The 56,470-nt window shown below is 60.1% G+C and carries 57 protein-coding genes (1 of these 57 only partly in view); 23 read left to right on the top strand and 34 right to left on the bottom strand.

Going from position 1 to position 56,470, the window contains the following annotated elements; all coding sequences use genetic code 11:
- The 9 genes from PF1751_RS04360 to PF1751_RS04320 all read left to right on the top strand — a co-directional run.
- On the top strand, window positions 1-124 hold the end of the coding sequence (locus PF1751_RS04360; RefSeq protein WP_010213109.1) for a KdsC family phosphatase. It extends 401 nt beyond the left edge of the window; only the last 124 of its 525 coding nucleotides appear in the window; its start codon lies beyond the left edge, outside the window; the stop codon is at window positions 122-124.
- 8 nt (window positions 125-132) lie between these two features.
- Window positions 133-705: an LPS export ABC transporter periplasmic protein LptC gene (lptC, locus tag PF1751_RS04355; protein ID WP_010213110.1), complete on the top strand. Its 573-nt coding sequence runs from the start codon at window positions 133-135 to the stop codon at window positions 703-705.
- Window positions 692-1,225: a lipopolysaccharide transport periplasmic protein LptA gene (gene lptA, locus PF1751_RS04350; protein ID WP_021491882.1), complete on the top strand. Its 534-nt coding sequence runs from the start codon at window positions 692-694 to the stop codon at window positions 1,223-1,225. Before lptC ends, lptA begins: the two co-directional genes overlap by 14 nt.
- Entirely contained in the window at window positions 1,225-1,950 is a 726-nt protein-coding gene (lptB, locus tag PF1751_RS04345) for an LPS export ABC transporter ATP-binding protein (RefSeq protein ID WP_010213114.1), read from the top strand. Before lptA ends, lptB begins: the two co-directional genes overlap by 1 nt.
- 185 nt (window positions 1,951-2,135) lie before the next feature.
- A complete protein-coding gene (locus tag PF1751_RS04340; RefSeq protein WP_010213115.1) occupies window positions 2,136-3,629 on the top strand; it encodes an RNA polymerase factor sigma-54 in 1,494 nt (497 codons plus the stop codon).
- A gap of 75 nt (window positions 3,630-3,704) precedes the next feature.
- Complete coding sequence (gene hpf, locus PF1751_RS04335) at window positions 3,705-4,010, top strand: ribosome hibernation-promoting factor, HPF/YfiA family (RefSeq protein ID WP_010213116.1); 306 nt, start codon at window positions 3,705-3,707, stop codon at window positions 4,008-4,010.
- 10 nt (window positions 4,011-4,020) lie between these two features.
- Window positions 4,021-4,485: a PTS IIA-like nitrogen regulatory protein PtsN gene (gene ptsN / locus PF1751_RS04330; RefSeq protein ID WP_010213118.1), complete on the top strand. Its 465-nt coding sequence runs from the start codon at window positions 4,021-4,023 to the stop codon at window positions 4,483-4,485.
- 2 nt (window positions 4,486-4,487) lie between these two features.
- A complete protein-coding gene (rapZ, locus tag PF1751_RS04325) occupies window positions 4,488-5,345 on the top strand; it encodes an RNase adapter RapZ (protein WP_010213119.1) in 858 nt (285 codons plus the stop codon).
- Window positions 5,346-5,361: 16 nt separating this feature from the next.
- Window positions 5,362-5,634, top strand: coding sequence for an HPr family phosphocarrier protein (locus tag PF1751_RS04320; protein ID WP_010213120.1), 273 nt, complete (start codon window positions 5,362-5,364; stop codon window positions 5,632-5,634).
- A gap of 88 nt (window positions 5,635-5,722) precedes the next feature.
- On the opposite strand, the gene PF1751_RS04315 is transcribed toward PF1751_RS04320, so the two are convergent.
- The 6 genes from PF1751_RS04315 to pmbA all read right to left on the bottom strand — a co-directional run bounded on the left by PF1751_RS04315 (window position 5,723) and on the right by pmbA (window position 10,980).
- A complete protein-coding gene (locus PF1751_RS04315; RefSeq protein ID WP_010213121.1) occupies window positions 5,723-6,616 on the bottom strand; it encodes a ZIP family metal transporter in 894 nt (297 codons plus the stop codon).
- A 33-nt stretch (window positions 6,617-6,649) separates the two neighbouring features.
- Window positions 6,650-7,261, bottom strand: coding sequence for a superoxide dismutase (locus tag PF1751_RS04310; protein ID WP_010213122.1), 612 nt, complete (start codon window positions 7,259-7,261; stop codon window positions 6,650-6,652).
- Between the two features lies 1 nt (window position 7,262).
- Window positions 7,263-7,691, bottom strand: coding sequence for a hypothetical protein (locus PF1751_RS04305; RefSeq protein WP_010213123.1), 429 nt, complete (start codon window positions 7,689-7,691; stop codon window positions 7,263-7,265).
- Window positions 7,692-7,718: 27 nt separating this feature from the next.
- Complete coding sequence (locus tag PF1751_RS04300) at window positions 7,719-9,095, bottom strand: class II fumarate hydratase (protein ID WP_044286644.1); 1,377 nt, start codon at window positions 9,093-9,095, stop codon at window positions 7,719-7,721.
- The gene (locus PF1751_RS04295; protein ID WP_021491886.1) at window positions 9,088-9,483 is read right to left on the bottom strand and encodes a hypothetical protein; all 396 of its coding nucleotides are present in this window, start codon (window positions 9,481-9,483) and stop codon (window positions 9,088-9,090) included. Before PF1751_RS04295 ends, PF1751_RS04300 begins: the two co-directional genes overlap by 8 nt.
- Before the next feature lie 150 nt (window positions 9,484-9,633).
- Entirely contained in the window at window positions 9,634-10,980 is a 1,347-nt protein-coding gene (gene pmbA, locus PF1751_RS04290; protein WP_010213126.1) for a metalloprotease PmbA, read from the bottom strand.
- 108 nt (window positions 10,981-11,088) lie between these two features.
- Between pmbA and yjgA the strand changes: the two genes are divergently transcribed.
- Window positions 11,089-11,610, top strand: coding sequence for a ribosome biogenesis factor YjgA (gene yjgA / locus PF1751_RS04285; RefSeq protein ID WP_010213128.1), 522 nt, complete (start codon window positions 11,089-11,091; stop codon window positions 11,608-11,610).
- Window positions 11,611-11,655: 45 nt separating this feature from the next.
- Here yjgA and tldD read toward each other — a convergent pair whose 3' ends face one another.
- The 8 genes from tldD to mreB form a co-directional block, all read right to left on the bottom strand.
- Window positions 11,656-13,098: a metalloprotease TldD gene (gene tldD / locus PF1751_RS04280; RefSeq protein WP_010213129.1), complete on the bottom strand. Its 1,443-nt coding sequence runs from the start codon at window positions 13,096-13,098 to the stop codon at window positions 11,656-11,658.
- A 16-nt stretch (window positions 13,099-13,114) separates the two neighbouring features.
- A complete protein-coding gene (locus PF1751_RS04275; RefSeq protein ID WP_042571666.1) occupies window positions 13,115-13,963 on the bottom strand; it encodes a carbon-nitrogen hydrolase family protein in 849 nt (282 codons plus the stop codon).
- Window positions 13,964-14,011: 48 nt separating this feature from the next.
- Window positions 14,012-17,827 carry a YhdP family protein gene (locus PF1751_RS04270; RefSeq protein WP_042571665.1) on the bottom strand — a complete coding sequence of 1,272 codons (3,816 nt, stop codon included), beginning with the start codon at window positions 17,825-17,827 and terminating at the stop codon, window positions 14,012-14,014.
- A 76-nt stretch (window positions 17,828-17,903) separates the two neighbouring features.
- A complete protein-coding gene (rng, locus tag PF1751_RS04265) occupies window positions 17,904-19,361 on the bottom strand; it encodes a ribonuclease G (protein WP_010213134.1) in 1,458 nt (485 codons plus the stop codon).
- Between the two features lie 70 nt (window positions 19,362-19,431).
- Window positions 19,432-20,028: a Maf family protein gene (locus PF1751_RS04260; protein WP_010213136.1), complete on the bottom strand. Its 597-nt coding sequence runs from the start codon at window positions 20,026-20,028 to the stop codon at window positions 19,432-19,434.
- A 51-nt stretch (window positions 20,029-20,079) separates the two neighbouring features.
- Entirely contained in the window at window positions 20,080-20,568 is a 489-nt protein-coding gene (gene mreD, locus PF1751_RS04255) for a rod shape-determining protein MreD (protein WP_010213138.1), read from the bottom strand.
- A complete protein-coding gene (gene mreC / locus PF1751_RS04250; RefSeq protein ID WP_370737436.1) occupies window positions 20,568-21,620 on the bottom strand; it encodes a rod shape-determining protein MreC in 1,053 nt (350 codons plus the stop codon). Before mreC ends, mreD begins: the two co-directional genes overlap by 1 nt.
- 188 nt (window positions 21,621-21,808) lie before the next feature.
- Window positions 21,809-22,846 (bottom strand): rod shape-determining protein MreB, encoded by a 1,038-nt coding sequence (gene mreB / locus PF1751_RS04245; RefSeq protein WP_002555108.1) that lies wholly within the window; start codon window positions 22,844-22,846, stop codon window positions 21,809-21,811.
- A gap of 210 nt (window positions 22,847-23,056) precedes the next feature.
- Between mreB and gatC the strand changes: the two genes are divergently transcribed.
- From gatC to PF1751_RS04215, 6 genes are all read left to right on the top strand, one after another.
- Complete coding sequence (gatC, locus tag PF1751_RS04240; RefSeq protein WP_010213142.1) at window positions 23,057-23,344, top strand: Asp-tRNA(Asn)/Glu-tRNA(Gln) amidotransferase subunit GatC; 288 nt, start codon at window positions 23,057-23,059, stop codon at window positions 23,342-23,344.
- 16 nt (window positions 23,345-23,360) lie between these two features.
- Window positions 23,361-24,812: an Asp-tRNA(Asn)/Glu-tRNA(Gln) amidotransferase subunit GatA gene (gene gatA / locus PF1751_RS04235; RefSeq protein WP_044286643.1), complete on the top strand. Its 1,452-nt coding sequence runs from the start codon at window positions 23,361-23,363 to the stop codon at window positions 24,810-24,812.
- Between the two features lie 10 nt (window positions 24,813-24,822).
- Complete coding sequence (gene gatB, locus PF1751_RS04230; RefSeq protein ID WP_010213144.1) at window positions 24,823-26,268, top strand: Asp-tRNA(Asn)/Glu-tRNA(Gln) amidotransferase subunit GatB; 1,446 nt, start codon at window positions 24,823-24,825, stop codon at window positions 26,266-26,268.
- A gap of 157 nt (window positions 26,269-26,425) precedes the next feature.
- Window positions 26,426-26,797, top strand: a complete 372-nt coding sequence (locus tag PF1751_RS04225; RefSeq protein WP_010213146.1) for a septal ring lytic transglycosylase RlpA family protein — start codon at window positions 26,426-26,428, stop codon at window positions 26,795-26,797.
- A 58-nt stretch (window positions 26,798-26,855) separates the two neighbouring features.
- On the top strand, window positions 26,856-27,902 hold the full coding sequence (locus tag PF1751_RS04220) for a calcium/sodium antiporter (protein ID WP_010213148.1): 1,047 nt from the start codon (window positions 26,856-26,858) through the stop codon (window positions 27,900-27,902).
- Complete coding sequence (locus PF1751_RS04215) at window positions 27,899-28,279, top strand: carboxymuconolactone decarboxylase family protein (RefSeq protein WP_010213149.1); 381 nt, start codon at window positions 27,899-27,901, stop codon at window positions 28,277-28,279. Before PF1751_RS04220 ends, PF1751_RS04215 begins: the two co-directional genes overlap by 4 nt.
- On the opposite strand, the gene PF1751_RS04210 is transcribed toward PF1751_RS04215, so the two are convergent.
- The 5 genes from PF1751_RS04210 to kdgD form a co-directional block, all read right to left on the bottom strand.
- A complete protein-coding gene (locus PF1751_RS04210; protein ID WP_021491890.1) occupies window positions 28,276-29,217 on the bottom strand; it encodes an AEC family transporter in 942 nt (313 codons plus the stop codon). The genes PF1751_RS04215 and PF1751_RS04210 overlap by 4 nt on opposite strands.
- A gap of 189 nt (window positions 29,218-29,406) precedes the next feature.
- On the bottom strand, window positions 29,407-30,960 hold the full coding sequence (gene garD / locus PF1751_RS04205; protein ID WP_010213151.1) for a galactarate dehydratase: 1,554 nt from the start codon (window positions 30,958-30,960) through the stop codon (window positions 29,407-29,409).
- A gap of 11 nt (window positions 30,961-30,971) precedes the next feature.
- Window positions 30,972-32,336: an MFS transporter gene (locus tag PF1751_RS04200; RefSeq protein WP_010213152.1), complete on the bottom strand. Its 1,365-nt coding sequence runs from the start codon at window positions 32,334-32,336 to the stop codon at window positions 30,972-30,974.
- A gap of 99 nt (window positions 32,337-32,435) precedes the next feature.
- Window positions 32,436-33,881 (bottom strand): aldehyde dehydrogenase family protein, encoded by a 1,446-nt coding sequence (locus tag PF1751_RS04195; RefSeq protein WP_010213153.1) that lies wholly within the window; start codon window positions 33,879-33,881, stop codon window positions 32,436-32,438.
- 54 nt (window positions 33,882-33,935) lie between these two features.
- Window positions 33,936-34,847 carry a 5-dehydro-4-deoxyglucarate dehydratase gene (gene kdgD, locus PF1751_RS04190; protein ID WP_044286642.1) on the bottom strand — a complete coding sequence of 304 codons (912 nt, stop codon included), beginning with the start codon at window positions 34,845-34,847 and terminating at the stop codon, window positions 33,936-33,938.
- 234 nt (window positions 34,848-35,081) lie between these two features.
- Between kdgD and PF1751_RS04185 the strand changes: the two genes are divergently transcribed.
- Window positions 35,082-36,239: a hypothetical protein gene (locus tag PF1751_RS04185; protein ID WP_044286641.1), complete on the top strand. Its 1,158-nt coding sequence runs from the start codon at window positions 35,082-35,084 to the stop codon at window positions 36,237-36,239.
- 152 nt (window positions 36,240-36,391) lie between these two features.
- Window positions 36,392-36,577 carry a hypothetical protein gene (locus PF1751_RS04180; protein ID WP_010213158.1) on the top strand — a complete coding sequence of 62 codons (186 nt, stop codon included), beginning with the start codon at window positions 36,392-36,394 and terminating at the stop codon, window positions 36,575-36,577.
- A 10-nt stretch (window positions 36,578-36,587) separates the two neighbouring features.
- On the opposite strand, the gene PF1751_RS04175 is transcribed toward PF1751_RS04180, so the two are convergent.
- The 8 genes from PF1751_RS04175 to rplM all read right to left on the bottom strand — a co-directional run bounded on the left by PF1751_RS04175 (window position 36,588) and on the right by rplM (window position 42,381).
- Window positions 36,588-37,337, bottom strand: a complete 750-nt coding sequence (locus tag PF1751_RS04175) for a FadR/GntR family transcriptional regulator (RefSeq protein WP_010213160.1) — start codon at window positions 37,335-37,337, stop codon at window positions 36,588-36,590.
- A 158-nt stretch (window positions 37,338-37,495) separates the two neighbouring features.
- Window positions 37,496-37,915: a ClpXP protease specificity-enhancing factor gene (locus PF1751_RS04170; protein ID WP_021491891.1), complete on the bottom strand. Its 420-nt coding sequence runs from the start codon at window positions 37,913-37,915 to the stop codon at window positions 37,496-37,498.
- 17 nt (window positions 37,916-37,932) lie between these two features.
- On the bottom strand, window positions 37,933-38,550 hold the full coding sequence (locus PF1751_RS04165; protein WP_010213164.1) for a glutathione S-transferase N-terminal domain-containing protein: 618 nt from the start codon (window positions 38,548-38,550) through the stop codon (window positions 37,933-37,935).
- Window positions 38,551-38,695: 145 nt separating this feature from the next.
- Entirely contained in the window at window positions 38,696-39,475 is a 780-nt protein-coding gene (locus PF1751_RS04160) for a cytochrome c1 (protein WP_010213166.1), read from the bottom strand.
- Entirely contained in the window at window positions 39,475-40,686 is a 1,212-nt protein-coding gene (locus PF1751_RS04155; protein WP_003171746.1) for a cytochrome b, read from the bottom strand. The genes PF1751_RS04160 and PF1751_RS04155 overlap by 1 nt, the downstream gene beginning before the upstream one ends.
- Entirely contained in the window at window positions 40,686-41,279 is a 594-nt protein-coding gene (gene petA / locus PF1751_RS04150) for a ubiquinol-cytochrome c reductase iron-sulfur subunit (protein ID WP_010213167.1), read from the bottom strand. Before petA ends, PF1751_RS04155 begins: the two co-directional genes overlap by 1 nt.
- A 266-nt stretch (window positions 41,280-41,545) precedes the next feature.
- Window positions 41,546-41,938, bottom strand: coding sequence for a 30S ribosomal protein S9 (rpsI, locus tag PF1751_RS04145; RefSeq protein ID WP_002555064.1), 393 nt, complete (start codon window positions 41,936-41,938; stop codon window positions 41,546-41,548).
- 14 nt (window positions 41,939-41,952) lie between these two features.
- A complete protein-coding gene (rplM, locus tag PF1751_RS04140) occupies window positions 41,953-42,381 on the bottom strand; it encodes a 50S ribosomal protein L13 (protein WP_003188508.1) in 429 nt (142 codons plus the stop codon).
- Window positions 42,382-42,629: 248 nt separating this feature from the next.
- Between rplM and PF1751_RS04135 the strand changes: the two genes are divergently transcribed.
- Window positions 42,630-43,670, top strand: coding sequence for an NADP(H)-dependent aldo-keto reductase (locus tag PF1751_RS04135; RefSeq protein WP_021491892.1), 1,041 nt, complete (start codon window positions 42,630-42,632; stop codon window positions 43,668-43,670).
- A 112-nt stretch (window positions 43,671-43,782) separates the two neighbouring features.
- On the opposite strand, the gene PF1751_RS04130 is transcribed toward PF1751_RS04135, so the two are convergent.
- A complete protein-coding gene (locus PF1751_RS04130) occupies window positions 43,783-44,919 on the bottom strand; it encodes an acyl-CoA dehydrogenase family protein (RefSeq protein ID WP_010213169.1) in 1,137 nt (378 codons plus the stop codon).
- A 220-nt stretch (window positions 44,920-45,139) separates the two neighbouring features.
- Between PF1751_RS04130 and PF1751_RS04125 the strand changes: the two genes are divergently transcribed.
- Window positions 45,140-46,060 (top strand): GlxA family transcriptional regulator, encoded by a 921-nt coding sequence (locus PF1751_RS04125; protein ID WP_175439681.1) that lies wholly within the window; start codon window positions 45,140-45,142, stop codon window positions 46,058-46,060.
- A 148-nt stretch (window positions 46,061-46,208) separates the two neighbouring features.
- Here PF1751_RS04125 and zapE read toward each other — a convergent pair whose 3' ends face one another.
- The 3 genes from zapE to PF1751_RS04110 form a co-directional block, all read right to left on the bottom strand.
- A complete protein-coding gene (gene zapE / locus PF1751_RS04120; RefSeq protein WP_010213172.1) occupies window positions 46,209-47,303 on the bottom strand; it encodes a cell division protein ZapE in 1,095 nt (364 codons plus the stop codon).
- Between the two features lie 79 nt (window positions 47,304-47,382).
- Complete coding sequence (locus tag PF1751_RS04115) at window positions 47,383-48,738, bottom strand: tryptophan--tRNA ligase (RefSeq protein ID WP_010213173.1); 1,356 nt, start codon at window positions 48,736-48,738, stop codon at window positions 47,383-47,385.
- 24 nt (window positions 48,739-48,762) lie between these two features.
- Window positions 48,763-49,392, bottom strand: coding sequence for an alpha/beta hydrolase (locus PF1751_RS04110; RefSeq protein WP_021491894.1), 630 nt, complete (start codon window positions 49,390-49,392; stop codon window positions 48,763-48,765).
- A gap of 147 nt (window positions 49,393-49,539) precedes the next feature.
- Between PF1751_RS04110 and PF1751_RS04105 the strand changes: the two genes are divergently transcribed.
- The gene (locus tag PF1751_RS04105) at window positions 49,540-49,977 is read left to right on the top strand and encodes a Z-ring associated ZapG family protein (RefSeq protein WP_003171734.1); all 438 of its coding nucleotides are present in this window, start codon (window positions 49,540-49,542) and stop codon (window positions 49,975-49,977) included.
- Window positions 49,978-50,165: 188 nt separating this feature from the next.
- On the opposite strand, the gene PF1751_RS04100 is transcribed toward PF1751_RS04105, so the two are convergent.
- From PF1751_RS04100 to PF1751_RS04090, 3 genes are all read right to left on the bottom strand, one after another.
- A complete protein-coding gene (locus tag PF1751_RS04100; RefSeq protein WP_021491895.1) occupies window positions 50,166-51,890 on the bottom strand; it encodes an ABC transporter ATP-binding protein/permease in 1,725 nt (574 codons plus the stop codon).
- Between the two features lie 111 nt (window positions 51,891-52,001).
- A complete protein-coding gene (locus PF1751_RS04095) occupies window positions 52,002-52,562 on the bottom strand; it encodes a response regulator transcription factor (RefSeq protein ID WP_010213178.1) in 561 nt (186 codons plus the stop codon).
- A complete protein-coding gene (locus tag PF1751_RS04090; protein ID WP_021491896.1) occupies window positions 52,555-53,817 on the bottom strand; it encodes an ATP-binding protein in 1,263 nt (420 codons plus the stop codon). Before PF1751_RS04090 ends, PF1751_RS04095 begins: the two co-directional genes overlap by 8 nt.
- Before the next feature lie 205 nt (window positions 53,818-54,022).
- Here PF1751_RS04090 and PF1751_RS04085 point away from each other — a divergent pair, with 205 nt between their 5' ends.
- Together PF1751_RS04085 and PF1751_RS04080 are read left to right on the top strand one after the other, a co-directional pair.
- The gene (locus PF1751_RS04085; protein ID WP_010213182.1) at window positions 54,023-54,736 is read left to right on the top strand and encodes an SIMPL domain-containing protein; all 714 of its coding nucleotides are present in this window, start codon (window positions 54,023-54,025) and stop codon (window positions 54,734-54,736) included.
- Between the two features lie 90 nt (window positions 54,737-54,826).
- On the top strand, window positions 54,827-56,428 hold the full coding sequence (locus tag PF1751_RS04080; protein ID WP_010213185.1) for an ABC transporter substrate-binding protein: 1,602 nt from the start codon (window positions 54,827-54,829) through the stop codon (window positions 56,426-56,428).
- The last annotated feature ends 42 nt before the right edge of the window (window positions 56,429-56,470 follow it).

Here is a 56,470-nt window from a genome sequence, read left to right as displayed (position 1 = left end):
TGTTCGCGAGCATGCCCACGGCATCACCACCGCCCGTGGCGGCGAAGGTGCCGCCCGCGAGTTCTGCGAGCTGATCCTGCGTGCCCAGGGCAGCCTTGAAGCGGCTCACGCCGCCTACTTATAGAGCGTTTTATGCTGAGCAAAAAGATTCGCAACTTCCTGTTATTCGGGGTCATCGCCGCGCTGCTCCTGGCGGTGGGCTACTGGAATATCAGCCCGGAGCGCTTTCTCGACCAGCCTGTTGCGCAGGCTGACCAAGGCGCTATCGACTATTACGCCACCAATGCCTACAGCGTACAGTTCCTACCTGACGGCAAAGTGCAGTACGAAATGACATCGGACAAAGTCGAACACTTGAAGGCATCCGAAGTCACCCTGCTGACCAACCCCGACCTGAATCTGTACCGCGGCACCGAATTCCCCTGGCACGTCACCAGCAAGCGTGGCGAGGTCAACCCGGACGGTACCGAGGTTGAATTGATCGACTCGGTACGCGTCGCCCGCACTGACGCGCAGAACCGCGATACCGTGATTACCAGCAGTCGCATGACCGTATTCCCGCAGAAGCAATATGCGCAGACCGAGCAAGACGTTAGAATCGACGGCGCTGGCGGTGTATCGACTGGCAAGGGAATGAAAGCGTATTTGAAAGAAAGCAGGATACACCTGCTATCGAACGTAAGAGGACAGTATGAGGCTCGTTAAAACTCTCCCTATTTTGCTCGGTCTGGGCGCAGCACTGGGAAGCGTGAGCGCCTGGGCTCTGCCGAACGATAGCCAGCAGCCGATCCACATCTCGGCTGACGATGCGCAGCTGGATGACAAGCAAGGTGTCGCCACCTACACCGGTGGCGTGATCATTACCCAGGGTTCGATGAAGATCACCGGTAATACGGTGACCCTGACTCGCACCGCTGCCGGCGACATCGACGTGGTGACTTCCGTGGGCAACCTGGCTTACTTCGAACAGAAGCAGTCGCCTACCGACACCGGCCCGATGAAAGGCTACGGCAAGACCATCCAGTACCACGCCCAGCAGAACCGCATCGTGCTGATCGATCAGGCCAAGGTGCTCAGCCCCGATGGCAACTCCACGGAAGGCGAGAAAATCACCTACGACACCGTGAAACAGATCGCTAACGCCGGTCGTGCCAATGGCAGCAAGGTCACTGCACCACGCCCACGCATCGACATGGTTATCCAGCCGAAGAAGAAGGCCGAGTAATGGCAACCCTGAAAGCCCAGCATCTGGCCAAGGCCTATAAAAGCCGTCAGGTCGTGCGCGACGTCAGCCTGTCGATCGACAGCGGCCAGATCGTCGGCTTGCTCGGCCCCAACGGTGCCGGCAAGACCACCTGCTTCTACATGATCGTCGGCCTGGTCCAGGCGGACCAGGGTCGCGTGCTGATCGACGACCTGGACGTGAGCCACCAGCCGATGCACGGCCGTGCACGCGCCGGTATCGGCTATCTCCCGCAGGAAGCGTCGATCTTCCGCAAACTGTCGGTCGCCGATAACATCATGGCGATCCTCGAGACCCGCAAGGAACTCGACCGTGACGGCCGCCGCAAGGAACTGGAAAGCCTGCTGCAGGAATTCCACATCAACCACATTCGCGACAACCTCGGCATGAGCCTGTCCGGTGGTGAGCGTCGTCGTGTGGAAATCGCCCGCGCCCTGGCCACTGCCCCCAAGTTCATTCTGCTGGACGAACCGTTTGCCGGCGTCGACCCGATCTCGGTCGGCGACATCAAGCAGATCATCCATCACCTCAAGGCCAAGGGCATTGGCGTGCTGATCACTGACCACAACGTCCGTGAGACCCTCGATATCTGCGAAACCGCGTATATCGTCAACGATGGCCAACTGATCGCCGAAGGTGACTCGGCCACCATCCTGGCCAACGATCTGGTCAAGGAAGTGTACCTGGGTCACGAGTTCCGCCTGTAAACACCGTGGTGTCACGGCCGTTTGCCGAGGTGCGCGGGAGTCAATGAAAACCTCCGGATTTTTATTGTTACCGCGCTCTAGGCAAAGCCCCCGACATCAGGCATATAATTTGCTTATGTTTGGCGCTCACGCGCCCTGTCGTGGATGGCGCATTGCGCCGGCGAATAAGGTGTTAAGCCCCTGCCATGAAACCATCGCTAGTCCTGAGAATGGGCCAGCAGCTGACGATGACACCGCAGCTGCAACAGGCCATCCGCCTGCTCCAATTGTCGACCCTGGACCTGCAACAGGAAATCCAGGAGGCCTTGGAGTCCAACCCGATGCTCGAACGCCAGGAAGAAGGCGACGACTTCGATAATGCAGACCCGCTGGCCGATAACATCGAGCAAAAACCCAATTCCGACGTGCAGGAACCCTCCTATCAGGAAACCGCCCCTACGGTGGATAACCTTGAGGAAGGCGATTGGAACGAACGCATCCCCAACGAGCTTCCCGTCGACACGGCCTGGGAAGACGTCTACCAGACCAGCGCCAGCAGCCTGCCCAGCAATGACGATGACGAGTGGGACTTCACCACCCGCACCTCCGTTGGCGAGAGCCTGCAGAGCCATCTGCTCTGGCAACTGAACCTGGCGCCGATGTCGGACACCGATCGCTTGATCGCCGTGACCCTGATCGACTGCATCAACAACCAGGGTTATCTGGACGAGACGCTTGAAGAAATTCTTGAAGCCTTCGACCCGGAACTGGATATCGAGCTGGACGAGATTGAAGCCGTCCTGCACCGCATCCAGCAGTTCGAGCCCGCCGGCATCGGCGCACGCACCCTCAGCGAATGCCTGTTGCTGCAATTGCGCCAACTGCCGGCCAAGACGGCCTGGCTCACCGAGGCCCAGCGCCTGGTCACCGACTACATCGACTTGCTCGGCAGCCGCGACTACAGCCAGTTGATGCGCCGCATGAAGCTCAAGGAAGACGACCTGCGCCAGGTCATCGAGCTGGTACAGAGCCTCAACCCGCGCCCAGGCTCGCAAATCGAGTCGAGCGAAGCCGAATACGTAGTCCCCGACGTCATCGTACGCAAGGACAACGAGCGCTGGCTGGTAGAGCTGAACCAGGAGTCGGTGCCGCGCCTGCGCGTCAACCCGCAATACGCCGGTTTCGTACGTCGCGCCGATACCAGCGCCGACAACACCTTCATGCGCAACCAGTTGCAGGAAGCGCGCTGGTTCATCAAGAGCCTGCAAAGCCGCAACGAAACCCTGATGAAAGTGGCCACTCAGATCGTCGAGCACCAGCGCGGCTTCCTGGAATACGGCGACGAGGCGATGAAACCGCTGGTACTGCATGACATCGCCGAAGCGGTTGGCATGCATGAATCGACGATTTCCCGGGTGACCACCCAGAAATTCATGCATACCCCACGGGGTATTTATGAACTGAAATACTTTTTCTCCAGCCATGTCAGCACCTCCGAAGGCGGTGAATGCTCGTCCACGGCGATTCGCGCGATCATCAAAAAACTGGTTGCTGCGGAAAATCAGAAAAAGCCATTGAGTGACAGTAAGATCGCTGGTTTACTGGAGGCACAAGGCATTCAGGTCGCCCGTCGAACCGTCGCCAAGTACCGCGAATCCCTTGGGATCGCGCCTTCCAGCGAGCGTAAGCGTTTGATGTGACGGGCGGGCCACAGCGTTCCAGTGGCAGGTAGTCCTACCTGCCGCTTTATGCACTGGCAACGAAGGAGAAGCTGTATGCAAGTCAACATCAGTGGACACCATGTAGAAGTCACCCCTCCATTGCGCGAATACGTCGAGCAGAAGCTGAAACGGCTTGAGGGTCATTTCGACAAGATCACCAATGTGCAAGTCATCATGAAGGTCGACAAGCTTCAGCAGAAAATTGAGGCGACTCTCCAGATACCCGGTGGCGAAGTAGTCGCCAATGCCGAGCATGAAGACATGTATGCATCAATCGACTTGCTCACAGACAAGCTTGACCGCCAACTTAAAAAGCATAAGGAAAAGAATCTGAGCCTGCTTCAGGGCACAGGTCGTTAACTCTCCCCCCATGATCCGACTTGAAACCATCCTGACCCCCGGCCGTTCCCTTGTGAACGCGCCGGGCGGCAGCAAGAAGAAAGCCCTTGAGCAAATTGCCAACCTGATCAGCCGCGAAGTGCCTGAACTGGAAATGCAAGATGTCTACGAGGCTCTGATTGCCCGTGAGAAACTCGGTTCCACCGGTTTTGGCAACGGCATCGCCATTCCCCACTGCCGCCTCAAAGGCTGCGAGACCCCAGTCAGCGCCCTGCTTCACCTGGACGCTCCCATCGATTTCGACGCTATCGACGGTGCCCCGGTCGACCTGCTGTTTGTACTGCTGGTCCCGCAGGCTGCCACCGATGCGCACCTGGAACTGCTTCGGCAGATCGCCAGCATGCTCGACCGCAAGGACGTACGCGACAAACTGCGCAGCGCCAAAAGCAACGAGGCGCTTTACCAGGTTGTCCTGGATGAACAGAACGGGCAGTAATCATGCGCTTGATCATCGTCAGCGGCCGCTCCGGCTCGGGTAAAAGCACCGCCCTCAACGTTCTTGAGGACAGCGGTTTCTATTGCATCGACAACCTGCCCGCCGGCCTGCTGCCGGAATTGGCGGAACGCGCGTTGATCCACACCGAACTGGCTCAGCCTCTGGTTGCCGTTTCGATTGATGCACGCAACCTGCCCAGCCACCTTGAGCGATTCCCGCAATTGCTCGAGGAAGTGCGGGCCAAGCATATCCATTGCGATGTGCTCTACCTGGATGCCGACGAAGAGACTCTGCTCAAGCGTTTCTCCGAAACCCGTCGGCGCCACCCCCTCAGCAGCCCTCACCGTTCCCTGGCGGAAGCCATTGAAGACGAAACCAAGCTGCTGGGGCCGATCATTGACCTCGCCGACCTCAAGATCAACACCACCAGCCTCAACCTGTACCAGTTGCGCGACGCCATCAAGCTGCGCCTGCTGAACCAGCCGGAGCCAGGCACCGCCTTTCTGGTCGAGTCGTTTGGGTTCAAGCGTGGCATGCCGGTGGACGCCGACCTGGTGTTCGACGTGCGCTGCCTGCCCAACCCCTACTGGAAGCCGGAGCTGCGTGAGCAATCCGGGCTGGACCAGGCCGTGGCCGATTACCTGGCCGCGCAACCGGATGTGGAGGAAATGTTCCAGGACATTTCCAGTTACCTGCTCAAATGGCTGCCGCGTTTTGCCGCCAGCAATCGCGCCTATGTCACCATTGCCATCGGCTGCACCGGCGGGCACCACCGCTCCGTCTACCTGACCGAGCGCCTGGGCCAGGTGTTGCAACAAACCCTCAAGAATGTCCAGGTCCGCCACCGCGACCTTAGCTGAAAGGAACACCTTCGCGATGCCCGCTCTGGAAATTGAAATCATCAACAAACTGGGCCTGCACGCCCGTGCCTCGGCCAAATTTGTCGGTGTCGCCGGGCAGTTTCCCTGCCAGATCCGCGCCGGTCGTACGCCGGAATCCATGGTCGATGGCAAAAGCATCATGGCCATGATGATGCTGGCTGCCGGCAAGGGCACCAAGATTCACTTGAAGACAGAGGGCGAGCAGGAAGACGAAGCGATGGCCGCACTGGTGGCACTGATCAATAACTACTTCGACGAAGGCGAATAACCCTCCTGTAGAAGTCTGGCTGACCGGCGATAGCGTCCACGACTCGCGACTGATCGCCGGCGAGCCGGCGACTACAAGGGAGCGGGTATTATCCCAAAGCCGTGTCCATCACCATCATCAAGCAAAATCCGATGCACAACCCAAGGCTGGCGAGCTTTTCATGACCATTGCGTCGCGACTCGGGGATGACCTCGTGAGTCACCACCAGCAGCATCGCGCCAGCGGCAAGCGCCAAACCCAATGGCAACACTACTTCGGCAAGGCTGACCAACCAGGCACAAAGCACCGCAAACACCGGCTCCACCAGACCTGACGCCGCACCGATCAAGAACGCCTTGCCCCGCGACATCCCCGCCCCGGCCAACACCAACGCAATCACCAGCCCTTCCGGCACGTCCTGCAAGGCGATGCCCATGGCCAGGCTGTCGGCATCCGGCATGCCGCCGCCCGCCGAGACACCCACAGCCATGCCTTCCGGGATATTGTGGGCAATGATGGCAAACACAAACAGCCAGATACGCGGCGGGATCACCGGTTTGTCCGGCGTGCCCACCAGCATTTCCGGGCTGGCGCCGGAGACTTTGCGGTCAACCAGATACAGCCCGAAGGCGCCCAACATAATGCCAAAACTGATCAATCCACTGGCCCCCCAGGGCGAGAGCCCCAGGCCTTCAGCCGCAGCGATGCCCGGCACGATCAGCGAAAACGCGGTCGCCGCCAACATCACCCCAGCCCCAAAGCCCAGCAGCGTATCGCTCAATGCCACCGGCATGCGCCGGATAACCAGCACCGGCACCGCGCCGAGCGCCGTCCCGAGCGCACAGATGGATCCGCCCTGCAGGGCGCGCAGAATGCGCGGCTCCAGGTTCAGCCAAGCCAGCCCGTGGGCCACCAGCAATGCAGTACCTGCCAATAGCAGCAGCGAGCCAAACGCATAACGAAACATTCGCCCGCTGCTGATCGCCAGTGTTTCAGTGCCCATAGTCGGCCTTAGATCTTGTTATGAAGGTGAATGTCAGGCCACGGCGGCCTGATAGCGTGCGGCGACTTCTGGCCAGTTGATAACACTGTAGAAGGCATTGATGTATTCCGGGCGGCGGTTCTGGTACAGCAAATAGTAGGCGTGTTCCCAGACGTCCAGACCGAGGATCGGCGTGTTGCCGCTCATCAGCGGACTGTCTTGGTTACCGCTGCTTTCCACCACCAGGGTCTTTTGTGGATTGACGCTCAGCCAGGCCCAGCCGCTGCCAAAACGGGTCAACGCAGCCTTGGTGAAAGCCTCCTTGAAGCTGTCGAAACCGCCCAACTGCTCCTCGATGGCTTTTCCCAATGCGCCGTCGGGTTTACCGCCACCTTTGGGCGACATCACTGCCCAGAACAGCGAGTGGTTGGCATGGCCGCCGCCCTGATTGATCACGGCTGCGCGCAGTTTTTCCGGCAGTTGCTGCACGCTGGAGACCAGCTTCTCCACCGGCCAGCCGGCGAACTCGGTGCCGTCGACGGCAGCGTTGAGGTTGTTGATGTAGGTCTGATGGTGCTTGGTGTAGTGGATCTCCATGGTTTGCGCATCGATATGCGGTTCCAGGGCGTCGTAGGCGTAAGGCAATGCAGGCAAGGTATAAGTCATATCAATGTGCTCCGTATTGAGGAGGGGTGGGTTGCGCCGCTGCGCCACCCAACAGGCGATGAGTGCGAGGGTACTCGCCGTGATCGCTGATGAAATTCAAGAGCTCGACGTAGGTCTTGCTGCTCTGGCGCAGCGCCGCTTCCCGCAATTGCGGGCTCAGCCGCGGATCCTGCAGGGTCTGCAGCAGGCGCTGGTGGATGGCGCAAAGGTATTCCGCGCTTTCCTCCGGCTGGTTCAGGCGCAGGTGAAGGTCCGCCAGGTTGTGATGGGAAATGACGCAAGCCGCCACTGCTTCGTCGGCGTCCGCCCAGCGTTCGAACAACACTTGGGCCAAGGCGAGGGCTTGCAAATAGGCCTCGCGAGCGTCCACCAACTCGCCTGCCATAAAGCAGCGATTGGCCCGTTCGATCGTGCGTTTCCAGTGCTCCATGGTGAGCCTCCAAAGCAGGGTCGGTGATTACACGCCGCCGGCCGTGAGCTTTTCCGGATCCAGCAGAACTTCCAGTTGGCTGCGCGGTAAGTCGGTGTGTTCAAGGGTGACGTCAATCACCGGACGGCCTTGCTGATAGGCCTTCTTGGCAATTTCAGCGGCCTTTTGGTAACCGATGATCGGGTTGAGCGCGGTCACCAGGATCGGGTTGCGCGACAGCGCTTCCTTGAGCTTGGCTTCGTTGACCTTGAAACTGGCGATGGCTTTATCGGCCAGCAAACGGCTGGCATTGGCCAGCAATTCGAGGCTGCTGAGCAGGTTCTGCGCGATGATCGGCAGCATCACGTTCAACTCGAAGTTGCCGGACTGGCCTGCGACGGTGATCACCGCGTCATTACCGATAACCTGGGCGGCAACCATCGCCGTCGCTTCCGGGATCACCGGATTGACCTTGCCAGGCATGATCGACGAGCCAGGCTGCAGGCCTTCCAGTTCGATTTCACCCAGGCCCGCGAGCGGACCGGAGTTCATCCAGCGCAGGTCGTTAGCGATTTTCATCAGCGACACGGCAATGGCTTTTAACTGGCCGGAGACCGCGACGGCGGTGTCCTGGGAGCCAATCAGCGCGAACAGGTTCTTGCCGGGCGTGAATTTCACGCCGGTCAGGCTGCTCAGTTGCTGACTGAAACGCACAGCGAATTCCGGGTGTGCGTTGATCCCGGTGCCAACCGCCGTACCGCCTTGGGCCAGCGCTTGCAGGCTCGGCAATAGATCCTGCAAGTGGCCGATATTGGCCTTGAGCTGCTGCGACCAACCGTTGAGCACCTGGCTCATGCGCACAGGCATGGCATCCATCAGGTGCGTTCGGCCGGTTTTGATGAACGGGTGAACCTCCTCGGCTTTCTGTTCAATGACTTGCACCAAATGCAGCAGGGCCGGCAGCGTTTGCTCATGCAGGACCAGTGCGGCACTGACATGGATGGTGGTCGGAATGATGTCGTTGCTGCTTTGGCCGCAGTTCACGTGGTCGTTGGGGTTGACCGATTCGCCGAGCAACCGGGTAGCGAGGGTGGCAATCACTTCATTGGCGTTCATGTTGGAGCTAGTGCCGGAGCCCGTCTGGAAGACATCCACCGGGAAGTGACGCATGAAGTCGCCTTCCAGCAAGCCTTGGGCGGCGTCGACGATGGCCTTGCCCTGGCCTTCGCTGATTTGCTTGAGGTCGACGTTGACCTTGGCGGCGGCGGTCTTGGCCAGGATCAGGGCGCGGATGAATTGCGCCGGCATGCGTTGATGACTGATCGGGAAGTTGTTCACCGCGCGCTGGGTTTGCGCGCCATACAAGGCCTCGGCCGGCACTTGCAGTTCGCCCATGCTGTCGCGTTCGATACGGGTGTTACTCATCGGAAGATCCTTGCACCAGGTCAGAAACAGAAATCGAGGGCAGCAGCTCGCAGGTCGCCAATCGCCACGCAAAGGACTGCCAGCGCTTGAGGCGGCATGCGCAGTGGGAGAGTTTTTCCAGGTCGCGCAGGGGGCGCCAGGCTTGATCCAGGCACAGAGAGCGCCAATGCCAGGGCAGTGCGATGTCGCTGGCGGTATCGAGCAGCAGGTGGAATGAAGTTTCTGCGATCGTCCACGGATGGGTCGCCGTGCAGCACGCCAGGTATCGCCCCTCATTGAGGTAATGTTCGATCAGGCGCGGTTCGTTGGGGTCGAGGCCGCAGCGAATCTGGCGACTCATCCAGCGCCAGCTCTCCAGGTAAGGATCCTCATGCAGGACAGAACTCATGATCCACACTCATTCGGTAATGATATTTATTATTAAATGATATTGAGAATCAAAACAAGTGCAACAAACTAGCCACCTGCAATGCACGCACAAAAAAAGGCGCGCCGTCTTGAGGAGGGCGCGCCTTTATTGGGTGAAGCGTCGGAAGGATCAGCTGCCAGCGACAGTCATCCGCTCGATCAACACCGAACCTGTGCGAATGTTGCTGCGCAGTTCCAGATCATTACCCACAGCAACGATCTGCTTGAACATGTCGCGCATATTGCCGGCGATGGTCACCTCCTGGACGGCAAACTGAATTTCGCCATTTTCCACCCAGAAACCCGCCGCCCCGCGGGAGTAATCACCGGTGACCATGTTCAGGCCATGGCCCATCAACTCAGTCACCAGCAGGCCACGCCCCATTCGCCGCAGCAGCGCCGCCTGGTCTTCATCGCCGTGGGTGACGAACAGGTTATGCACGCCGCCGGAGTTGGCGGTGCTGGGCAGGCCCAGCTTGCGACCGGCGTATGTGCCCAGCACGTAAGACACCAACTCGCCCTTCTCGACGAACGGCTTGGCATAAGTCGCCAGGCCATCACCGTCGAACGACGTACTGCCCATGGCGCGCATCAAGTGCGGACGTTCATCGATGGTCAGCCACTCCGGGAACAGTTTCTGGCCAATCGAGCCTTCCAGGAACGAGGATTTGCGGTACAAGTTGCCACCGGAAATCGCCCCCAGGAAGCTGCCAAACAACCCACCGGCCAGTTCCGCCGAGAACAGCACCGGCACTTCACAGGTCGGCACCGGGCGCGCACCCAGACGGCTCGCCGCACGCTGCGCGGCGCGCTGACCAATGCTGACCGCGTCCGCCAGCAACTCGCCCTGACGGTTCACGTCATACCAGTAATCACGCTGCATCTGGCCATCGGCTTCGGCAATCATCACGCAGCTCAAGCTATGACGGGTGGATGCATAACCACCGATAAAGCCATGGCTGTTGCCATACACGCGGCACCCCTGGTGCGTGCTCAACGTGGTGCCATCCGCGTTCTTGATGCGGGGATCGGCGTCGAACGCGGCCGCTTCGCAGATCAGCGCCTTTTCAATGGCCTGTTCGGGTGTGATATCCCATGCGTGAAACAGATCGAAATCCTGCAGGTCCTTGGCCATCAGCGCTTTATCGGCCAGGCCAGAGCTTTCATCCTCGGAGGTGTGCTTGGCGATTGCCAACGCTGCGGCCACCGTCTCGCGGATCGCGTCCGGACCGCTGGCCGAGGTGCTGGCCGAACCTTTGCGCTGCCCCATGTACAGCGTGATGCCGAAACCCTGGTCGCGGTTGAACTCAACAGTCTCCACTTCCCGCTGACGGACCGACGTCGACAGCCCCTGTTCCAGCGACACCGCCACTTCACAGGCACTGGCCCCCTGGCGCTTGGCCTCGGCAAGGATCTGCTCGACTTGTTCCTGCAGTGCCGGTAACGCTTGCGGACCGACGCTTTGGGCTGCACTCATGGTTTTCTCCACTCAAATTCTGCTTTCGGTTAAGGCCATCGAGCGACCGGGCCGGACAAGCGGCCCCCGACTGGTTATCATGGCGGCGTTTCTTTGCGGACTGCCACCATGGTTGATTCTTACGACGACTCCCTCGATGGGGAGAAAAGCAAAACCCAGGTCAAACGTGAGCTGCATGCTCTGGTCGACCTCGGCGAGCGCCTTACAACGCTCAAAAAAGACTTGATTGCAAAACTGCCACTGACCGACGAAATGCGTCGTGCCCTGGCCGATGCGCCCAAGCACACCGCGAATATCGCGCGTAAACGGCACATCTCGTTTATCGGCAAGCTCATGCGCGATCAGGACATCGACGCCATTTTGACTTTGCTCGATCAAACCGATGCCTCGACTCGCCAGTACAACGAACGCTTCCATAACCTGGAACGCTGGCGTGACCGCCTGATCTCGGGCGATGACGCGGTGCTGGAGAAATTCGTGATGGACTACCCGGATGCGGACCGCCAGCAACTGCGCTCCCTGATCCGTCAGGCCCAGCACGAACTGGCGCATAACAAGGCGCCCGCCACCAGCCGTAAAATCTTCAAGTACATCCGTGAGCTGGACGAGACTCAACGCGGCCTGCGTTGATCCTCTTCCCCGGGTGGCGTTCTGCGCCACCCGAAGCTCCACCCCTTACGACCCCGTGCCACCCACGGTGATCGCATCAATCTTCAGCGTTGGCTGGCCGACACCCACCGGCACCGACTGCCCATCCTTCCCGCAGGTACCCACGCCGCTGTCCAGCGACAGGTCGTTACCGACCATCGACACCTTGCTCATCGCTTCAGGACCGTTACCAATCAACGTTGCGCCTTTGACCGGCGCGGTGATCTTGCCGTCTTCGATCAGGTACGCCTCGCTGGTGGAGAACACGAACTTGCCGCTGGTGATGTCCACCTGACCGCCGCCGAGGTTGGCGCAGTAGATGCCGCGTTTCACCGAAGCAATGATTTCCGCCGGATCGCTTTCGCCACCGAGCATGTAGGTGTTGGTCATCCGCGGCATCGGCAGGTGCGCGTAGGATTCACGCCGACCGTTACCGGTGCGCGCCACGCCCATCAGGCGGGCGTTAAGCTTGTCTTGCATGTAGCCCTTGAGCACGCCGTTTTCGATCAGGGTGGTGCATTCGGTTGGCGTGCCTTCGTCGTCGACGCTCAGCGAGCCACGGCGCCCGGCCAGGGTGCCATCATCGACGATGGTGCAGAGCTTGGACGCAACCATCTCGCCCATGCGCCCGCTATAGGCCGAACTGCCCTTGCGGTTGAAGTCACCTTCCAGGCCATGGCCGACCGCTTCGTGCAGCAGCACGCCGGACCAGCCCGAACCCAACACCACCGGCAAAGTACCAGCCGGCGCCGGGATGGCCTCCAGATTGACCAGCGCCTGGCGCAACGCTTCACGGGCATACCCCATGGCACGGTCGTCGGTGAGGAAATAACGGTAGTCGGTACGCCCGCCGCCGCCATGGCCACCGCGTTCGCGGCGACCGTTCTGTTCGACGATCACACTGACGTTGAAGCGCACCAGCGGCCGCACATCCGCCGCCAGGCCGCCGTCGGTGGACGCCACCAGAATGCGCTCCCACACACCGGCCATGCTCACGGTGACTTGCTGGATACGCGGGTCGAGGGCGCGGGTTGCAGCGTCGATACGCTTGAGCAGCTCGACCTTTTCCGCACGACTGATCACTTCCAGGGGGTTATCCGGCGCGTACAACTGCGCCACGTCCTGGGTGCTGAACGCCTGCACCGTGCCATTTTGGCCCGCACGGGAGATCGAGCGCGCGGCACGCGCGGCCAGGCCCAAGGCTTCCAGGGTGATCGCGTTGCTGTAGGCAAAACCGGTTTTCTCACCGGACTGCGCACGCACACCCACACCCTGATCGAGGTTGAAACTGCCTTCCTTGACGATGCCGTCTTCCAGAGCCCAGGACTCGGAAATCTGCCCCTGGAAATACAGGTCGGCCGCGTCGATGCCCGGCCCGGCCAGATCGCCAAGCACGGTTTGCAAGCTTTCGATGGTCACGCCACCGGGGGCCAGGAGGTGATCACTGACTGAGGACAACAACTCGCTCATAGGTATGGCCTTAAATTCATCGTTCCGAAGCAGGTCGCTGTGCGCCCTGCGAGAAAAAGCGCCGATGGTTGACCACCGGCATGCGCGCCCGTATCGACGCCTGTTCACTGCTATCGCGTTCGGCCAGCAACACCGCTTCGCCTTGATCCTGTTTTGCCAGCACACGGCCCCAAGGGTCGACAATCGCCGCGTGGCCATAGGTTTCCCGTGGCCCCGGATGCACCCCGCCTTGAGCCGCCGCCAGCAGGTAACACTGGGTCTCGATGGCACGTGCACGGATCAGCACATCCCAGTGCGCGGCGCCGGTCACCGCCGTAAACGCTGAAGGCGCGGTGATCAATTCAGCCCCCGCCGCGCGCAGCTCACTGTACAGCTCGGGGAAGCGCAGGTCATAACACACCGTCAGGCCCAACCGGCCGACGGGCGTGTCCGCCACCACCACATGATCTCCGAAAGCATAGTCGTCGGATTCGCGATAGCGACCGCGAGCATCGGCGACATCCACATCGAACAGGTGCAGCTTGTCGTAACGGGCAACGATTTCGCCCTGATCATCGACCAGCAGCGAGCAGGCATTGGACTTGGCGTTCGGCCGATCCTTGGGCGGCAGCGGCAAAGTACCGGCCACTATCCATAAGGTGAGGTCGCGGGCGGTCTGTTTCAACCACGGCAGGATCGGGCCTTCGCCCAGCGCTTCGGCGCGACCGATGTCGGCCACGTCGCGGCGGCCCATGGCGGCGAAGTTTTCCGGTAATACCGCCAGCTTCGCGCCACCCGCCGCGGCGTGTTCCAGCAGACGCCGGGCCTGGGCCAGGTTGGCCAGCACATCGCTCTGGCTGACCATTTGAATTACCGCAAAGGACATGGACCGACCCTCCGTAATGGATAGGCCGCCATGCTACTCCACAGGCTCTCAGTTTGGCTTTTCAAATGGCTTATCGAAGGTGATTTTCGGGTCCTTCCACGGGCCTTCGACCTTGTATTGCACGCTGGCAAAGCGCGCAACACGGTCACCGATCAGTTTGTCGATCAGGAACAGCGCGCCACCAATGGCGGGCGCGCCCACGATCAGCGCGGCGATCGGCAGGTTATTGGTCACTGGCAGGGTGACCAGCAGCTTGGCGTCGACACGGTCTGCGACCAGGTCCAGGGTGCCGTTGAGCTCCAGGTTAGTGGAAGGCCCGGTCATGGTGATCGGCTCCCGGGTCACGAACACGCCATTACTGGCCGCCAACAAGCCTTTGACCCGGTCATAGCTCAAACCCTTGCCGAGCAAGTCCGAGAAGTCCAGCCGCAGACGGCGTCCAATGGAGTTGAAGTTCAGCAGGCCAAACACCCGCAGCGCCTGGGCGCCGCCTTCCACTTCTACGAACTGGCCGTTGCGGAACGATGCGTCCAGACTACCGGAGAAACGCTTGGGCCCGACGTAGGCTGGCGAGCCGGGCCAGCGACCGTCCACATCCAGATGGAAATCCTGACTGGTGACAGTGGGCGCATAACCCCAACCCTTGAGCACATCACCGATATTCTTGCCATCCAGGCGGCCTTTGTACCAACTGCTGCTGTCGCCCGCCGTCCCTTCCCAACCACCGGCGCCCTTGAGCTGCATGCCCTTGAGGCCAAGGTCCAGGTTATTGAAGGCCATGCCTTTGGCCGTCGGGCGGATTTTCAGCGACCAGGTGCCTATCAGGTCCGGGCCCTGGAACAGCTGGTCGATGGCGATATCCAGTGCAGGGATATTTTTTGGATCGACATCGGCCAAGGGGTCTGGCGCGTTTTCGTCAGCCTGCACCGTCGGGTCCACTGCCGGCAGCTTCACATACTGCAGGTTGATCGCAATCGGCGCGCCTTTGGCGTCCGGCAGGTTGACCGTGCCCTTGGCTTGCTGACTGTCGAGCTGCAGGCCCCAGGCCGCAGGCTTGCGGTCCAGTTGCAGATTGACCTGATCAAACTGAGTGCCAAAGCCGGTCAGCTTGCCTACCTTGAAGTCGGCGCCACTGAGCAACTGCTTCGCGCTACCGCCCGGATCATTGCCCGCGTAGCGGTCTACCAGTTTCTTCCACGGGTCGATATCGAGTTCAGACAGCACGCCGCGAATACGCAAACCCTTGGCCCCTGGCAACACTGCATCGCCATCGCCGAGGAAAAGTTCGCCACGCCCGTCGTTGAATTTGTCCGGCGGCGCGGCAAACGTGAAGTTGGCCAGTTCGCCGTAGTCAAACCAATAACGACGCTCGGCGCCCTGCAAGGTCATGCGGAACACACTGTCACGTCCTTGGCTGGCGGGCATGCCGAACGGTGCCGGCAGGTCCACGGCAACGCCCTTCAGATTGGAGCTGACCATCAATTGGCTATCGGCGCCATCCAGGGTCAGTTGCAGTTGGTAAGGCACATCGCCAGACACTGGCAACGGTTGGCTGATATTCAACCAGTCCGTCAGCCGCTTGACCGTCACTTGGCCCTTGGCAGTCACACGCGTGCTGATATTCCCCGGCTTGCCATCGGCAACAATCTGCGCAGTGATCGGCCGGTCGAACGCCTGGGCCGTGATGTTCTGGCCACTGAGGCCCTTGGCGCTGTCGAAACGGAAATCGCCCTTGAGCTGGGTCAAGTCCAGGGTCGGCTCTGCCAATTGCAGGCGTGACTTATCCGTCTTGAAGTCCACCACGATCTTCGGCTCGGTGCCTTTCGCCAGTGGTATATCCAGGTCAAGGCTGCCTTGCAGGTCACCGTCACCTTTCCAGCCGGCAAAGGTCGAAGCGGTGCCGATCGGCGCTTCCTGGAGGATTTTCAAACCATCGCCCAAGCCACCGGCAAACCCACCCGTCAACAACAGATGACTGTCCTTGCCCTCCGGGGCGTGGGGAATATTGACGTAGACGTCCTTGACCTTGGTGTCGAGCAACTGGCCCTTGCTGGCGAGGATGCGTACGCCGCTCTCCTCGACAAACACTTCGCCGCTGACCTTGCTCACATGAGGCCAGCCTGGCTGAAACGCCAATTCGGCGTCATGCACCTTGAAGAACAGGCTGATATTACGCGACGCCGGTAGCGCGTCGTGGTTCAGCGACCCCTGATACTGGAAGAAGCCCTGGTCCACTGCGCCCTTGAGAATCGCGGTGCGCAGCCACTCATCCAGCGCCGGGCTCAACACCGCAGGCAGGTACTTGGGGGTGAATCGCCCATCCCCATCGACCATGCCGACCCGCAGGTCCATGTAGTCTTCCTGGCTGTGGTCGAAATGCAGGCGAATCAGGAAATCGGCAGCGACGTTGCCCTCCTCACCCAGCACCTTGATGTATGGGGCAATCAGGGTGAAGCCTTCCTTGTCGAGCTTCCACGTCAGGCGTGCATTGGCCTGGATGTACTGCCACGGCTTGGCAAAGATCGGATCGAGGTGCAGGGAAAAGTCCTTGCTGTCCATGCGTAACTCGCCATGGCCCAGATCGCCGCTGATGCTGCCGGATACGTTACGCGCGGCGGGCGCACCCATGTAGGCATCAAACCCGATGCGTTCGAGGTTGGCGGCGAAGCTGACTTTTTGATCGGTCGTATCTTCAGGACGAAAGTCCACCAGCACATTACGCAGCAGGCCTGTGGCCTTAAGGTGCTGGATAGTCTTGGCAAAACCTTCCGGCAGCGGCGCCAGGGCATTGAGCAGCGGCGTGATCGGGGTCAGGTCCAGGCGATCGGCCTGGAGCTTCCAGGCTTCCAGGTCCTTGTCGGTGGCCAGGCGCTGTTGCAGTTGCAGGCGCGATTCCCAGCGGGTGTCCCCCAAGTTCATCGCCAGTGAGTCGAACAGGACCTTGAGACCGGTTTCGCTGCGTTGCAGGTAAGCGGTGAGCGCCAGATTCTCGATATGCACAGGTTTGCGGTCGGCGTAGCTGCCCTTCACCTGCGGCGAATTGAGGCGCACCACCGCGCTCTGCACGGTGCCTTGGGCCCAGGTCAGCCAGAATTCACCACCGGCCTTGAATTGGGTGAGCTTCCACTGCTGGGTCAGTTTGGCCGGAATCCACTTGGCCCAGTCGCTTTGCGGCAGGCTCAGGTAGGCCTGGACTTCACCGTCCTTCCATTGACTGGCGCGAATACGCGTGCGCAGGCTCACCGCCAATGGCTGGCCGTCGGGCAAGGTCAGGCGTGCATCCAGGCGTTGGCGGGTGACGCCAGTGTGCAGGCTCAGGCCGACATACGTCAGGGTCACCGGCGCCTGGTCAAATGGCTGCAAGGTCACCTGGCTGTCGAGCAACGACACGCGCTCGACCTTTTGCATGTTCTTGAGCAGCTGCTCAGGGTCCACGGGCTGATCGTCCTGCACCGGCAGACCTTGCAGCGCCCACTTGCCATCCTTGTCTTCCTTGGCACTGAGCTGCAGACCGCCGACCTGCAGGTGGGCAATGCGCACCTCGCGGGCCATCAGGCTGGCCCACATATCCGGCACCACTTCGACCTGATCCAGACGCAAGGCACTGCTGCCCTCGCCCAGCATCACATCGTGGGCCCGCAATACCGGTGCGAACCCGCTCCAGCGGCCTTCAACGCTGCCAATGTGCAGCGGCATGTCCACCGCGGCCTGGGCCTTGGCTTCGATCTCCGCACGGTACTCGGCCACCAGCGGCGTCAATTCACGCCCCAGGCTCACATACACCGCCGCCAATACCAGCAACAAGGCACAGAGGCCCAGGCTCCAACGGGTCAAAGCGGCAAAAAAGCGTATCAGACGCTCCATGTCAGGCGACCCTCAAGGCAGTAGTCGGACGGCAGATCAAGGCCTGCCTGTCTCATAAAAGGTAAGCGAATGGGGATCAGAGCAGCACCACGTCGTATTGTTCCTGGGAATACATGGTTTCGACCTGGAAGCGTATCGTGCGCCCGATAAACCCTTCCAGCTCAGCAACGTTACCGGACTCTTCATCCAGCAACCGGTCGACCACTTTCTGGTTGGCGAGCACTCTGTAACCTTCGGCCTGGTAGGCTCGCGCTTCTCGCAGGATTTCGCGGAAAATCTCGTAGCAAACGGTTTCCGGCGTCTTCAATTTACCGCGCCCCTGGCAACTGCTGCACGGCTCGCACAATACCTGCTCCAGGCTTTCGCGGGTGCGCTTGCGCGTCATCTGCACCAGGCCCAGCTCGGTGATGCCGATAATGTTGGTCTTGGCGTGATCGCGCTCCAGCTGTTTCTCCAGGGTACGCAGTACTTGGCGCTGGTGCTCTTCATCTTCCATGTCGATGAAGTCGATGATGATGATGCCGCCGAGGTTGCGCAGGCGCAGTTGGCGCGCGATCGCGGTGGCGGCTTCGAGGTTGGTCTTGAAGATGGTTTCTTCGAGGTTGCGATGGCCCACGAACGCGCCGGTGTTGACGTCGATAGTGGTCATGGCTTCCGCCGGGTCCACCACCAGGTAGCCTCCGGACTTGAGTGGCACCTTGCGTTCCAGGGCTTTCTGGATTTCGTCTTCGACGCCATACAGGTCGAAGATCGGTCGCTCGCCGGGGTAGTGTTCCAGGCGGTCGGCAATTTCCGGCATCAGCTCGGCCACAAATTGCGTGGTGCGCTGGAATGTTTCCCGCGAGTCGATGCGAATTTTCTCAATCTTCGGGCTGACCAGGTCGCGCAACGTACGCAGGGCCAGGCCGAGGTCTTCGTAGATCACACTGGGTGCGCCGATGGTCTTGATCTGTGCGCCGATCTGGTCCCATAGCCGCCGTAGATAACGGATATCCATGAGGATCTCATCGGCACCCGCACCTTCAGCGGCAGTGCGCAGGATGAAGCCGCCCGCTTCCTTGATGCCTTCGGCAGCCACGCAGTCGCTGACCACCTTTTTGAGACGCTCGCGCTCGGCTTCGTCTTCGATCTTCAGGGAAATACCGACATGCGCGGTGCGCGGCATGTACACCAGGTAACGCGACGGAATCGACAGCTGAGTGGTCAGGCGCGCGCCTTTGGAACCGATGGGGTCCTTGGTGACTTGCACCACCAGGCTCTGCCCTTCGTGCACCAAGGCGCTGATGCTTTCTACCGCCGGCCCTTCGCGCAGGGAAATTTCCGAAGCATGGATAAACGCGGCTCGGTCCAGGCCGATGTCGACGAACGCCGCCTGCATTCCCGGCAATACCCGCACGACTTTGCCTTTGTAGATATTGCCGACGATCCCGCGTTTCTGGGTGCGCTCAACGTGCACTTCTTGCAGAACACCGTTCTCTACCACCGCCACGCGCGATTCCATCGGCGTGATATTGATCAGAATCTCTTCACTCATGGCTGGGTCTCGTTCAGGCGTTTTCACAATAGTGACCGGTCGCTTAAGGCTGGGCGCTGGAATACGGCGTTCAGCGCGCGGTAAGGTTTTGCCAACAGGGTATGCCGAATTGGGCGAGCAGTTGTGCGGTTTCGCACACCGGCAGGCCTACCACAGCGGAATAACTGCCATTGAGTCCGGCGACAAATACTGAGCCCAACCCTTGAATAGCATAGCCGCCCGCCTTGTCCTGGGGTTCGCCACTCTGCCAGTAGGTGGTCGCTTCCTCGACGGAAATCCCGCGAAACCGTACACGACTGCTTACACAAACAGTCTCGCAACGCTGGCCATCGGTGAGGGCAATAGCGGTCAGCACGTCATGTTCACGCCCCGCCAGCGCCATCAGCATTGCCAGGGCATCGGCCTGATCCACGGGCTTACCGAGTATCTGGCCATCGACGATCACGGCGGTATCGGCACCCAGCACACACACGTCGTCAGTGCTTTCGAGCACAGCAAAACCCGCCGCCGCCTTGCCGCGCGCAAGGCGCTCGACGTAGGAAACGGCGGATTCGTTTGTAAGAGGAGTTTCATCGATAGCGGCGCTGACCACGGTGAAAGGCACACCGATCTGGACCAGCAGTTCACGCCGCCTCGGGGAGCCCGAGGCCAGGTAAAGCGAATTCATTGCAGACTCTCCCTGTAGGGTTCGATAACCAGGCAGAGCCTCGCAATCCATTCAATTGATTTTATAGCGACGACGCAACCCACGCAGACCGAAGCTGATCCATGGCCAGAGCAAGGCACTGACCAGCGCCGGCAATACCAGCGCCAGGGTTGGCTGGCGGTTGCCGGTCAAGGCGCTCAGCCACAGCTGAACCAACTGCGCCAGGCCGAAGATCACCAGGATCACCAGGCACTGCTGCCACATCGGGAACATGCGCAGGCGTTGCTGCAACGACAACACCAGGAAGGTGATCAGGGTCAGGATCAACGCGTTCTGACCCAGCAAGGTGCCATAGAGCACATCTTCCGCCAAGCCCAGGAACATCGCCGTGACCATGCCGACTTTATGCGGCAGGTTCAGCGACCAGAAGGCCAGCAGCAGTGCCAGCCAGAGCGGGCGCAGGATTTCCATGAATTGCGGCAATGGCGAAACGCTAAGCAGCATACCGATAGCAAAGGTCAGCCAGACGATCCAGCCGTTGCGCGAATGAGTATTGGCCATTATTCCTCCCTCTGCCGCGTGGTTGCCGGGGCAGTTGCCGGAGGCTTGGCAGCCGGTGTCGCGGCTGCGGGTTTAGTCACTGCCGGCTTGGCTGGAGGCGTGCTATGGGCTGCCGGCTTGACCGGGGTGGCGACGGGCGCTGCCGGAGCCGCCGTCGGTGCGGGTGGCCCCACGAATGCCGGCTTGGGCACCGTCGCCGGAACGATCGCAGCTGTACCGTTTTGCTTGTCTTCCGCTTCCTGCGCCTGCGCAGCGTCGTTGGCGCGCTCTTCCGGCGTACGGTTATCACTGAACACCAGTAGCAGGTAACGGCTGCGGTTCAGGGCGGCAGTCGGCACGGCACGCACAATGGCGAACGGCTGACCGGAATCGTGGATTACTTCCTTGACCGTCGCCACCGGGTAACCCGCCGGGAAACGCTGGCCCAGGCCGGAGCTGACCAGCAGATCGCCTTCCTTGATGTCAGCGGTGTCAGCCACATGGCGCAATTCCAGACGCTCCGGATTACCGGTGCCGCTGGCAATCGCGCGCAGGCCATTGCGGTTGACCTGCACCGGAATGCTGTGGGTCGTGTCCGTCAGCAGCAATACCCGCGAGGTGTAGGGCATCAGCTCAACCACCTGGCCCATCAGGCCACGGGCGTCGAGCACGGGCTGGCCGAGGACCACACCGTCGCGCTCACCCTTGTTGATGATGATGCGATGGGTGAAGGGGTTGGGGTCCATGCCGATCAACTCAGCCACTTCGACCTTTTCGTTGACCAGTGCGGAGGAATTGAGCAACTCGCGCAGCCGAACGTTCTGCTCGGTGAGGGCCGCGAGCTTCTGCATGCGCCCCTGCAACAGCAGGTTTTCGGTCTTGAGTTTTTCGTTCTCGGCGACCAGCTCGGTGCGGCTGCCGAATTGGCTGGCCACGCCCTGGTACAGACGTTGCGGCAGGTCGGTGATCCAGTAAGTCTGCATCAACACCAGCGACATCTGGCTGCGCACGGGTTTGAGCAGTGCAAAGCGGGCATCGACCACCATCAGCGCGACCGAAAGCACGACCAGCACCAACAGGCGCACGCCCAATGAGGGGCCTTTGGCGAAAAGCGGTTTAATAAGCCGCTCCTCCCAGGCAAATGTTCTCTTTATTCATACGGCATCTAACCGGCCTGGATGCAGATTGAAGAAGATAAACGCCAACAGGCAGCACTGCAAAGTGCTGCCTGCGGGCGAAACATGGGCTGACCAGCAATGACTTATTCGCTGGAGAGCAGGTCCATGGTGTGTTTATCCATCATTTCCAGTGCACGACCACCGCCACGGGCAACGCAAGTCAGCGGGTCTTCGGCGACGATCACCGGCAGCCCAGTCTCTTGGGCCAGCAGCTTGTCGAGGTCGCGCAGCAAGGCGCCACCACCGGTCAGTACCAGGCCACGCTCGGCGATGTCGGAAGCCAGTTCCGGCGGCGATTGCTCCAGGGCGCTTTTCACCGCCTGAACGATGGTGGCCAGGGACTCTTGCAGAGCTTCCAGCACTTCATTGGAGTTCAGGGTGAAGGCACGTGGAACGCCTTCGGCCAGGTTGCGACCGCGCACATCGACTTCGCGCACTTCGCCGCCTGGGTAGGCGGTGCCGATTTCCTGCTTGATGCGCTCAGCGGTGGATTCACCGATCAGGCTGCCGTAGTTACGACGTACATAAGTGATGATCGCTTCGTCGAAGCGGTCGCCGCCTACGCGTACGGATTCGGCATACACCACACCATTCAGGGAGATCAGGGCGATTTCAGTGGTACCACCACCGATATCCACCACCATCGAACCGCGGGCTTCTTCAACCGGCAGGCCGGCACCGATCGCAGCAGCCATTGGCTCTTCGATCAGGAACACTTCACGGGCACCGGCGCCAAGGGCCGATTCACGGATGGCACGACGCTCAACCTGGGTGGACTTGCATGGAACGCAGATCAGCACACGAGGGCTGGGCTGCAGGAAACTGTTTTCGTGAACCTTGTTGATGAAGTATTGCAGCATCTTCTCGCAGACACTGAAGTCGGCGATCACGCCGTCTTTCATCGGACGAATGGCAGCAATATTGCCTGGTGTACGGCCGAGCATGCGCTTGGCCTCGGTGCCGACGGCAACGACACTTTTCTGATTACCATGGGTCCGAATGGCCACAACCGATGGCTCATTCAGGACGATACCGCGCTCGCGCACGTAAATAAGGGTGTTGGCAGTGCCCAGGTCAATGGAAAGATCGCTGGAAAACATGCCACGCAGTTTCTTGAACATGGGAAAGGGACCCTAGGCAACGCGTGGGTAAAAAAGTGCGGCAAACTCTAACAACGACAGGGATTTTGGGCAAGGCGCCAATGTGCTAAATTGGCCGACTTTCTGTGCACCTAACCCCACAATCGCGGCCGTAAGACCGTAGAAATGCGGTAGTGTTCCGACAATCTAACACACGGACAGCCTCCGTTCTGTTTTCCACTGGAGATTCCCATGACGCTTGAACGCTCCGACGTGGAAAAAATCGCGCACCTGGCCTCGCTTGGCCTCAATGATGCCGATCTTCCACAGACCACCGCAGCCCTGAACAGCATTCTCGGGCTGGTCGACCAAATGCAGGCCGTAAATACCGACGGTATCGAGCCCCTGGCTCACCCGCTGGAAGCCAGCCAGCGCCTGCGCGCAGACGTCGTGACCGAGAGTAATAATCGCGAGGCCTACCAGTCCATCGCGCCAGCGGTCGAAAACGGCCTGTATCTGGTTCCGAAAGTCATCGACTAAAGGGAAAGAGCCTGCAATGCATCATATGACTCTGGCCGAGATCGCCCGCGGTCTCGCCGACAAAACGTTTTCTTCCGAAGAGCTGACCAAGACCCTGCTGGCGCGCATCGCCGAGCACGATCCCAAGGTCAACAGCTTCATCAGCCTCACCGAAGAGCTGGCCTTGAGCCAGGCCAAGGCCGCCGACGCACGTCGCGCCAACGGTGAAAATGGCGCACTGCTTGGCGCACCGATCGCCCACAAGGACCTGTTCTGCACCCAGGGCATCCGCACCAGCTGCGGCTCGAAGATGCTCGACAACTTCAAGGCTCCCTACGACGCCACTGTGGTGTCCAAGCTGGCTGCCGCCGGGGCCGTGACCCTGGGCAAGACCAACATGGACGAATTCGCCATGGGTTCGGCCAACGAGTCGAGCTACTACGGCGCGGTGAAAAACCCGTGGAACCTGGACCACGTGCCTGGCGGTTCGTCGGGTGGTTCGGCGGCCGCAGTTGCTGCGCGCTTCCTGCCCGCCGCCACGGCCACCGATACCGGCGGTTCGATCCGCCAGCCAGCGGCCTTTACCAACCTCACCGGCCTGAAGCCGACCTACGGTCGCGTTTCCCGTTGGGGCATGATCGCCTACGCCTCCAGCCTCGATCAGGGTGGCCCTCTGGCGCGCACCGCTGAAGACTGCGCAATTTTGTTACAAGGCATGGCAGGCTTCGATAAACAGGACTCCACCAGCATCGACGAGCCCGTGCCGGACTACAGCGCCAGCCTGAACACGTCGCTCAAGGGCCTGCGTATCGGTGTGCCGAAGGAATACTTCAGCGCCGGTCTCGACCCGCGCATTGCTGAGCTGGTGCACAACAGCGTGAAGACGCTGGAAAGCCTGGGTGCCGTCATCAAGGAAATCAGCCTGCCGAACAACCAGCACGCAATTCCTGCGTACTACGTGATCGCGCCGGCAGAAGCCTCTTCCAACCTGTCGCGCTTCGACGGCGTGCGTTTCGGCTATCGCTGCGAAAACCCGAAAGACCTCACCGACCTTTATAAGCGCTCCCGTGGCGAAGGTTTCGGTGCCGAAGTGCAACGCCGGATTATGGTCGGTGCCTACGCCCTGTCGGCCGGTTACTACGACGCGTACTACCTCAAGGCGCAGAAAATCCGTCGCCTGATCAAGAACGACTTCATGGCAGCCTTTGAAGAAGTCGACGTGATCCTCGGCCCAACCACGCCAAACCCGGCCTGGAAGATCGGCGCCAAGACCGGCGACCCGATCGCCGAGTACCTGGAAGACCTGTACACCATCACCGCCAACCTCGCGGGCCTGCCGGGCTTGTCCATGCCTGCCGGTTTCGTCGATGGCCTGCCGGTCGGCGTGCAATTGCTCGCCCCGTATTTCCAGGAAGGCCGCCTGCTCAATGTGGCGCACCAGTACCAGTTGAACACCGACTGGCACACTCGCACCCCTACCGGCTTCTGAGGAGAACACTATGCAATGGGAAGTTGTGATCGGGCTGGAGATTCATACCCAGCTCGCCACCCAATCGAAGATTTTCTCCGGTAGCGCCACCACGTTCGGCTCCGAGCCCAACACCCAGGCCAGCCTGGTCGACCTGGGCATGCCCGGCGTACTGCCGGTGCTGAACCAGGAAGCGGTGCGCATGGCGGTGATGTTCGGCCTGGCAATTGACGCCGAGATCGGCCAGCACAACGTGTTCGCGCGCAAGAACTACTTCTACCCGGACCTGCCCAAGGGCTACCAGATCAGCCAGATGGAACTGCCGATCGTCGGCAAGGGCCACCTGGACATTCCTCTGGAGGACGGCACCATCAAGCGCGTCGGCGTAACCCGCGCACACTTGGAAGAAGACGCCGGTAAAAGCCTGCACGAAGAATTCCCGGGCGCCACCGGTATCGACCTGAACCGTGCCGGCACGCCGCTGCTGGAAATCGTGTCCGAGCCGGACATGCGCAGTGCCAAGGAAGCCGTAGCCTACGTCAAGACTATCCACGCGCTGGTGCGCTACCTGGGCATCTGCGACGGCAACATGGCTGAAGGTTCGCTGCGTTGCGACTGCAACGTGTCGATCCGTCCAAAGGGCCAGGTCGAGTTCGGCACTCGCTGCGAGATCAAGAACGTCAACTCGTTCCGCTTCATCGAGAAAGCGATCAACAGCGAAGTACGTCGCCAGATCGAGCTGATCGAAGACGGTGGCAAGGTCATCCAGCAAACCCGCCTGTACGACCCGAACAAAGATGAAACCCGCGCCATGCGCAGCAAAGAGGAAGCCAACGACTACCGTTACTTCCCCGATCCGGACCTGTTGCCGGTGGTGCTTGAGGACTCGTTCCTCAACGACATCCGGGCCACCCTGCCGGAATTGCCGCAGCAGAAACGCGAACGCTTCCAGGCGCAGTTCGGCCTGTCGGTCTACGACGCCAGCGTGTTGGCTTCCAGCCGTGAGCAAGCCAACTACTTTGAAAAAGTCGTGAGCATTGCCGGTGACGCCAAGCTGGCGGCCAACTGGGTGATGGTTGAACTGGGCAGCCTGTTGAACAAACAGGGCCTGGAAATCGACGAAGCCCCGGTCTCTGCCGAGCAATTGGGCGGCATGCTGCTGCGCATCAAGGACAACACCATCTCCGGCAAAATCGCCAAGACCGTGTTTGAAGCGATGGCCAGCGGTGAAGGCAGCGCTGATGAAATCATCGAGAAACGCGGTCTCAAGCAAGTCACCGACAGCGGCGCGATCTCGGCCGTGCTGGATGAAATGCTCGCAGCCAACGCCGAGCAGGTCGAACAGTACCGTGCGGCGGACGAAGCCAAGCGCGGCAAGATGTTCGGCTTCTTTGTCGGCCAGGCGATGAAAGCCTCCAAAGGCAAGGCCAACCCGCAACAGGTGAACGAACTGCTGAAAAGCAAGCTCGAAGGCTGATAGCGATGGACAGTCCGGGCGGAAATTTCACTTCCCACCCGGATACCCTGTGGGAGCGGGCTTGCCTGCGATTGCATCCCCTCGATGTTCTTGAGACACCGAGTTATCTGCATCGCAGGCAAGCCAGCTCCCACATTTGTTATGGGGCATCTTGAACATGAAGCGTCTACTCGGCCTCCTGGCCTTGTTCTCCCTACTGGCCGGTTGCGCCAGCGGCATCATCAACCCCAACGGCTACGACGAAACCGGCACCGCCTCCTATTACGGCGCCAAGCACCATGGCAATAAGACAGCCAGCGGTGAACCTTTCAATCAGAACGCCCTGACCGCCGCCCACCGGCGATTGCCGTTCGGCACCCAGGTCAAGGTCACCAATCTCGACAACGACAAATCCGTGGTTGTCCGCATCAATGATCGCGGCCCGCATACCCGTGGGCGCTTGATTGATCTTTCGCGCAAGGCTGCCCAGCAACTGGGTATGATCAGCAGCGGCACCGCGCGTGTGCGCGTGCAAGCCCTGAGCAACTGAAGACGGAGCCCTGACCATTTTCGGATTAACCGCCCTCTCGCCCTGGAGCCTGCTGGAATTGGTCAGCGGCCTGGTCCTGCTGATCATCGGCGCCGAAATCCTGGTGCGCGCCGCCGTGCGCCTGGCCGCGAGCCTCAAGGTGCGGCCGCTGATCATCGGCCTGACGATCGTGGCCTTCGGCAGCAGCGCACCGCAGATGACCGTCAGCCTGCAAGCCACGCTGGCCGGCAACACCGATATCGCGGTGGGCAGCGTGATCGGCAGCAGTATCTTCAACATCCTGGTCACCCTGGGCCTGTCGGCGCTGATCATTCCGCTGCGGGTCTCGCGCCAGCTGGTGCGCCTGGATATTCCGGTAATGATCCTGGCCGGGCTGCTGGTGTTCACCCTCGCCGCCAATGAAGCACTCACGCCACTCGACGGCCTGGTGCTGCTCGTTGCCCTGGTCGCCTACCTCGGTGTGCTGCACTACCAGACCCGTCATTCCCGCCGCCCGCGCACGCTGGACACCGTGGCCCGCGCGCCCTGGCTGAGCAGCGTGCTGCTGATGCTTGGCGGGCTGCTGATTCTGGTGCTGGCCGGCCATTTGCTGTTGGGCGCAGCCGTGGATGTGGCGGGCGACTTGGGCTTGTCGGAACGTGTGATCGGCCTGACCTTGATCGGCGTCGGCACCTCGCTGCCATGCCTGGCGACCTCGCTGATTGCCGCCCTGCGTGGCGAACGGGAAATCGCCGTGGGCAACGTGATTGGCAGCAACCTGTTCAACCTGCTGGGCGTATTGGGCCTGACCGCCCTGCTCGCGCCCTCGCCGCTGTCGGTATCGCCCAATGCCCTGGATTTCGACCTGCCGGTGATGCTCGGCGTGGTGGTGCTGTGCCTGCCGGTGTTTTACACCGGCTACCGCGTGACCCGCGCCGAAGGCCTGGTGCTGCTGGGCCTGTACCTGGCGTACGGCCTGCATGTGATGGCCTTTACCACCGGCATGCCCCTGGCCAGCAAGCTTGAACAACTGATGCTGTATTACGTCCTGCCAGTGCTGGTGGCTTTTCTGTTGTTCAGCACGCTGCGAGCCTGGCGCCGCCAACACAAGAGGGAGCCGCAATGACCGATCAGAAAAAGCCCGGGGTTGAGATGCGTCGCCAGGTCATGGGCGATGTGTTCGTCGACCGCGCCTTGGGCAACGCCACCGAGTTCACCCAGCCGCTGCAGGACTTCGTCAATGAACATGCCTGGGGCAGCGTGTGGAACCGCGAAGGTCTACCGCTGAAGACCCGCAGCCTGATCACCCTCGCCGCCCTCACCGCGCTCAAGTGCCCGCAGGAACTCAAGGGCCATGTGCGCGGTGCGCTGAACAATGGCTGTACCGTGGAAGAGATCCGCGAGGCACTGCTGCATTGCGCGGTGTATGCCGGTGTGCCGGCGGCAATTGATGCGTTTCGTGCGGCGCAGGAAGTGATCGAAACCTATCAGAAAGAGGGCTAGATCCAGCCGCCCGCCTGCAACACAAAGATTCCGATATTGGTGGTCACCGCCGCCATCAAGGTGGTGATCACGATAATCGCTGCCGCCAGCTCATGATTACCCTCGGCTGCCCTGGCCATCACAAAACTGGCGGCTGCGGTCGGCGCACCGAAGTACAGGAACAGAATCCCCAGCTCCGGCCCCCGGAAACCCAACAGCCAGGCGCCCAGCGTCGCGACAACCGGCAAACCGATCATCTTCACCAGGCTGGCGCTCAGGGCCATGCTCCCGCTTTTGCGCAGGGCCGCCAGCGACAGGGTGCCACCGATACAGATCAGCGCCAGCGGCAAGGTCATGTCCGCAAGGTACTGGCCCGAAGACTCCAGCCAACCCGGCAAGCCAATCTGGAACACCGCGAACGGCGTGGCTGCGATCACACTGATGATCAGCGGGTTGGCCACCACGCTCTTGCAGATGCTCCACGGATCGGACTTGATCACCGGGCTGTACACCGCCAGCACGATGGTCGACAGGGTGTTGTAGAACAGGATCACCAGTGCCGCGAGAATCGCGCCCAGGGAGATGCCGTAGTCGCCGTACATGCTGGCAGCCAGCGCCAGACCGATCACGCCGTTATTGCCGCGAAACGCACCCTGGGTATAGATGCCGCGGTCTTCACGCGGGCACCGAAAGATCGCCCAACCCCAGGCCAGCGCGAAGCTGAGCAAGGTGGCGACGGCAAAATAGATCAGCAAGCCCGGCTTGAGCGCCGAGTGCAGGTCGGCATGCAGGATGCCGAGGAACAGCAGCGCCGGCATGGTGACGTTGAACACCAGGGACGAGGCCGTGTGGATAAAGTTGTCGTTGATCCAATTGACGCGCTTGAGCAGCACACCGAGGAACAGCATGGCAAACACCGGCGCGGTGATGGTGAGGGTGGTGAGGAAAATTGCCAGCATGCCGGGAGAGCCTTGGTGAGCGTCGGTAGGTGGCTAATGATAAGCCATGCAGCCCTGCGGCGTCTGGTAGGACGCCTTCGCGAGCAAGTCGAATCGTCGCACCACCGCTCCCACACTTGACCGAGTTCCAGCATGAGAATGCGGTCAAGTGTGGGAGCGGGTTTACTCGCGAAGGCAGGCGACCCGGTCTCAGGTAATGGGCGCAGGGTTGAACAAGGTGATGTCGTTATGCAGTTTGTGATGCTCCGCCCACGTCTGCTTCCTGCCGCTGGCCACATCCAGGTAGAAATGGAACAACTCCCAACCCAGCTCCTCGATGGTCGCGCGCCCGGTGGCAATGCGCCCGGCGTCGATATCGATCAGGTCCGGCCACCGCTGCGCCAACTCCGTACGGGTCGAGACCTTGACCACCGGCGCCATTGCCAATCCGTAAGGTGTGCCACGCCCGGTGGTGAACACGTGCAAGTTCATCCCCGCCGCCAATTGCAAGGTGCCGCACACAAAGTCACTGGCCGGCGTTGCGCAAAAGATCAGGCCCTTGCCCTTGAAACGCTCGCCTGGGCCCAGCACGCCGTTGATCGCGCTGCTGCCGGATTTGACGATGGAGCCCAGGGACTTCTCGACGATGTTCGACAACCCGCCCTTCTTGTTGCCCGGCGTGGTGTTGGCGCTGCGGTCCGCCTCGCCCTTGGCCAGGTAACGGTCGTACCAATCCATTTCCCGGACGAGTTCCTGGGCGACTTGCGTGTTTTCGGCGCGAGACGTCAGCAGGTAAATGGCATCGCGCACTTCGGTGACTTCGGAAAACATCACCGTCGCCCCGGCCCGTAGCAGCAAGTCCGAGGCATAGCCCAGCGCCGGGTTGGCGGTGATGCCGGAAAACGCATCACTGCCGCCACACTGCATGCCCAGAATCAACTCGGACGCCGGCACGGTTTCGCGGCGGCGCTGGTCGAGTTTCTTCAAGCGCGTCTCGGCCAGTGCCATGATCTGCTCGATCATTTCGGTAAAACCGTGGCTGGAATCCTGCAGCCGGTACAGCCAGGGCTCGCTCAGGTCGACCGAGCTGTCGTTGTCGTGCATCACCTGCCCGGCCTGCAATTTCTCGCAGCCCAGACTGATGACCAGGGCTTCACCGCCCAGGTTCGGGTTGCGCGCCAGGTTGCGCACGGTGCGGATCGGAATGTAGGCATCCGTTGCAGTGATCGCCACGCCGCAGCCGTAGCTGTGGGTCAGCGCCACCACGTCGTCGACGTGCGGGTACTTGGGCAGCAATTCGTCCTTGATACGCTTGACCGCATGGTCCAGCACACCGGTGACGCACTGCACCGTGGTGGTGATGCCGAGGATATTGCGCGTGCCCACAGTGCCATCCGCGTTGCGGTAGCCCTCGAAGGTAAACCCTTCCAGCGGTGCCTGGGCCTCAGGCACCTCGGTGGACAGCGGCAAGCTGTCCAACGGCGGCGCGGTAGGCATGCGCAGTTGATCCTCCTGCACCCAACTGCCGCGCGGAATCGGCGCCAGGGCGTAACCGATGGTCTGGCCGTAGCGAATAATCTGACCGCCCTCGGGGATATCTTCCAGGGTCACCTTGTGGCTCTGGGGGATGAAGTCCACGGTCACCAGGCCATCCGGGAACTCGGTCCCGGCCGGTACGCCCTGGTCATTGACCACAATCACCACGTTGTCGCGTTCGTGCAAACGAATCGAGCGCGGCGAGTCGGCATGTTCAATCAACTGCATCACACGGCCCCTCAGGAATGCGCTTCGGTTAGGCGGGTCAACTCAGGCCCCTGGGTAGGCGGCTCTTTGAGTACTACACGCTTGATCGGGCCAACGATGACCAGGTAGCTGAACACCGCCACCAGCGCGTTGGCGCCGACAAACACCAAGGCCCATTTGAAAGAACCGGTGGTGCTGATGATGTAGCCGATCACAATCGGCGTGGTAATCGACGCAAGGTTACCGAAGGTGTTGAACAAACCACCACTGAGACCGGCGATTTGTTTCGGCGAGGTGTCGGACACCACCGCCCAACCCAGTGCGCCAACGCCTTTGCCGAAGAAGGCCAAGGCCATGAAGCCCACCACCATCCATTCGATATCCACATAGTTGCAGGCCACGATGCTGCTGGAGATCAGCAGGCCACCAATGATCGGCGCCTTGCGGGCGAAGGTCAGGGAGTGGCCTTTGCGCAGCAGGTAGTCGGAAATCACCCCGCCGAGCACGCCGCCGATAAACCCGCAGATCGCCGGCAACGAGGCGATGAAACCGGCCTTGAGGATCGTCATGCCACGGTCCTGCACCAGGTACACCGGGAACCACGTAAGGAAGAAGTAGGTGATGCCGTTGATGCAGTACTGGCCCAGGTACACGCCGAGCATCATGCGGTTGGTCAACAGTTGGCGGATGTAGTCCCACTTCGGACCGTCGGTTTTCTTACCCTTGCCTTTGTCCTGATCCATATCGACCATTGCACCATTGGCGGCGATATGGTTGAACTCGGCTTCGTTGATCATCGGATGCTGGCGCGGGCTGTGGATAACTTTCAACCAGATCAGCGAGAAAATGATGCCGATCACGCCCATCACGATAAACACGTGCTGCCAGCCGAAGCTGTAGACGATCCACCCCATCAGCGGCGCAAACAGCACCGTGGCGAAGTATTGCGCAGAGTTAAAGATCGCTGAAGCCGTACCGCGTTCTGCCGTAGGAAACCACGCCGCCACAATACGGGCATTTCCGGGAAACGACGGCGCTTCGGCCAAGCCCACCATGAAGCGCAGCATGAACAGCGCAACCACGGCGGTGGAGACACCAAACTCACCGACATAGCCTTGCAGCACGGTGAACAGAGACCAGGTGAAGATGCTCAGGGCATAGACTTTTTTCGAGCCGAACCGGTCCAGCAGCCAGCCACCGGGAATTTGCCCGGCCACGTAGGCCCAACCGAATGCGGAGAAGATGTAACCGAGCGTGACCGCGTCGATGCCGAGGTCTTTTTGCAGGCTGGAGCCTGCGATGGCGATAGTGGCCCGGTCGGCATAGTTGATCGTGGTCACCAGGAACAGCATGAGCAGGATCAAATAGCGGACATGGGTCGGCTTGGTCGCTTGCATGAAGAAGTACTCCCACTAATTATTTTTTTTGCGGGTAATGGTTTTCTGTTTTTGCCGTGGGGAGCCGACAGGCATCCGGCCCCCACTGGGTGTTGCGTATTACGAACCGATGTAGCTGGTTTTCACCACGGTGTAGAACTCTTGCGCATAGCGACCTTGCTCCCGCGAGCCATAGGACGAGCCTTTACGGCCGCCGAAGGGAACGTGGTAATCCACACCTGCCGTCGGCAGATTGACCATCACCATCCCGGCCTGGGAATGACGCTTGAAGTGGTTGGCGTACTTGAGCGATGTGGTGGCAATGCCCGCCGACAGCCCGAACTCGGTGTCATTGGCCATGGCCAGCGCTGCTTCGTAGTCCGCTACGCGCACGACGTTGGCGACCGGGCCGAAGATCTCTTCACGGCTGATACGCATGGCGGCTTCGCTGTCGGCAAACAGCGTCGGTGCCAGGTAGTAACCTTCGGTATCGCAGGTCACCAGGCCACCACCGCTGACCAGCCGCGCACCTTCGCTTTGGCCGATGTCGATGTATTTGAGGTCCTGGTCCAACTGGGCCTGGGAAACCACCGGGCCAATGTCGGTGCCGCTTTTCAGCGCGTGGCCGACCTTGATCGACTTCATGCGCTCAGCCATGGCCGCGACGAACTGGTCGTGGATACCGGCGGTGACGATCAGGCGACTGGACGCTGTGCAGCGCTGGCCGGTGGAGTAGAACGCGCTCTGTACGGACAGCTCGACGGCCTGCTTGAGGTCGGCGTCGTCGAGAATGATCTGCGGGTTCTTGCCGCCCATTTCCAACTGCACTTTGGCCTGGCGCGACACACAACTGACGGCGATTTGACGACCAACACCGACAGAACCGGTGAAGCTGATGCCATCGACTTTCGGGCTATTGACCAGCACGTCGCCGACCACGCGACCGCTGCCCATCACCAGATTGAACACACCGGCGGGGAAACCGGCGCGGGAAATGATCTCTGCCAGGGCCCAGGCGCAACCCGGTACCAGCTCGGCAGGCTTGATCACCACGCAGTTGCCGTAGGCCAGGGCCGGGGCAATTTTCCAGGCGGGGATGGCGATCGGGAAGTTCCACGGCGTGATCAGGCCGACCACTCCCAAGGCTTCGCGAGTGACTTCTACATTGACGCCCGGGCGAACCGACGGCACGTAGTCGCCGGACAGCCGCAGGCATTCACCGGCGAAGAACTTGAAAATATTGCCGGCGCGGGTCACTTCGCCGATGGCTTCGGGCAGGGTCTTGCCCTCTTCACGGGCCAACAGGGTGCCGAGCTCTTCGCGGCGCGCGAGGATTTCACTGCCGACTTTATCCAGAGCGTCATGGCGCGCCTGGATCCCGGAAGTGGACCAGGCCGGGAATGCCGCGCGGGCCGCATCGATGGCGGCGTTGACCTGGGTAACATCCGCCTTGGCGTATTCACCAATGACATCGGACAACTCCGACGGGTTGAGGTTGACGCAATAGTCAGCGCCGGCCACCCACTGGCCATTGATGTAGTTGTCAAAACGTTGGGCTTGGGACACGAATCTTCTCCTGACGCAAAAGGCCGCTGATTGCTCAGCGGCCTTGTAGATGAGTTATTGCGCGCCTTGCTTGTCGATCAGCGCGGCCAGGGCTTCATATTCTTCCGGCAACAGGTCGGTCAGCGGCGTGCGTACCGGACCTGCGTCGTAGCCGACGATTTTTGCACCCGCCTTGACGATGCTGACGGCATACCCGGCCTTGCGGTTACGGATGTCCAGGTATGGCAGGAAGAAGTCGTCGATGATCTTGGAAACGGTGGCGTGATCGTCCTTGGCAATCGCGTGGTAGAAGTCCATCGCGGTTTTCGGGATGAAGTTGAACACCGCCGAGGAGTACACCGGAACTCCCAGGGCCTTGTAGGCAGCGGCGTAAACCTCTGCAGTCGGCAGGCCGCCGAGGTAGCTGAAACGATCACCGAGGCGGCGACGTATCGACACCATCAACTCGATATCACCCAGGCCATCCTTGTAGCCGATCAGGTTTGGGCAGCGCTCGGCCAGGCGTTCCAGCAGCGGAGCGGTCAGGCGGCAGACGTTACGGTTGTAGACCACCACACCGATCTTGACCGACTTGCACACGGCCTCAACGTGGGCCGCAACGCCATCCTGGCTGGCTTCGGTGAGGTAGTGCGGCAGCAGCAGCAGACCTTTGGCGCCGAGGCGTTCGGCTTCCTGAGCGTACTCGATGGCCTGGCGTGTCGAACCGCCCACACCGGCGAGGATCGGCACACTGGTCGCGCAGGTATCCACTGCGGTTTTCACCACCTGGGAATATTCGCTGGCCGCGAGGGAAAAGAACTCACCGGTACCGCCAGCAGCGAACAAAGCCGTGGCGCCGTAAGGGGCCAGCCATTCAAGGCGGTTGATGTAGCCCGCCTGGTGGAAATCACCCTGGGCGTTGAAATCGGTCACCGGGAAAGACAGCAGACCGTGGGAAAGGATGGACTTCAGTTCTTGTGGATTCATTATTCGAACACCCTGGGCGAAGACTTTCTATCGAAAGGTTGTTGTTGGTTTTGGTGATGTCGTACGTCATCGTACAACTATAAAACAATTCGTCAACTGCAATTCATCAGACTTCGTTCTGAGAGCGTTGAATGCGCGCCTTCTTGACGTAGGAATTTTTTACTCTATGCTCGATTTAGCTGTATATACATACAGCTATCACGGAAGATTCCTACGACATAGCAAGGAGCTAACATGTCAGGTCTTGAACTCGCCGCACCCGAAAAGAACCCACCCACATTGCGCTTCGAAGGCGGTGAACACACTGCCATCGGCGATGACACCCTGTTGCGCTTCGTCAAGGATGCCCCGGCGATTCCCGCACGCCAGGTCGAGCTGCACCTGCCCAATGGGCTGGCGCTGACCTATGGCCAAGTGATCGCCCTCGGGGGCGACTTCTATGGCGTCCCCGGCCAACCGATCAGCGATGGCGCCTCCCCCGCCGAGCGCGTACAACGCTTTACCGCAGCCTTCAATACGCTCGCCGTGCTGCCCGCCTCGCGGGAAGAAGCGCACAAGATCCTTGCGGTGATGCAAAAGGAGATCAATGCGGTCAAGCAGGCGATCAAGGACGGCAAACAAGCCCATGAAGCCTACGACGCGCTGGGTGATACGTTGTCCGAGGAATGGAACCGCATCACGGGCGGCGGCAGCGCAGTTTCGGCGCTGATTCCGTTGGGACGTTACCTGAAACTGGCGGCGGACAATGCCGACCACTTCGGCGAATGGGCGCTGTCGGCCTATCTGGCGGGGCACACGGCGGCGCTGCAACAAGCCGTCGTGGCGCACCAGACCGGCACCGACCCAGCGCTGGAACTGGCGTATGCCATGAACAGTTTTGCTGATCACTTTTTGACCGACCTGTTCTCCGCTGGCCATCTGCGAGTACCACGCAAACAACTCGCCGCCGTGGTCACTCCCGGTGAACTGGGTTCGCTGATCAGCCGCTTCATGCACGACGAAGACAGCAAATTCGGACTCAAGGTGCGTAACGCCATGGGCGATCAGTGGCACGCGTATGGAGACAAACGCTACTTCGACGCCATCGATGCGGACAATCGGGTGCAGGTCAAACGTGCGGTGCAGGCTTCGGCGGATGAAATTTTCGAAACCTTCATCAGCGGTATTGCGCCCTCTCCAGCCAACTTCAAGGCGCCGCTGTATGTGCCAGACCTGAATGCGGCGCAAAACCCGGCGAACAACTTCTCGCCGCTGTTCAAGATGGAGGGGGACAAGGTGCTGCGTCGTAAGGAGGTGAATGACTTGAACGACAAGCACTGGACGAACGATTGGTGGGGGTGGAGTACGTATTTGTTGTTGAAGGACTACAAGCCAAATACGCCGCGGCTTTGAGCCGGGGTCCGCTCCAGGCGTGCCTGATACCGCTCGTCAGAACTGTGAATTCTGACAGTATCAGCACATTTCCACCCCTCCTAACGTGATGAGGCCCGCACATGATGTGCGGGCCTTCACCTAACTTTCTTCCTGCTCAATGAGGCTTAATCATGGCTAACAACATTCAGGTTAAATTCAAAGGCAAAAAAAACAGCACTTCGAACGTCAAAATTGAGGAACTGCCCAATAAAGGCGATTACCTCAATATGGACGGTCAGGTATTGGAGGTTACCAAGAAGACGTTCCATTACGACGCCAATGGCAGCGTGACCGAAATCGAGTTCGACCTGGCCTGAGAACGCCAGCTTAACCCCGCTGCGCCTCCGCCTCTTCATGGGCATGGCGCAGCCGCTCCCGGCTATTGGTCAAATGCAACCGCATCGCCGCCCGCGCCGCGTCCGAATCCTGACGCGCGATCGCTTCATAAATCTCTTCATGCTCACGACTCAAACGCCCCATGTAGTGCTGCTGGTCATCATGGGCCAGGCGCGCCGAATTCAGGCGCGTACGCGGAATGATGCTGGTGCCCAGGTGGGTCATGATGTCGGTGAAGTAGCGGTTGCCGGTGGACAGTGCAATTTCCAGGTGGAATGCAAAATCCGACGCCACCGCATCGCCGGCGTGAGCCGCGCTTTCATTCAAGGCATCAAGCGCCGCGCGCATGGCGGCCAGTTGTTCGTCGCTGCGACGTAACGCGGCCAAGCCTGCGGATTCCACCTCCAGGCTGATCCGCAGCTCCAGGATCGCCAGCACATCCCGCAGGGTCACCACCGTGGCCGGGTCGATGCGGAAACCGCTCGGGCTGGGCGTATCCAGTACAAAGGTGCCGATACCATGACGGGTTTCGACCTGCCCCGCCGCCTGCAAGCGCGAGATGGCTTCACGCACCACCGTGCGGCTGACCCCATGGGCGTCCATGATCGCCGACTCGGTGGGCAATTTGTCGCCCCGCTTGAGCTGGCCGTCGCGGATCTGCTCGGACAACACCGTGACCAGTTCCTGGGCAAGGCTGCGGCGCTTGCGGGGAAGACGAGGGGCGATGTTGGCGTTTTCCATGATGAATCATCTTTCTCGGTGAGCTTGAGCACGCATCATAGCCCATGGTGGTTGTACGATCACCGTCCAGGCGCGACTTTCATCCCTATCCTTCGCGCAAAAAAATGCCCCGACACACGTCGAGGCATTTTCTCAGTGCTCCCCTGAGGGAACGCCCGTTATTTCACCACTTTCAAGCTCGGCCGGCCACTAGGGCGCGGTGGCTCGGAATCCGGTGGCGGCAAGTCATCGCCGCCTTCGTTTTCGATCGCTTCGTCATCCTCGAAAGGCGACTCCAGATCGAACACCATGCCTTGGCCGTTCTCCCGGGCATAGATGCCGAGGATGGCGCCAATCGGCACGAACAGCGTATGCGGCACGCCGCCGAAACGCCCTTCGAAGCTCACGGCTTCATTGTCCATGTGCAGGTGGCGCACGGCACTCGGCGATACGTTCAGCACAATCTGCCCGTCACTGGCAAAACCCTCCGGTACCTGAACCGCAGGAAATTCGGAATTGACCAGCATGTGCGGGGTGCAATCGTTGTCCACAATCCACTCATAGAGCGCGCGGACCAGGTAGGGTCGACTGGAGTTCATCAGCGGCTCCTTAAGCCTTAGCGCATATCGCGTTCGACACCAGACAGACTCGCCTGGAAAGCCTCACGCGCAAACTGGCGCTCCATGTAATCAAGCAGCGGCTTGGCAGGCCGCGGCAGTTCAATACCAAGAATCGGCAAACGCCAGAGTATCGGTAATAGGCAGCAATCCACCAAGCTTTGTTCCTCACTGAGGAAAAAAGGTTTATCGGCGAACAGCGGCGAAACGCCGGTCAGGCTTTCGCGCAATTCCTTACGCGCCTGTACACGTGCCGCCTCTTTGCTGCGGGTATCCAGAATCACATCCACCAGACCACACCAGTCACGCTGGATCCGATGGATCAGCAGCCGGCTGTTGGCACGCGCCACCGGGTACACCGGCAGCAAAGGCGGATGCGGGTAACGCTCATCCAGGTATTCCATCACGACGGTCGACTCCCACAACGCCAGGTCACGATCGACCAGGGTGGGCAAGCTGCCGTAAGGGTTCACTTCGATCAGTTTTGGCGGCTGACGGCCCGCCTCCACACTGATGATCTCGGCGCTGACACCCTTCTCTGCGAGCACGATGCGCACTCGGTGGGAATAGTGGTCGGCGGGGTCGGAGTAACAGGCCAACCGATTGGTCACGCCCATGGCGGTCCTCCTCGCTTGTTGAAATTATCGAAAGCTCAAAAACGAGCGCGCCCAGAGAGCATCTCTGTAACGTCCGGTTCAACCGATCGCTACGTCAGAGATGCCGCTGGGCGCGCAAGATTAACAGCAATTGCTTACAGTTGGATCAATGCACATCCTTCCAGTATTCGCGTTTGAGCAGATAGGCGAATACGAAGAAGAAGGCCAGGTACAGCAACACATACGTACCGATGCGCTGATGCTCCAGTTTGACCGGATTGGCCGAGTAGGCCAGGAAGGTCACGAGGTTCTTGACCTTCTCGTCGAACTGCTCGTCTGTCAACGAACCTGGGGTTTCTATCTTCAGTTGATCGCACGCTTCATGAGTCAAAGGTGTGCCGGTCAACGGATCGTATTGCTTCTTGCCGTCTTCAACGACCTGGATCTGCTTGCATCCTACCACTTGCTTGCCTTGCAGGCCGACCAGAACGTTAGGCATGCCGACGTTCGGGAACACACGGTTGTTCACGCCATACGGACGTGCCGGGTCTTCGTAGAAGGATTTCAGGTAGCCGTAGAGCCAGTCGGTACCCCGCACACGGGCTACCAGGGTCAAGTCAGGCGGCGCTGCGCCGAACCAGGTCTTGGCGTCTGCAGGCTTCATGCCGATGGTCATGTGGTCGCCGATCTTGGCGCCCGTGAACACCAGCTTTTCCAGCATCATTTCATGGGGGATGCCAAGGTCATCGGCAACACGCTCGTAACGCTGGAACTTGGCGCTGTGGCAGCCCATGCAATAGTTGGCGAACGTGCGCGCGCCATCCTGCATGGCAGCCTTGTCAGACACGTCGATATCGACTTTTTCCAGCTCCGGTCCGCCATGCTCGGCAGCGAAGGACAGTAGCGGCAGTGCCGCAAGCATCAATGCAACGAATAACTTTTTCATCAGCCAGTCACCCTTTCCGGAACCGGTTTGGTCTTCTCGAGCCGGGTATAGAACGGCATCAGAATGAAGTAGGCAAAGTACAGGAAGGTGCAGACCTGCGACAGCAGCGTACGCTCTGGAGTCGGCGCCAAGACACCGAGTACACCCAGGATCACGAACGCAATGCAGAACACCCACAGCCAGATCTTGCTTAGCCAGCCCTTGTAGCGCATGGATTTGACCGGGCTGCGGTCAAGCCAAGGCAACACGAACAGCACCGCAATGGCCGCGCCCATGGCAATCACGCCCATGAGCTTGTCGGGGATCGCCCGCAAGATCGCGTAGAACGGTGTGAAGTACCAGACGGGGGCAATGTGCTCAGGTGTCTTGAAGGCGTTGGCCTGTTCGAAGTTAGGTTTCTCCAGGAAATAACCGCCCATCTCCGGGAAAAAGAACACGATCGAGCAGAACACGAACAGGAACACCACCACGCCGACAATGTCTTTCACGGTGTAGTAAGGGTGGAACGGAATGCCATCCAGCGGGATGCCGTTTTCGTCCTTGTGCTTCTTGATGTCCACGCCATCCGGGTTGTTGGAACCCACCTCGTGCAGCGCCAGGATGTGCAGTACCACCAGGCCCAGGATCACGATCGGCAAGGCCACCACGTGCAGGGCAAAGAAGCGGTTCAGGGTGATGCCCGAGATCAGGTAGTCACCCCGGATCCACTGGGTCAGGTCGTTGCCGATCACCGGGATCGCACCGAACAGCGAGATGATCACCTGGGCGCCCCAGTACGACATCTGGCCCCAGGGCAGCAGGTAGCCCATGAAGGCTTCAGCCATCAGCGCCAGGTAGATCAGCATGCCGAACACCCACACCAGCTCGCGGGGCTTCTGGTACGAGCCATAGAGCAGGCCGCGGAACATGTGCAGGTAGACGACGATAAAGAACGCCGACGCGCCCGTGGAGTGCAGCAGGCGCAGGATCGAGCCGTACTCGACGTCACGCATGATGTACTCGACCGAAGCAAACGCCTCTTCCGCCGACGGGGTGTAGCTCATCGTCAGCCAGACGCCGGTGACGATCTGGTTGACCAGCACCAGCAGTGCCAGGGAGCCGAAGAAGTAAAAGAAGTTGAAGTTTTTTGGCGCGTAATATTTGCTGAGATGGTCTTCCCACATTTTAGTGGCGGGGAAGCGCGCATCCACCCAATCCATGAACTTGCTCATCACGCGTTCTCCTTATCGAGGCCAATGACAATGAGGTCGTCAGTTTCGTAGGTGTGCGGAGGAACCGGCAGGTTCAAGGGAGCAGGCTGGGATTTGTAGACGCGGCCAGCGAGGTCGTAGTGGGAGCCGTGGCAGGGGCAGAAATAACCGCCGACCCAATCCTTGCCCAGGTCGACAGGGGCCACTTCCGGGCGGAAGGTAGGCGAGCAACCCAGGTGGGTACAGAGACCGACCAGTAGCAGGATCTCCGGCTTGATCGAACGCACTTCATTCTTGGCGTAGGCGGGTTGGTCGGACTTCTCGGATTGAGGGTCAGACAACTGGCCTTCGATCTTTTTGAGATTCCCCAGGATTTCCTCGGTACGACGAACAATGAAGACCGGCTGGCCGCGCCATTCAGCAATCATCTGCTGCCCTGGCTCGATCTTGCTGATATTCACCTTCACCGGTGCACCTGCGGCTTTCGCCTTGGCACTGGGAAACCATGACCCCACGAACGGGACCGCAGCCCCCACCGCTCCTGCAGCACCCACCACGGATGTGGCTGCTACCAAGAAGCGACGCCGGCCTGCATTCACGCCGTCATTGCTCATTCAGTCCTCTCCCATCAGCTTTTTGGCCTGTTAAATCAGGCGTCTACTAAGTGTTGAATCTTTACTTATAAAAATTTTGACGGATGGTAATGAAAAGCCCCACGTATGACAAGGGAATTGCCGGGAGCTCAGCCTCCAGGCCTTGTAGTATAGGGGGTCTACGGATGTGGCAAGTTGTCACGCACAAATTTATGCATAAATCGCAGGCAATAAAAAACGCCCAGCTCCGCGAAGGGGCTGGGCGTTTCTGTGGAACGTAAAGCGAATTAACGCTTCGAGTACTGCGGACGCTTACGCGCTTTACGCAGACCGACTTTCTTACGTTCAACTTCACGGGCATCGCGAGTCACGAAGCCAGCTTTGCGCAGAGCGCCACGCAGGGTTTCGTCGTACTGCATCAGAGCGCGAGTGATACCGTGGCGGATTGCGCCAGCTTGACCACTTACACCGCCACCGATAACGGTGACGTAGATGTCGAACTTTTCAACGGTCTCGGTCAATTCCAGCGGCTGACGAACTACCATGCGGGCAGTTTCGCGGCCGAAGAAGTTGTCCAGGGAGCGGTTGTTGATCGAGATGTTACCAGTACCCGGACGCAGGAAAACGCGAGCGGTTGCGGTTTTGCGACGGCCAGTGCCGTAATTTTGAGTCGCCGACATAATGAACTATTCCGTTAAAACTTCAGTTCTTGGGGCTGCTGAGCAGCATGAGGGTGTACAGCGCCCGCATAGACTTTCAGCTTGCGAAACATATCGCGACCCAGTGGGCCCTTAGGCAGCATGCCTTTGACCGCGATTTCGATCGGGGCTTCAGGCTTCTTGGCAATCAGGCCTTCGAAGTTGGAAGACTTGATACCGCCTGGGAAACCGGAGTGACGGTAGTACATTTTGTCGCTTGCTTTGTTGCCGGTTACACGAACCTGCTCAGCGTTGATGATCACGATGTAGTCACCGGTGTCAACGTGAGGGGTGTACTCAGGCTTGTGCTTGCCACGCAGACGGCTGGCGACTTCAGTGGCCAGACGACCCAGGGTCTGACCAGCGGCGTCGACGACAAACCAGTCGCGCTGAACTGTTTCCGGTTTTGCAGTAAAAGTTGTCATTCTTTAATAGCCTCAGGGGCCGCCCTGTAAATTAGACGGCGGATCTTACTGAATAGTGCGTACTTTGACAAGTCAAAGGCAGCCGGATACAGACGCTATCGGGGGCTCGGGTCGGCGCGTCCGTTCAACGGCAAGATTCTTCGGCAGGCGGCGCATCACTTCCACTGCAGAAAGAGGTGGGCAATTATGCAGATTGCGAAAAAAAATTCAACCTGCTTTTATGATTGTTTTCCCTGAAGGAGTACCCGATGGATTATCGACAGCTGGGCCGTACGGATCTGAACGTGAGCGCGATAGCCTTGGGCACCATGACCTGGGGCGAGCAGAACAGCGAGGCAGAGGCCTTCGCACAGATCGAGCGGGCCAAGGCCGCGGGGATCAACTTCCTCGACACGGCGGAAATGTACCCGGTGCCGCCCAAGGCCGACACCTATGCCACCACCGAGCGTTACATCGGCAATTACTTCAAAAGTCGTGGCGACCGTGCCGACTGGGTCCTGGCGAGCAAGATCGCCGGCCCCGGCAACACCATCGACTATATCCGCGATGGCCACCTGCGCCACAACCGCAAGCACATCGTCGACGCCCTGGATGCCAGCCTCAAACGCTTGCAGACCGACTGGATCGACCTCTACCAGTTGCACTGGCCGGAACGCAGCACCAATTTCTTCGGCCAACTGAGCTACAAGCACAAGGACGAAGACGATCTCACCCCGCTGGAGGAAACCCTCGAAGCGCTGGACGAGCAAGTCAAGGCGGGCAAGATTCGCCACATCGGCCTGTCCAACGAAACCCCATGGGGCACCATGAAATTCCTGGCACTGGCCGAAGCCCGTGGCTGGAGCCGTGCGGTGTCGATCCAGAATCCCTACAACCTGCTCAACCGTAGCTTTGAGGTAGGTTTGGCGGAAGTCGCGATTCGTGAACAGTGCGGCCTGCTGGCGTATTCGCCGCTGGCGTTTGGCATGCTCAGTGGCAAATACGAAGGTGGCGCACGCCCGGCCAAGGCCCGGTTGACCGAGTACAGCCGCTTCAGCCGTTACTTCAACCCGCAGTCGGAAGCGGCGTGCAGCCGTTATGTGGCGTTGGCACGGGAACACGGCCTGGACCCGGCGCAGATGGCGCTCGCGTTCGTGACCCAGCAGCCGTTCGTGACCAGCAACATCATTGGCGCCACCAGCCTGGAGCAACTGGACAGCAACATTGCCAGTGCCGACCTGAAACTCTCGAAAGAGGTTTTGGAAGGGATTGAGGCGATTCAGAAGGATCATCCGAACCCAGCGCCTTGATGGACCCTTAAGCCGCCTTCGCGGGCAAGCCCGCTCCCACATTTGAATGTATTCACAAATCAAAGTGTGGGAGCGGGCTTGCCCGCGAAGAGGCCTTCAACAAGACTAAAGGTCAAAGCGCCCGCGCAATGATCTCCTTCATGATCTCGTTGGTCCCCGCGTAGATCCGCTGCACCCGCGCATCCGCCCACGCCCGTGCAATCGGGTATTCCCACATAAAGCCGTAGCCGCCGTGCAACTGCACGCACTCATCGAGCACCTTGCATTGCAAGTCCGTGGCCCAATACTTGGCCATCGCCGCCGTGGGCACATCCAGCTTGCCTTCCAGGTGCAGCGCCATGCATTTGTCGACGAACACACGGCCAATCTGAATCTCGGTGGCCATTTCCGCCAACTTGAAGCGAGTGTTCTGGAAATCCGCAATCGCCTTGCCGAATGCCTTACGCTCGCGGGTGTATTCCAGGGTCCACTCCAGCGCTGCCTCGGCGGATGACAACGCGCCAATCGCTACCGTCAGTCGCTCCTGGGGCAACTCCTGCATCAAATACGCGAAGCCCATGCCGGCCTGGCCCAGCAGGTTTTCCTTGGGCACCCGCACATCCTGGAAGAACAGCTCCGACGTGTCCTGGGCTTTCATGCCGACTTTCTCCAGGCGCTTGCCTTTGTCGAAGCCCGGCGTGTCGGCCTCCACCAGAAACAGGCTGGTGCCCTTCGCGCCAGCCTTGGGATCGGTCTTGGCTACCACAATCACCAACTCCGCGAGATAGCCATTGGTAATGAAGGTCTTGGAGCCATTGATCACGTATTCGTCACCGTCCAGCACCGCCGTGGTCTTCACGCCTTGCAGGTCGGAACCGGCGCCCGGCTCGGTCATGGCAATGGCCGTGACCATTTCGCCGGAGATCAGCTTGGGCAAATATTTGTGCTTCAGCGCCTCACTGCCGTAATGCAGGATGTACGGCGCAACAATGTCCGAATGCAGGGAAAAACCGATACCGGTCAGGCCCAGCCGGCTGATCTCTTCAATGACCACCGCGCTGTAGAGAAAGTCCGCACCCAGCCCGCCATATTCCTCCGGCAGATGGGAACACAGCATGCCCGCCTCCCCGGCCTTGTTCCATAAGCGACGGTCGATATAGCCCTGCTTCTCCCAGTGTCCATGAAACGGCGCGGCATCTTTTTCGAGGAAGGTGCGCACGCTCTCGCGGAAGAGTTCGTGTTCCGGGCTGAACAAGGTTCTGGGAATCATGGGTCACCTGCGTGGATTGTCGGACAAGGACGAGCCCACAGAGACTATGCCGCGAAGGCATCACGGGACACTGGACACATGCGACAAAAAATAAGACGATCCAGCCGTCTGGTGACCACTTTCCCCTATAAGAATAAATGAAATTATGTCTAACCAAATCTCCACGCCGTTGCGGCGCGTCAGCATTTTGGCCATTGATCGGGTATTCGCTTCAACCCTCATGCAAGCCAAGGATTTCTTCCACCTCGCCAGCCTGCGGTACGGCAAACAGCAAGGCCTGGGCCTGACCCCCGCGTTTGAAACGCGCCTGGTCAGCCCCGACGGGCAATCGGTGCGCAGCTTCAGCGATGTGATCATGCCGGTGGACGGCGGCCTGGAAGACGCCGACATCATCGTGCTACCGGCTTTCTGGGATGACTTCGACGCCCTCTGCACCCGCTACCCCCAGGTGCTGCCATGGTTACGTGCGCAACACGCACGCGGCGCCGTGTTGTGCGGCGAAGCCACCGGGGTGTTCTGGCTGGCCGAAGCCGGCCTGCTCGATGGCAAGGAAGCGACCACCTATTGGCGCTTCTTCAACGCGTTCACCGAACGCTTTCCCCAGGTACAGCTCAACCAGGACAAGCACCTCACCGACGCCGACAACCTGTATTGCGCCGGCGGCACCACCTCGGCGTGCGACCTCTATATCTACCTGATCGAACGCTTCTGCGGCGCCAACATCGCCCAGGCGGTGGCCCGCGACATTCTCTACGAAGTGCAGCGCAGCTATTCGCCTGGACGCATTGGGTTTGGCGGGCAGAAGTTACACCAGGACGTGATCATCCTGCAGATCCAGCATTGGCTCGAAGAGCACTTCGCCGACAAATTCCGCTTCGAAGACGTGGCCCGGGAACACGGCATGAGCATTCGCAATTTCATGCGTCGCTTCCAGACCGCTACCGGCGACAAGCCGCTGCATTACCTGCAACGTCTGCGCATCGAGACGGCCAAGGGATTGCTCTCGGGCAGCCGCAAGAGCATCAAGACCATCAGTTATGAAGTGGGTTATGACGATGCGAGTTTCTTTGCCAGGCTGTTCCGACAGCACACCGAACTGTCGCCAAACCAGTACCGCCAGCAATTCCAGCAGGCCGCGTAACTCCAGCAAGCCGCGTAACCAAGGGTGCACAGAAACCAAAATGTGGGAGGGGGCTTGCCCCCGATGGCAGCGTGTCAGTCACTGTAGATATTGACTGAACCACCGCTATCGGGGGCAAGCCCCCTCCCACATTTGTGTTGGGTTGCTGCTAAGGTTTGTGCCCGCGCGACAGGAACTCGTGGGACTGCATTTCCAGCAAGCGACTCAGCGTGCGCTGGAACTCGAAGTTCAAGCGCCCGCCGGTGTACAGATCCTTCAGCTCGACTTCCGCCGAAATGATCAGCTTGACGTTACGGTCGTAGAACTCGTCGACCATGTTGATAAAACGTCGTGCGATGTCGTCGGTGGTCACGCTCATCTGCTCCACGCCGCTCAAGATCACCGCATGGAAGATCTTGCCCAGTTCGATGTAGTCGTTCTGGCTACGCGGGCCGTCGCACAGCTGGCGGAATTCGAACCAAGCCACGTCATCGCAAGTACGCAGCGCGATGATTTCGCGGTTCTCGATCATCAGCTTGTCGTTTTCCACCGCCTGGGTGCATTCCGGCGTGAGGGCGCGGAAGCTCTTCTTCAGGCTTTCGTGCGCCGCTTCGTTCAGCGGGAAGTGGAACAGCTCCGCTTGCTCCAGGTGACGCAGGCGGTAGTCGACGCCGCTGTCGACGTTGACGATTTCGGTGTTCTGCTTGATCAGCGCAATGGCCGGCAGGAAGCGCGCGCGCTGCAGGCCGTCCTTGTACAAGCCGTCGGGCACGATGTTCGAGGTGGCGACCAGGGTCACGCCGTTCTTGAACAGCTCTTCCATCAGGGTGCCGAGGATCATGGCATCGGTGATGTCGGAGACGAAGAACTCATCGAAGCAGATCACCCGGGCTTCTTCGGAGAAGCGCTTGGCGATGATGGTCAGCGGGTTTTTCTCGCCCGGCAGGGTCTTCATCTCTTCGTGCACGCGCTTCATGAAGCGGTGGAAGTGCGTCCGTACTTTTTCCTTGAACGGCAACGCTTCGAAGAACGTGTCGACCAGGTAAGTCTTGCCCCGCCCCACGCCGCCCCAGAAATACAGGCCCTTGACCGGCGTATGGTCTTTCTTGCCAAACAGCTTGCTGAGCATCCCCGGCTTGCTTTGCGAGGCCGCAACCAGGTCGTCGTACAGGCGCTGCAAATGACGCACCGCCGTTTCCTGGGCCGCGTCATGGAAGAATTCAGGGCGTTTCAGATCAGCTTGATATCGTTCTAGGGGCGTCATAATTTCGTTAGCAAGGCAACAAAAACGGGCCGTCACTGTAACGACGGCCCCGGATAATGGCAATCAACCCTTGGTCGGGTTAATCCTCGAGGGGGGTCAACGCAACGCGCAGAGCGGCGATGGCAGCATCACGGGACGCTTCGTCGGCGAACTCGGCGCTGTCGGCCACTGCGGCGCCGTCCAGCCATACACTGAAGCTCAGGGCCTCGGTGCGTACGTCCAGCCCATCGCCGCTTTGCAGTTGCTTGGTCACCGCGCCCGCCGCTTTACCGTCAGCAAAGTTTCGCGACAGCAGCAGTTGCTCACCCTCGGCCGCCAGCAGGCGGAAGCGGAAGCTGCCGTCGTCTTCACGGAAGCTCACGAAGCGCGCGGCTTTTGCAGCTTTCTTCTTGGTCGCGACCGGCGCTGCGATCGGGTTGACGAACGAACGCAGGCCTACCGCCTCGCGCAGCTCGGCCAGGAAAGGTGCCGCCACGGCACGGGCCTTGTTGGCGCCGACCAGCAGCAGGTCTTCCATGTCCGACGGGCGCGACATCAATTGATGGTAACGCTCGCGGGCTTCGCCAAGCTGGCCGTCCAGCAGTTGGAACAGACGATTCTTCGCCTCGCCCCAGCCCAGCCCTTGCAGCAGTTCGGCACGGAACTCTTCTTCCTGGGCCTTGCTGGCAAACGCCTGGTACAGGGTGAACAGGTGCGAATTGTCCGGGTCCTTGGCTTCGCCCGGCGCGCGGGAGTCGGTGACGATGCGCGAGATCGCGTCCTTCATGTCCTTGGCGCTGGTGAACAACGGAATGGTGTTGTCATAGCTCTTGGACATCTTGCGACCATCCAGGCCCGGCAAGGTGGCGACGCTTTCTTCGATCAACGCCTCGGGCATGGTGAAGAATTCTTTACCGTTACCGAACAGGTGGTTGAAGCGCTGGCCGATGTCGCGGGCCATTTCCACGTGCTGGATCTGGTCGCGACCCACCGGCACCTTGTGCGCGTTGAACATCAGGATGTCCGCCGCCATCAGCACCGGGTAGCTGTAGAGGCCCATGCTGATGCCCGCATCCGGGTCTTCGCCGGCTTCCACGTTCTTGTCTACCGAGGCCTTGTACGCATGGGCGCGGTTGAGCAGGCCCTTGGCGGCAACGCAAGTGAGCAGCCAGGTCAGCTCGGGGATTTCCGGGATGTCGGACTGGCGGTAGAAGGTCACCCGGTTCACGTCCAGGCCACCGGCCAGCCAGGTCGCGGCGATTTCCATGCGCGAACGCTGGATGCGCTGCGGGTCATCGCATTTGATCAGGGCGTGGTAGTCGGCCAGGAAGTAAAAGGAGTCGGCATTGGCGTCCTGGCTGGCAAGGATCGCCGGGCGGATCGCACCGGCGTAGTTGCCCAGGTGCGGCGTGCCGGTGGTGGTGATGCCGGTGAGGATACGGGTACGAGTCGTCATGGGTAATCGCTTATCAGACTGCTATCAATTCGAAAGTCGCGGCAGCACCAGATCCTTCAGATCGGTGAGCTTGCCGTGAAAAAAGTGTCCGCATTCTGCCACTTTCAGCAGCTCATGGGGGCGATTCAAGGCGGCGGACCAAGCGTAGACGGTCTGCGGGTCGACCACTTCGTCGGTTTCCGGCTGGATCAGCGTCAATGGGCAGCCCTGGGGAAGCGCATCGGTATCGCGAAGACGCATCACCGCCGCCGCAACCATGAACAAATGTGACAGTTTTTCACCCTTGGCTTCCAAGCGCCCGCCGAGGCTGGCAGCGACGTAGCCACCGAAGGAAAAACCGAGCAAGGTGATCGGCAGGTCCGGGTGTTTTTCCCGCAGCCAAGTGGCGGCCGCTTCGGCGTCATCCACTTCGCCGGTGCTCATATCGTGGGTGCCGGCGCTCGCGCCAACGCCACGGTAATTGAAACGCAAGGTAATCAAACCGGCATCGCGAGCGGTGCGTTGCAGGGTCGATACAACTTTATTGAGCATGGTCCCGCCTTGCACCGGGTTGGGGTGGCAGATCAGCGCCAGGCCACGTGGCTCGGGGTGATCCAGGTACAAGGCTTCCAATTGGCCTACCGGGCCATCGATCAAAACGGGGGTTTCACGCATGAGCAAGAGATGAACTCCGTGACCTCACAAAGGGTCGACTCGTCTAGCTAAAAGTCTGTGCATGGCATCATTGCGAGCTTAATCGCGGTATACAGCGCAGGTTTGAGCCGTTAACGTAAAGCAAAGCCGTTTATAGAGGAAGGACTCGTGGAACACTCGCTCTTAGTTTGGTTGTTGCCGACTCTTGCCCTGGTTGCCGGTGTCGCCATTGGTTTCCTGGTTGCTCGCTTGCTGCCGAATGCCGCGCCTAACCGCACGCAGCGTCAGTTGGATGACATTCAGGAACGTTTTGACAGTTATCAGAACGAGGTTGTTACCCACTTCAACAGCACCGCGACCCTGGTCAAGAAGCTCACCCAGAGCTACCAGGAAGTACAGGATCACCTCGCCGATGGCGCCAACCGCCTGGCCCTCGACGACATCACCCGTCAGCGCCTGCTGGCCGCGCTGCATTCCGATGCACCGCAAACCCCACGGGAACGCCTGACCCCGCCACGGGAAAACCAGGAGCCACCACGGGACTACGCGCCAAAAACGCCGAACGCTCCAGGCATGCTGGATGAGCATTACGGTTTGAAGAAGTAACCTGATTCTCAAACACTAAAAAGCCCGGCTGATCGATGATCAGCCGGGCTTTTTTGTGAGTCTCACAAACAACATCAATCAAATGGGGGAGCGGGCTTGCTTGCGAAAGCGGTGGGTCAGTCAGCACATCGGTAACTGATAGACCCTATTCGCGAGCAAGCCCGCCCCCGCATTGACCGAGTTTGACCTTACGCCAATTGCTGTTCTTGCAAGCGCCCACCCTCGATGCGCACATGCCGCCCATGGAAGCGCTTGAGGCTGCTGCGATGGCCGACGCTGACGATGCTCAGCCCCGGCAACTCATCGATCAACGCCTGATACAGCGTCGCTTCATCCTCTTCATCCATCGCCGACGTGGCTTCGTCCATGTACAGCCATTGCGGCGCGAACAACAAGGCACGGGCAAAAGCCAGGCGTTGCTGCTCGCCCGGCGAGAGCATGCGCTGCCAGTGGTTGGCTTCCTCCAGCCGGCCGACCAGATGAGGCAGGCGGCAGGTTTCCAGGACCTGTGCATAACGTTCTGCCGGGTAGACGCTGTCGTCCTGTGGATAACTCAATACGGCCTTCAGCGTGCCGATCGGCAAGTAGGGCTTTTGTGGCAGGAACAGGTAACGCTTGGCCGGTAGACGAATGCTGCCGTGGCCGGCGGGCCAGAGATGCCCCATCGCGCGCAACAAGGTACTTTTGCCGCTGCCGGAACGGCCACTGAGCATCACACGCTGCCCCGGCTCAACGATCATATGGGCGTCGGTCAGCAGGTGGCGGCCATCGACCAGATCCATGCCCAGCCCCTGCACCACCAGGCGTTCGCCCTCGACGCATACATCGATGGCCGCTGGACGTTGCTCGTTGTCACGCATGGCCTGCTGAAAGCTCAGCAGACGGTCACTGGTCGCGCGCCAGCCGGCCAGGTCCGAGTACGCGCTGATAAACCAGCTGAAGTTGCCTTGCACGTTGCCGAACGCCGAGTTGATTTGCATCAGCTCACCCAACTCGATCTTGCCGGAGAAATAGCGCGGTGCTGCCACGATAAACGCAAACACGGTGGCAATCTGTTCGTAACCGGCAGTGAAAAACGTCAGGCGCTTGGACACCTTCATGATGTCCCAGTAGTTATGCCAGACCTTCCCGAAGCGAGCACTCAAGCGTTGATTCTCGTTGGGCTCGCCGTTGTACAGGGCGATACTTTCGGCGTTCTCCCGCACCCGCACCATCGAAAAACGCAGGTCTGCTTCGAAACGTTGTTGTTGGTTGCTCAAGCCGATCAAACGGCGACCGATCAGATGGGTCAACCAGCTGCCGACTGCCGCGTAAACCAAGGCACACCAGAACATGTAGCCTGGAATAGTGATACCGAAGACGTCGATGCTGCCCGACACGCCCCACAGGATGATCGAGAACGACACCAGGCTCACCACATTGCGCAGCAGGCCTAGGCCAAGGCTCAAGGTGTTCGAGGTAAAGCTATTGAGGTCTTCGGAAATCCGCTGGTCAGGGTTATCGGTGTAGCCGCCCTGCTCCAGCTGGTAGTAATTCTTGTGGCCCAGCCACCGTGCAAAATACTTTTCGGTCAACCACGCCCGCCAGCGAATGGTCAGCATCTGTGTCAAATAGAGACGGTACACCGCGCCAAGAATCGCCACGGTGGCGATGCCGCAGAAATAGCCGATCTGTTGCCAGAAGGCGGCGGTGTCCTTGTTCTCCAGGGCGTTGTAAAAATCCTTGTACCAGTGGTTGAGCCACACGGAGATCGCCACGCTGAACAGCGACAAACCGATCACCACCGCCAGCAACAACCAGGCCTTGCCCTTCTCTTCACTGCGCCAATAGGGCGTAATCATCGCCCAGGTGCGGCGGAAGAATTGCCCACGCACCGCGTCGTTGACCGCGGAGTACTCAGCGTTCGGATTCATCGTTCAGGCTCGGTAGGAAAAAGATGACACGCGTTCGAACCGATCATAGTGGATCGGTTCGGGACTCCGTGCGGCCTGAAGCAGCTTGTTCAGCTGTTGTTCAGATCAGGCTCAGCGGCGGACCGGGCGCTTCTGCAGCTTGCGCTGCAAGGTACGGCGGTGCATGCCCAGGGCGCGGGCAGTGGCGGAGATGTTGCCTTCGTGCTCGGTCAGCACGCGCTGGATGTGTTCCCACTGCAGGCGGTCCACCGACATCGGGTTTTCCGGCACCAGGGTGTCCAGGTCGGCGTGCTCGGAGAGCAAGGCAGCCAGTACGTCGTCGGCGTCCGCCGGTTTGCACAGGTAGTTGCAGGCGCCGCGCTTGATCGCCTCGACGGCCGTGGCAATGCTGGAGTAACCGGTGAGGATCACCACGCGCATTTCCGGGTCGAGCTCCAGCAGCTTGGGCAGCAGCACCAGGCCGGAGTCGCCGTCCATTTTCAGGTCGAGCGCCGCGTAGTCCGGCAGGTCGGCCTGGGCGATGGTGAAGCCCTCCTCGGCAGACCCTGCAGTGCTGACACGGAAACCGCGACGGCTCATGGCGCGCGCCATCACGCGGGTAAAGGTGGCGTCGTCATCTACCAGCAACAGGTGCGGCAGTTCTTCGCCTTCGACTTGGATCTCGTCACTCATCGATATCTCCTCGTGCGACACGGGGCAGGCGCAGCTCGGTGAGCGTGCCACCTTCCTCATGACTATAGAGCTTCACTGAGCCGCCCGCGCGGGTCACGCTGGCCTTGCTCAAAAACAGGCCGAGGCCGAAGCCTTTGCCCTTGGTGGTAAAGAAGGGTTTGCCGATCTGCTCGGCAATGGCCAGCGGCACACCCGCGCCGTGGTCGCGAATGCTGATGGTCACGTCTTCGGCGTCCCAGTCCAATTGCACGCCCAGGCCGTCGGGGCAGGCGTCGGCCGCATTGTTCAGCAGGTTGAGCAGCGCCTGGGTCAGATCCGGTGGCGGCGCCATGCGCGGCACGCTGCCCTGGCCCAGCAGGTGGAAACGGTAACTGGCTTCGGGACGCATCAGGTGCCAGCGGTTCAGGGCTTCGTCGAGCCACAGGGTCACGTCCTGCATCTCCACTGCCAGGCGGCGATTGGCTTCGGCGGCGCGTACCAGTTGCTGCAACGTCTGCTTGCATTGCTTGACCTGTTCGCGCAGCACGCCGAGATCTTCCTGCAGCGCCGGGTCGTGATGGTCCTGGGTCATTTCGTTGAGCAGCACGCTCATGGTGGCCAAAGGTGTGCCCAGTTCATGGGCGGCGCCGGCAGCCTGGGTGGCAACGGCCAGCAACTGCTGGTCGCGCAGGCCTTCTTCACGGCGAATGGCGCGCAATTCTTCCTGGCGGCGCAGTTCTTCGGCCATGCGCGCGGCGAAGAACGTGATCACTGCGGCGGACAGGGCAAAACTCAGCCACATGCCGTAGATCTGCAGGTTTTCCCGGGCAATCGGAAAGGTTTGCAGCGGGTAGAACCGTGCCAGCAGCAAGGTGTAAAGCGTCAAGGCGATGCCCGACAGCACCACCGAGTAGCGCCACGGCAACGTCACCGCGGCGATGGTCAGGGGCACCAGGTAATACGAAACAAACGGATTGGTGGAACCGCCGGAGAAATACAGCAACACACTGTGGATAAACAGATCGCAGGCCAGTTGCAGGGCGTATTCCAGCTCGGTCACCGGCCAGGTGGTGCGCAACCGGATCGCGGTAAACGCACAGAGCACGGTGGAGAAACCCAGGGTCACACCCAGTTGCAGCCACGGCAGCGGCAGCAAGTCGAACCAATAGGCGAGCCCGACGGAGCCGGCCTGTGCGGCCAGTACCAAGGTACGGATGAACGTCAGGCGCCAGAGGTTCTGGCGAGTGGCGGAAGTCAGTTTTACGGCGGCGAGCATGTGCTCTCCCGGTGAGCGCTGCAGGCGGATCGGCAGGAGTATAAACGAAGCAGGCAAGCTGGCACGGCGCGTGTGGCTCTTTGCCGCAGGCCAGGCAAATGACCGTTCGTCGGCATCACCACAACTTGTAGCGAATGTGTAAACCCGAAGAACCCGATGTCACCGTCTACAGTCATACCGAACACGACTATCTCAAGGAGCTTCCATGTCTCGTTTCACTCGCAGTGCAGCCGCCCTCACCCTCAGCGTCGGCACTCTGGTCAGCCTGCCAGCACTGGCCGCTGACGCACTGAACTACAACCAGATTTCCCTGCGCGCCGAGGTCAGCCAGGAGGTGGCCCGCGACAAGATGATCGTGACCCTGTACACCGAATCCCAGAACAGCGACCCGGCCAAGCTCGCCGCCGAAATCACCACCACCATGAACAAGGCCCTGGGCCAGGCCCGTGAAGTCAAAGGCGTGACCCTGCGCCAGGGCAGCCGCAACAGCTACCCGATCTACGACAGCAAGAACCAGAAAATCACCGGCTGGCGTGAACGCGCCGAACTGCGCCTGGAAAGCGCAGACTTCCCGGCGCTGTCCAAGCTCACCGGCGAACTGCAGAGCACCCTGAAAATGGACAACATGGAGTTCTCCATCGCCGACGCTACGCGCAAGTCCAGCGAAGATGCGCTGCTCAAAGATGCGGTCGCCGCGTTCAAAGCACGCGCACAATTGGCCACCGATGCGTTGGGTGGCAAGGGTTACAAGATCGTCAACCTGAACTTCAACACCAACGGCTACCCGATGCCCTATGCCCGTGGCGGCATGATGATGAAAGCCGCCATGGCCGATTCGGCACCTACGCCAGAAGTGGAAGCCGGCACCAGCCAAGTCAACATGAGCGCCGATGGCGTGATTGAAGTGCAGATGCCGTGACCCCTACCTGATAAACCTGAACGGCGTTACCCTCGGTAGCGCCGTTTTCGTTTGGGCAGCTTACATATGCCTGCCACTTCAGGGGTCTCCATGGAAAGAATCGCCTTAAAACCGCTCCTCCTCGCTGCCGGCCTGCTGGCCTGCATGCCGCTGGCCCAGGCGGCCAGTACCCTGGTCTACTGTTCCGAAGCCAGCCCCGCCGGTTTCGACCCCAGCCAGTACACCAGCGGCACCGATTTCGATGCGTCCGCCGAAACCGTGTTCAACCGCCTGACCCAGTTCAAGCGCGGCGGCACCGAAGTCGAACCTGGCCTGGCGACAAGCTGGGATATCTCCCAAGACGGCCTGACCTACACCTTCCACCTGCGCGATGGCGTCAAGTTCCACACCACCGATTTCTTCAGCCCTACCCGCGATTTCAACGCGGATGATGTGCTGTTTACCTTCAATCGCCTGCTCGATGCGCAAAGCCCATTTCGCCAGGCCTACCCCTCCGAGTCGCCGTACTTCACCGACATGGGGTTGAACACCACGATCAAGAGCGTCGACAAACTCGATGACCACACCGTGCGGTTCAACCTGAACAACGTCGATGCGTCGTTCGTCCAGAACCTGGCCATGAGCTTCGCCTCGGTGCAGTCCGCCGAGTACGCCGCGCAACTGCTCAAGCAAGGCAAGGCCGAAGAGATCAACCAGAAACCGGTGGGCACCGGGCCGTTCGTGTTCAAGCGCTACCAGAAGGATTCGCAGATCCGTTACGTGGCCAATAAACAGTATTGGAAACCCGAGGACGTGAAGCTCGACAACCTGGTGTTTGCCATCACCCCGGATGCGGCGTCGCGCCTGCAGAAGCTCAAGGCCGGCGAATGCCAGGTCAGCGGTTACCCGCGCCCTGCAGATATCGAGGTGATGAAGCAGGACCCGAACCTGCATGTGCTGCAACAAGCCGGTTTCAACCTGGGTTTCCTGGCCTATAACGTGACCCACCCACCACTTGATCAGCTCAAGGTGCGTCAGGCCCTGGACATGGCCATCGACAAGCCGGCGATCATCAAGGCCGTGTACCAGAGCGCCGGACAATTGGCGCAGAATGCCCTCCCTCCAGCGCAGTGGTCTTATGACCCCACCATCAAGGATGCACCCTATGACCCGACCAAGGCCAAGGCGCTACTAAAAGAAGCAGGGGTTGCACCCGGTACCACCGTCAACCTGTGGGCAATGACCGTACAACGCGCGTCCAACCCGAACGCGCGCATGTCGGCACAAATGATCCAGCAGGATTGGGAAAAGGTCGGCATCAAGGCCAATATCGTCAGTTATGAGTGGGGCGAATACATCAAACGCGCCAAAAATGGCGAGCATGACGCGATGATTTATGGCTGGACCGGCGACAACGGTGACCCGGATAACTGGCTCGGCGTGCTCTACAGTTGCGCTGCGGTCAAGGGCAGCAACTACGCCAAATGGTGTAACCCGGCCTACGACAAACTCGTGCAGCAGGCCAAGGTCAGCAACGACCGCGAACAGCGCATCAAGTGGTATCAACAGGCACAGAAAATCCTTAAGGAACAAGTACCTATAACGCCTATTGCGAACTCGACGGTTTTCCAGCCGCTGCGCAAGGAAGTCAAAGACTTCAAGATCAGCCCCTTTGGGCTGACGCCGTTCTATGGCGTGAGTCTAGATAAGTAACAGCAACGCCCCAACCGAGTGCGCTAGACGCCTCGGTTGGTC

Origin of the sequence: Pseudomonas simiae (assembly GCF_000934565.1) — a bacterium.
GTDB lineage: Bacteria > Pseudomonadota > Gammaproteobacteria > Pseudomonadales > Pseudomonadaceae > Aquipseudomonas > Aquipseudomonas simiae.
Note: the sequence above shows the minus strand (reverse complement) of the source record. Positions and strands in the feature narration are given on the sequence as shown.

Bases quoted from the DNA above. Each gene is read 5' to 3' on its own strand.
- lptC (WP_010213110.1), top strand. From the start codon at position 133: ATGCTGAGCAAAAAGATTCGCAACTTCCTGTTATTCGGGGTCATCGCC.
- lptA (WP_021491882.1), top strand. From the start codon at position 692: ATGAGGCTCGTTAAAACTCTCCCTATTTTGCTCGGTCTGGGCGCAGCA.
- lptB (WP_010213114.1), top strand. From the start codon at position 1,225: ATGGCAACCCTGAAAGCCCAGCATCTGGCCAAGGCCTATAAAAGCCGT.
- PF1751_RS04340 (WP_010213115.1), top strand. From the start codon at position 2,136: ATGAAACCATCGCTAGTCCTGAGAATGGGCCAGCAGCTGACGATGACA.
- hpf (WP_010213116.1), top strand. From the start codon at position 3,705: ATGCAAGTCAACATCAGTGGACACCATGTAGAAGTCACCCCTCCATTG.
- ptsN (WP_010213118.1), top strand. From the start codon at position 4,021: ATGATCCGACTTGAAACCATCCTGACCCCCGGCCGTTCCCTTGTGAAC.
- rapZ (WP_010213119.1), top strand. From the start codon at position 4,488: ATGCGCTTGATCATCGTCAGCGGCCGCTCCGGCTCGGGTAAAAGCACC.
- PF1751_RS04320 (WP_010213120.1), top strand. From the start codon at position 5,362: ATGCCCGCTCTGGAAATTGAAATCATCAACAAACTGGGCCTGCACGCC.
- PF1751_RS04315 (WP_010213121.1), bottom strand. From the start codon at position 6,616: ATGGGCACTGAAACACTGGCGATCAGCAGCGGGCGAATGTTTCGTTAT.
- PF1751_RS04310 (WP_010213122.1), bottom strand. From the start codon at position 7,261: ATGACTTATACCTTGCCTGCATTGCCTTACGCCTACGACGCCCTGGAA.
- PF1751_RS04305 (WP_010213123.1), bottom strand. From the start codon at position 7,691: ATGGAGCACTGGAAACGCACGATCGAACGGGCCAATCGCTGCTTTATG.
- PF1751_RS04300 (WP_044286644.1), bottom strand. From the start codon at position 9,095: ATGAGTAACACCCGTATCGAACGCGACAGCATGGGCGAACTGCAAGTG.
- PF1751_RS04295 (WP_021491886.1), bottom strand. From the start codon at position 9,483: ATGAGTTCTGTCCTGCATGAGGATCCTTACCTGGAGAGCTGGCGCTGG.
- pmbA (WP_010213126.1), bottom strand. From the start codon at position 10,980: ATGAGTGCAGCCCAAAGCGTCGGTCCGCAAGCGTTACCGGCACTGCAG.
- yjgA (WP_010213128.1), top strand. From the start codon at position 11,089: ATGGTTGATTCTTACGACGACTCCCTCGATGGGGAGAAAAGCAAAACC.
- tldD (WP_010213129.1), bottom strand. From the start codon at position 13,098: ATGAGCGAGTTGTTGTCCTCAGTCAGTGATCACCTCCTGGCCCCCGGT.
- PF1751_RS04275 (WP_042571666.1), bottom strand. From the start codon at position 13,963: ATGTCCTTTGCGGTAATTCAAATGGTCAGCCAGAGCGATGTGCTGGCC.
- PF1751_RS04270 (WP_042571665.1), bottom strand. From the start codon at position 17,827: ATGGAGCGTCTGATACGCTTTTTTGCCGCTTTGACCCGTTGGAGCCTG.
- rng (WP_010213134.1), bottom strand. From the start codon at position 19,361: ATGAGTGAAGAGATTCTGATCAATATCACGCCGATGGAATCGCGCGTG.
- PF1751_RS04260 (WP_010213136.1), bottom strand. From the start codon at position 20,028: ATGAATTCGCTTTACCTGGCCTCGGGCTCCCCGAGGCGGCGTGAACTG.
- mreD (WP_010213138.1), bottom strand. From the start codon at position 20,568: ATGGCCAATACTCATTCGCGCAACGGCTGGATCGTCTGGCTGACCTTT.
- mreB (WP_002555108.1), bottom strand. From the start codon at position 22,846: ATGTTCAAGAAACTGCGTGGCATGTTTTCCAGCGATCTTTCCATTGAC.
- gatC (WP_010213142.1), top strand. From the start codon at position 23,057: ATGACGCTTGAACGCTCCGACGTGGAAAAAATCGCGCACCTGGCCTCG.
- gatA (WP_044286643.1), top strand. From the start codon at position 23,361: ATGCATCATATGACTCTGGCCGAGATCGCCCGCGGTCTCGCCGACAAA.
- gatB (WP_010213144.1), top strand. From the start codon at position 24,823: ATGCAATGGGAAGTTGTGATCGGGCTGGAGATTCATACCCAGCTCGCC.
- PF1751_RS04225 (WP_010213146.1), top strand. From the start codon at position 26,426: ATGAAGCGTCTACTCGGCCTCCTGGCCTTGTTCTCCCTACTGGCCGGT.
- PF1751_RS04215 (WP_010213149.1), top strand. From the start codon at position 27,899: ATGACCGATCAGAAAAAGCCCGGGGTTGAGATGCGTCGCCAGGTCATG.
- PF1751_RS04210 (WP_021491890.1), bottom strand. From the start codon at position 29,217: ATGCTGGCAATTTTCCTCACCACCCTCACCATCACCGCGCCGGTGTTT.
- garD (WP_010213151.1), bottom strand. From the start codon at position 30,960: ATGCAGTTGATTGAACATGCCGACTCGCCGCGCTCGATTCGTTTGCAC.
- PF1751_RS04200 (WP_010213152.1), bottom strand. From the start codon at position 32,336: ATGCAAGCGACCAAGCCGACCCATGTCCGCTATTTGATCCTGCTCATG.
- kdgD (WP_044286642.1), bottom strand. From the start codon at position 34,847: ATGAATCCACAAGAACTGAAGTCCATCCTTTCCCACGGTCTGCTGTCT.
- PF1751_RS04185 (WP_044286641.1), top strand. From the start codon at position 35,082: ATGTCAGGTCTTGAACTCGCCGCACCCGAAAAGAACCCACCCACATTG.
- PF1751_RS04180 (WP_010213158.1), top strand. From the start codon at position 36,392: ATGGCTAACAACATTCAGGTTAAATTCAAAGGCAAAAAAAACAGCACT.
- PF1751_RS04175 (WP_010213160.1), bottom strand. From the start codon at position 37,337: ATGGAAAACGCCAACATCGCCCCTCGTCTTCCCCGCAAGCGCCGCAGC.
- PF1751_RS04170 (WP_021491891.1), bottom strand. From the start codon at position 37,915: ATGAACTCCAGTCGACCCTACCTGGTCCGCGCGCTCTATGAGTGGATT.
- PF1751_RS04165 (WP_010213164.1), bottom strand. From the start codon at position 38,550: ATGGGCGTGACCAATCGGTTGGCCTGTTACTCCGACCCCGCCGACCAC.
- PF1751_RS04160 (WP_010213166.1), bottom strand. From the start codon at position 39,475: ATGAAAAAGTTATTCGTTGCATTGATGCTTGCGGCACTGCCGCTACTG.
- PF1751_RS04155 (WP_003171746.1), bottom strand. From the start codon at position 40,686: ATGAGCAAGTTCATGGATTGGGTGGATGCGCGCTTCCCCGCCACTAAA.
- petA (WP_010213167.1), bottom strand. From the start codon at position 41,279: ATGAGCAATGACGGCGTGAATGCAGGCCGGCGTCGCTTCTTGGTAGCA.
- rpsI (WP_002555064.1), bottom strand. From the start codon at position 41,938: ATGTCGGCGACTCAAAATTACGGCACTGGCCGTCGCAAAACCGCAACC.
- rplM (WP_003188508.1), bottom strand. From the start codon at position 42,381: ATGACAACTTTTACTGCAAAACCGGAAACAGTTCAGCGCGACTGGTTT.
- PF1751_RS04135 (WP_021491892.1), top strand. From the start codon at position 42,630: ATGGATTATCGACAGCTGGGCCGTACGGATCTGAACGTGAGCGCGATA.
- PF1751_RS04130 (WP_010213169.1), bottom strand. From the start codon at position 44,919: ATGATTCCCAGAACCTTGTTCAGCCCGGAACACGAACTCTTCCGCGAG.
- PF1751_RS04125 (WP_175439681.1), top strand. From the start codon at position 45,140: ATGCAAGCCAAGGATTTCTTCCACCTCGCCAGCCTGCGGTACGGCAAA.
- zapE (WP_010213172.1), bottom strand. From the start codon at position 47,303: ATGACGCCCCTAGAACGATATCAAGCTGATCTGAAACGCCCTGAATTC.
- PF1751_RS04115 (WP_010213173.1), bottom strand. From the start codon at position 48,738: ATGACGACTCGTACCCGTATCCTCACCGGCATCACCACCACCGGCACG.
- PF1751_RS04110 (WP_021491894.1), bottom strand. From the start codon at position 49,392: ATGCGTGAAACCCCCGTTTTGATCGATGGCCCGGTAGGCCAATTGGAA.
- PF1751_RS04100 (WP_021491895.1), bottom strand. From the start codon at position 51,890: ATGAATCCGAACGCTGAGTACTCCGCGGTCAACGACGCGGTGCGTGGG.
- PF1751_RS04095 (WP_010213178.1), bottom strand. From the start codon at position 52,562: ATGAGTGACGAGATCCAAGTCGAAGGCGAAGAACTGCCGCACCTGTTG.
- PF1751_RS04090 (WP_021491896.1), bottom strand. From the start codon at position 53,817: ATGCTCGCCGCCGTAAAACTGACTTCCGCCACTCGCCAGAACCTCTGG.
- PF1751_RS04085 (WP_010213182.1), top strand. From the start codon at position 54,023: ATGTCTCGTTTCACTCGCAGTGCAGCCGCCCTCACCCTCAGCGTCGGC.
- PF1751_RS04080 (WP_010213185.1), top strand. From the start codon at position 54,827: ATGGAAAGAATCGCCTTAAAACCGCTCCTCCTCGCTGCCGGCCTGCTG.